Source organism: Mycobacteriales bacterium (genome assembly GCA_035504215.1).
GTDB lineage: Bacteria > Actinomycetota > Actinomycetes > JAFAQI01 > JAFAQI01 > DATAUK01.
The window spans coordinates 1-57671 of record DATJSI010000002.1 but is presented as its reverse complement, the minus strand read 5'-3'; the positions used below and the strand labels follow the sequence as shown (position 1 = coordinate 57671).

Genomic DNA, 57671 nt, shown 5'->3' with positions numbered 1-57671 from the left:
GACCGACGTCGCGAAGCCGGAGGACTGCGAGCGACTGGTTGCCGCTGCCGTCGAGGAGTTCGGCGCGGTCGACATCCTGGTCAACAACGCTGGGGTCGGCACCGCCGTACCTGCGACCAGGGAGACGCCGGAGCAGTTCCGCGCGGTGATCGACGTGAATCTCAACGGGTGCTACTGGATGGCCCAGGCGTTCGCGAGGGCAGCCGCCGGCAGCGGCACGATCGTGAACATCAGCAGTGTCATCGGGATCACGACCGGCGGCTTGCCTCAAGCCGCGTACACCGCGTCGAAGGCCGGCCTCATCGGTCTCACCCGCGACCTCGCGCAGCAGTGGACCGTGCGCAAGGGGATTCGCGTGAACGGCATTGCGCCCGGCTTCTTCGCCACCGAGATGACCGACCAGTACGACCCCAGCTATCTCGCGCTCATGCGCCCGCGGGTCATCAGCGGCCGGCTCGGTGACGCCGCCGAGCTCGCGGCGACGTTGGTGTGGCTGGTCTCCGATGCGGCCGGCTACGTCACCGGCCAGACCATCGTCGTCGACGGAGGCGTGGCGATTACATGAACGAGTACCGGAGCGAAGCGAAGGTGGCTCGCTCCAATGAAGACGGCGTCTCGGCATCGGTGCGACCCGAAGGGGAGCATCGATGAGCGGGTTAGGACCGCTTGCTTATCGGCTGGTGGACGTGTTCACGGAGCATCCGTTCGCCGGCAACCCGCTGGCGGTCGTACTCGACGCCGACGAGCTGACAACGACACAGATGCAGAAGATCGCGCTCGAGTTCAACCTCTCGGAGACCGTGTTCCCGGTCGAGGCGACGACGCCGGAGGCCAACTACCGGTTGCGGATCTTCACGCCCGGGACCGAGCTGCCGTTCGCCGGCCATCCTTCGGTCGGGGCTGCCTGGGTCATGCGTTCGGTCGGTCGCATCGTCGACGGCGCGATCGTCCAGGAGTGCGGCGCGGGACTGTTGCCGCTGGTGATCGACGGCGATGCGGTCACATTGACCGGCGGCAGTCCTCATCTCGGCGAGATCGTCGATCCGGCTCAGGCGCTCGCCGGTGTGGGGCTGTCCGAGCAGGACCTGGTCGGTGACCCGATGAGGCTCTGCGGTGTCGGCATCGACTTCGCTTACCTACACGTCAGGCCAGAAGCATTGGCGCGAACGGCACCCAACTACGGCGCGATGCGGTCGCTTCCCGGCGCGACCGGTGTCTTCGTGTTCTCAGCCACGACTGCGCTGATCCGGGCGCGGATGTTCGCGATCGGTGTCGGTGAGGATCCGGCGACCGGATCGGCTGCGCTCGGGCTCGGCGTGTGGTTGGCCTCCTGCGGCCGAGTCGCCGCGGACGGTGTCACGGCGTACCTCGTCGAGCAAGGAGTTGAGATGCACCGGCCGTCGCGGCTGTCCTGCGAGGTTCGGTGCAGTGGTGGCGTCGCCGTCGAGTGCAGGGTGACCGGCTCCGTCGTACCGGTTGGGGAAGGTCACATCCGCCGACCGTGAGTCACCGGATCCTCGTGGTGCGGCCGGTTTCTCGGCGTGTCGCGGGCAAAGCGGTGGTGCCGGGGACGATCAGCGGTACTCAGGGGGCATGAGCGACCACGACCCCCTCGAGCGGATCGAGCATCTCGTGCGGAGCAGCACCCGGCGGCTGGACCTGACCGGATTCCGCAGCTTCATCCTGCGCGGCAACGTCGTCGATCTCGCGGTCGGCATCGTGATCGGTACGGCGTTCACCGCGATCGTGAAGTCGTTGGTCAACGACTTCATCACCCCATTGGTCGGGATCCCGCTCGGTCATGCCAGCGACTTCTCGACCCGCTACTGGCAGGTAGGTGGGTCGAAGTTCCTCTACGGCGACTTCCTCAACTCGATGGTGTCATTCGTGTTGATCGGCATTGTCGTCTACTACTTCGTCGTGCGGCCGATGACTCATCTGCTGACCCGGTTCAAGTCCTCGACCGGCACGGAGAGCGAGACGAAGATCTGCCCCGAGTGCCGCAGCTCGATTCCGTACGACGCGACCAGGTGCGCCTTCTGCACCGTCGTCCTTCCACCGGCGCCGGCCGGCTCAGAGGACTCGCATCCGGTGTAGCTCGACGAGCAGCCCGGGGGAGAGCGTCATGGTCTCGATCTCGTCGGGCGTACACCAGCGCGCGTCACTGGCGTCGTCACCGGCGAGCAGTTCGCCCCCTACCGCCGTCGCCGCGTAGTCGTGCACCAGGTAGCTGGTCGCGACCTCGACAGTGGCCAGTAGCTCGCCGATCTCGACCACCAGGCCGGTCTCCTCGCGGACCTCGCGGGCGGCGGCCGCGTCGTACGCCTCGCCCGGGTCGACCCGCCCTCCAGGGAGCGACCAGGTGCCGAGCGCGGGCTCGACGCCACGGCGGATCATCAGGATTCGGCCGTCCGGGTCCGTGACCACCGCGCCGGCGCACACGATCCTTCCGGTCTGCGGGTCGATGACGTTGGCACCCTCCATTCGCGGCAGCCTACGTAGGCCCGCGGCTGCCCGGGTCGTACGGATGACCGACCGCGGCGGGATGTGACGCCGCTGGCCTATTGACGCGAGCCGCGCCGCGGCTCAGCGTTGGGTAGTGCTGCCACTCGAGGGCTGGTCCGAGATCGGCCCGTGTCGGCCGCCTTACGGCCGCCGCCGGACCGGGTCCGAGCGGGAGCCGTAGTGCATCAGGACCCGGCGTGCCCTCGGTGCGGCAACGAGCTGCGTCCACCGGGGCTGTGGTCGAGTGCCTGGGAATGCCCTCGCCACGGCTCCGTGCACCCGTACAAGGTCCTCACCCACATCGGGACCGATGCGATCGCGCACGTCGTGGGGCAGGCCGTCGTCCCGGTCTGGCTTCCGCAGCCGCTGCTGCGCGGCTGGGTCTGCAGCGGGATCGCCTACGCGGGCGATGACCGCACCGGTGCGCGCGCCACCGTGATGTGCCTTACCGGCCCGAGCCCGATCGGGGGCGCCGCCGAGCTGATGTTCGTCGCCGAGGAACCGGGGGTCGGCCTGGGTGCGCGACACGCGGGACACGCCGAGCCCGACCCGGGCCAGAGCTTCGGCTTCGGGCCGCCCGACGCGAAGATCAACGCCGCCGCGCACCCGACCGCGCTGTGGAGCTTGCCGTCGAGTCCGGACCGCGCCACGTTCGTCGGCGAGGCCAAGGGCCAGTGGTTGTGGGCCGTGGTGTGGCCCGCCGCCGCGGGCATGGTGATGTACGACGGCTTCCAGCTCGTGGACGTCCGGGACCATGGACTCGACCCCGACCTGGAGTTCGGGTCGCTCTCGCCGAGGCTGTCGGAGCGCCCGATTCCCTAGCATTACTCGGCGTGCACCACGTCGCGTTCCACACCCGGCTGTTCACCGAGGTCTTCGTGACCTTGCTCGTGATCATGGACCCGATCGGTACGGTGCCGCTGTTCCTCGCGCTGACCAGCGGGCGCTCACGCAAGGTGCGCAACCGCCAGGCCTGGCAGGCCGTGCTCGTCGCGATCTCGGTGATCGCGGCGTTCGCGTTGTTCGGTCAGCAGATCCTGCGCTACCTGGATATCTCGGTGGCGGCCCTGCAGGGTGCAGGTGGCCTGCTGCTCATCCTGGTCGCCCTCGAGCTGCTCACCGGACGTCAGACCCGTGACAGCGAGGTGCCGGACGTCAACGTCGCCCTGGTCCCGCTGGGTACGCCGTTGCTCGCCGGGCCCGGCGCCATCGTCGCCACCATCGTGTTCGTCCGGCGCGCACACGGGTTCGATGATGCGCTTGCCATCACCTGCGGGATCCTCGCGGTCCACATCGTGCTGTATCTGTCGCTGCGGTTCTCCGGCGTCATCCTGCGGGTGATCCGCGACGGCGGAGTGTCGCTGATCACGCGAATCTCGGGCTTGCTGCTGTCGGCGATCGCGGTCCAGCTCGTCGCCGACTCGGCAATCGCATTCGCCCGCAGCGCCTGAGGCCGTCCACACCCGGCGGGTGGCCGTGCAAACCTGTCGGTGCCCACCAGCAGACTGACCCCATGACGGAGCCGCAGGCCGCGCTCGAGCTCGAACTGCCGCGCCGGCTGTTCGTCTGTACGCCGTCCAAGCTCGCTGCCTGGCTGGACTGCCCGCGCAGGTTCCGGTTCAGCTACGTCGACCGGCCGCCACCGCCGACCGGGCGACCGTGGGCGCACAACAGCGTCGGCGCCGCGGTGCACGTGGCGCTTGCCGGCTGGTGGGGGCTGCCGGTCGGGGAGCGCGTTCCCGCCGCTGCGGCAGCGCTGCTTCGCGAGCGGTGGGCGCCGCAGGGATTCCGGGACGCCGATCAGGCCGACGAATGGCGGGAGCGTGCGGCCGACATGGTCGAGCGCTACACCGCCGGGGTCGACCCGCACGCCGAGCCGCTCGGAGTCGAACGCACGGTCGCCTTCAAGACCGACCGGGTGGCGGTCTCCGGACGGATCGACCGGCTCGATCGCCGTGGGGACGAGCTGGTCGTCGTCGACTACAAGACCGGCCGGCACATTCTCACGACCGACGACGCGAGGGGCTCGCTCGCGCTTGCGTTGTACGCCGCGGCAGCCGAGCGCACCATGCGCCGTACCTGTCGCACCGTCGAGCTCCATCACCTGCCGACCGGCGACATCGTCCGGTGGGAGCACACCGAGCAGACGCTGGCTCGCCAGCTCGGCCGGGCCGAGGAGATCGCGACCGAGGCAGCCGCCGCGATCGACGCGGCTGCAACCGACGGGCTGGATGCCGCGTTTCCTGCCCGGCCGGGAGCGCTCTGTGGGTGGTGCGACTTTCTCGACAGCTGTCCCGAGGGTCAGGCGGCGACGCCGAAGCGGCTCCAGCCTTGGGCCGGGCTCGCGAGCGACATCAGCTCATCCGTCGACGATGTCGTCGAGTGACCGGGAGTCGAGGCGCGCCCAGAAGGTTTCCAGCACGTCCGCGATGGCCTTGGGGGTGTCGACGGCCGGTGAGTGGCCGGCGCCGCTGAGGATCGCGTGCTCGGCATCGAGCCGTTGCGCCATCTCGGTCTGTTCCTGCGGGGTCCATGCGTCGTCGGCCTCGCCGTGCGCGACGAGAACCGGCACGTTGGTGGCCCGCAGCTCCTCGACCCGGTCCGACTCGGTGGTCACCGCGATGCCCATGCCGAGCAGCGCCGCGTCGGGTGAGGCAAGGAACCGTCGGCGCAGGAATGCCCGCACGTCCGCCGAGATGCCGGCGCGGTTGGGGTCGGAGGCGGATAGCGCTTCCGAGGCCTCCCACACCGCCGCGACGCCGCCCTCGGCGAGCAGCGGCTGCATGAGCTCGATCAGCTGGCCGCGGGTGCCGCCGAGCGCGGCCGGCCCCGAGCCGAGAAGGGTCAGTGATCGCGCCGGCGCGCCGCCGATGACCGCAGCGCGGCAGACCAGGCCCCCGAACGAGTGCGCGAGGACGTGGCTGGGCTCGGCGGCCAGCAGCGCCGTGATGTCCCGGGCGAGCGCGTCGATCGAGTACGCCGAGACGTCTTCGGGGCCGCCGGACTCATGCTGGCCGCGCAGATCGATCGCCACGGTCGGGTGACCCCTGCGGGCGAGCAGCGGCAGCAGGTGCAGGAAGTCCTCCTTGCTGCCCGTGTAGCCGGGCACCGCCAGCACCGGCGTGCGGCGCACGACCCCGTCGGGCGGGGTCGCGACCAGAGCGGCCAGCTCGCCGGACGCGGCGGTCACCCTGGTGGGCGCCAGCTCCGGCGAGAGATCGAGATGACGCGGAACGCTCATGAGCGGCCGGCGCGCGGGCGGAACACGGGCGGAAGGGTAGCCCGGCGGGTGATCTCTGCTCGGACGGTGGTCACCCGAGACTCGGCGGCACTAGCCTGAAAGCGCTCGGGCAGGCACCGGAGACGGGCAGGACTGTTGTGACGATCGCCCGCACGTACGCCGTCGCCAACCAGAAGGGTGGCGTCGCGAAGACGACCACGGTGGCTTCGCTCGCGTCCGCCCTGAGCGAGCTCGGCAAGCGGGTGCTGGTCGTCGACCTCGACCCGCAGGCCTGCCTGACCTTCTCCCTCGGGCTCGACCCGGACTCCCTCGACCTGTCGATCCACGACGTACTGCTCGGCCGGGTGTCTGCCCGGATGGTCGTCGTCTCGACGGCCGAAGGCCCCGACCTGCTGCCCGCGACGATCGAGCTGGCCGGGTGCGAGGCGATGCTGCTGACCAAGACCGGCAGGGAGTACGTGCTGCGGCACGCGCTCGACGAGGTGCGCGACCGCTACGACGTGATCCTCATCGACTGCGGACCCACCCTCGGGGTCCTGACCCTCAACGCGCTGACCGCGGCCGATGACGTCATCGTGCCGCTGCAGTGCGAGACCCTGTCGCACCGTGGTGTCGGCCAGCTGCTCGACACCGTGCACGACGTGCAGCGCCTGACCAACCCGCAGCTGCACGTTCTCGGCGTACTGCCGACGCTGTACGACGGGCGTACCAATCACACGCGCGCGGTTCTCGCCGACGTGGCGCTGCGGTACGGGCTCGATGTGCTGGACCCGCCGATTCCCCGTTCTATCCGCTTCGCCGAGGCGCCCGCGATCGGTCACTCGATCATGCGCACGGCTCGCCGTACCCCGGGGGCGGTCGCCTACCGGCTGCTGGCCGGCCGGTTGGTCGGGGCACCGGACGACCCCGAGGCGGTTGCCTTCCTGGCCGCGCATGCCGGCCATCGCCAGATCGACCTGACCGAGCCGGCCCGGGACCGGGCGTGAGCGAGCGACGATGAGCACCAACCCCGGCTTCGACCGACTCCGTCCCCGCACCGAGCGCTCGGTCCGGGTCAGCGCCGAGTTCCTGCCGGACGCGCAGGGCAAGCGCGCGCTGTTCTCCTCTTCCTCGGAGGCAGCGACACCGGCCGTCGGCTCGGTGCTGGTCGAGTGCAGCGGTTGCGAGTCGCGAACCGTGCTGGGGCTCAACCAGGCGTTGCGTAGCGCGATCCCGTCATTGCACTTCGGCTTCCGGGTCGGCCACGGTGACGCGGTGCGCCAGTTCAGCGTGTTCAAGCACGCCTACCCGACCTACCTGCGCTGTCCCGCCTGCGGGCGGATGAGCTGGGTGCGCCTGACCCTGCAGGTGTAGCGCCGGCGGGCCGGCTCAGAGAGCGGCGAGCAGGTCGTCCAGTGCGACGCTCGGCAGCACGATGTCGGTGAGCCCTTCGACGTCACCGCAGTCGACACAGCGGACGGTCAGCACCATCCAGGTGGCCGTGCCCTCTTCGTCGTGGATCCCGTACACCACCTCGGCGATCGACTGTCCGCACGACCGGCAGGACCACACGCCGGGATAGGTCCAGTGCTCGCCGGAGTCCAGGACGTCGTTGGCGTGGGCGCCGGCCAGGCAGCGCAGCCGGGCGACGCCGGCTTCGGCGTCGGCCTCGACGTAGAACCAGCTGGCGGGCTCGTCACCATGCACCGGATTGCGGCAGGCGGCGAACGCGGTCTGGGTCACTGCCGGGCAGTCCTCGAGGCCGCGGACCCACGTGGCGAGGTCCTCGACGTCCTCTGCGGAGTGCCGGTTTCCCACCGTTCGCATCACCACGGTCGGGTCCCTCCTCGGTCGTCCGTACCTACTCCCATCGGCCGACCGAGGTGCTCGCTTGATCCTGTTACGTGCGGCTTGTTGGCTCCCCGGCCGGGCTGGCGCTCGTCGCGCCGGCACCGCGGGAACGTGAGCGCCGCCGGCGTCGCCGTCGGGCGCCTTGACCGTCCGTCGCGGTGCTCGTGGCCGCTGCCTCGCCGCCGACGGCGTCGGTCACCGGTACGCCGCCGCGAGTGCGCCGGCGCTGCCGTGGGGCCCGGCTGGTCTCGCCGTCCGACCCCGTGCGGGCCGGACTCGCGTCGACGCTTGCCGACCGCCGTGGCCGGCCCGCGGTCGCGGTGTCCCCGGGGCGGTCCCCGGAGCGCGCAGTGCGGCCCGGTCGGCCCTCGGGCCGACCCGCGCGGCGCGAGCGTCCGCCGCTCGTGCCCGGCTTTGACCGAGAGCCTGGACGGTGCCCGGTCTCGCCGATGTCCTCGAGCTGCTCGGCTTCGAGGCCTTCCCGGGTCCGCTGCGCCTTGGGCAGTCGGCCGGTCGCCTCTCGCGGGATGTCGAGCTCCTCGTAGAGCACGTCGGAGGTCGAGTAGGTCTCTTCGGGCTCGGGGAACGGCAGGTCGAGGGCGGTGTTGATCATCCCCCAGCGATAGGTGTCCGACCAGTCGACGAAGGTGATCGCGCTGCCGACCTCGCCCGCGCGACCGGTGCGGCCGATCCGATGCAGGTAGGCCTTCTCGTCGTCGGGGCACTCGTAGTTGATGACGTGTGTGACTCCGGCGACGTCGATACCGCGGGCGGCGACGTCGGTGGCGACCAGGATGTCGACCTTGCCGCTCCGGAAGGCCCGCAGCGCCCGCTCGCGTGCGCCCTGGCCGAGGTCACCGTGGACAGCGGCCGCGGCGAACCCGCGCTCCGAGAGGTCCTCGGCGATCCGGTCGGCCGACCGCTTGGTCCGGGTGAAGACCATCGCGAGCCCGCGGCCCTCGGCTTGCATGACCCGCGCCAACACCTCCGGCTTGTCCAGGTGATGTGCCCGGAAGACGAACTGGCTGGTGGTCGGGACGGTCTGGCTCTCGTTCGGCGACTCGGCGCGCACGTGGGTGGGGTGGCGCAGATAGCGCCGGGCGAGGGCGACGACCGGCCCGGGCATCGTCGCGGAGAACAGCATCGTCTGGCGGATCTGGCTGACCTGGGCGACGATCCGCTCGACATCCGGCAGGAAGCCGAGGTCCAGCATCTCGTCGGCCTCGTCGAGCACAAGGATCCGTACGCCGGACAGGTCCAGCGCGCGTTGCTTGGCAAGGTCGAGCAGGCGACCTGGTGTCCCGACCACGACATCGATGCCCTTGCGCAAGGCGTCGATCTGCGGTTCGTATGCCCGGCCGCCGTAGATCACGAGGATCCGGGTGCCGCGCTGCCCGCTGGCCATTTCAATGTCGCGCGCGACCTGCATCGCGAGCTCGCGGGTCGGGACGACCACCAGCGCCTGTGGCTTGCCGTCGGCCTGCCCGGCCTTGACCAGATGAAGCAGCGGCAGCGCGAACGCGATGGTCTTGCCGGTGCCGGTCCTGGCCTGACCGATCAGGTCGTGGCCCTTGAGCGCCAGCGGGATGGTGAGTGCCTGGATCGGGAACGGCGTCGTGATGTCACGTGCCGCGAGCGTGGCGACGACATCGTCGTCCACGCCGAGTTCAGCGAAGGTTTTCATGCAAGGACTCCAAAGAGAGCGCGTCGGTGCGGAGTCCGCTCACACTCTCGGTGGTGGCCCGCGCCCGCGCTCTTCGCAGGGGGCCGACACCGCGGCTCTCCGCGGGAATTCGTCGTACGTCGTTCAGTGTACCTGTTCGGCTACTGTCGGCCATTACATGAGCGGTGAGTGGACCGACCCGATGACGGAGGCCGACCGCCAGCAGGCGGTGGTCGACCTGCTCGGCGTGCTCGCGTATGCGGAGCTGACCGCGTTCGAGCGGCTCGCCGGTGATGCCTCGCTCGCGCCGACCCTCGCGGACAAGGCCGCGCTGGGTGCGATGGCAGCGGCGGAGTTCGGCCACTTCCAGGTGTTGCACGAGCGGCTGGCCAGCCTCGGGATCGACTCGACGGTCGCGATGGCGCCGTTTGTCGGACCGCTCGACGCCTACCACGACTCGACGAAGCCGGCCGACTGGCTGGAGAGCCTGGTGAAGGCATACGTCGGCGACGGGTTCGCGGCGGACTTCTACCGCGAGCTCGCCGAGTTCATGGACGACTCGACCAAATCACTCGTCGTCGACGTGCTCGACGACACCGGCCACGCCGACTTCGCGATCGCGCACGTGCGGTCGGCGACAGAGGCCGATCCGGCAGTGGCCGGCCGGCTTGCGTTGTGGGGCCGGCGGCTGGTCGGCGAGGCGCTGGTTCAGGCGCAGCGGATCGCGGTCGACCGCGACGAGCTGGCCCGCCTGATCGTCGGCGGTGTCGGCGACCTTGCTGCCGTGGGTGAGCTGTTGGCGCGACTCACCCAACGACACAGCGGGCGAATGGAAACCCTCGGCCTGCACTCGTAGCGCACCTCGATGTGTGAACGGCTGCGTACCGCCGGCGGTAACCCGCCGTGCACACACCGGGTTGGTCCGTTGTGGCGGGGACTACAGCGCGCCGAAGCCCACGCGGCGGGCGTCGGTGTCGGCGATCTCGACGTACGCCAGCTTGTCGGTCGCGACGATGATCCGTCGGCCTTTCTCGTCGCTGAGCATCAGCGTTCCGGCCGAGGCGCTGATCGCCTGCTCGACCGCGGTCTGGATCTCGTCAGCCGTCTGGGCGCTCTCGAATGACAGCTCGCGCGGCGCACCCTTGATGCCGATTCTGACCTCCACAGCGATCAGGCTAGTGGACGTGATGTGAAGGAGCGGTGAAACCCGGTACGCCGATGGCGAACGTCCCTCAGGCGTCCGGATCGCTCACCCGTGGATACCCCGAGATGCCCCGCCAGGCGAGCGCCTGGATCAGCTCGATCGCGCGCTCTTTCGGGATGCCGTCGGCGGACGCGAGCCACCACCGCGCGCTGATCTCGGCGACACCGGTGAGCCCGCAGGACAACAACTCGGCGTCGTTGCGGTCGAGGCCGGTGTCGCGCGCGATCGTGTCGGCGATCGCCTCGACCGAGCGCTGGAGTGACCGCTCGACCCGCTCGCGCACTGCCGGCTCGTTGCGCAGGTCCGACTCGAACACCAGCCGGAATGCTCCGCCCGGATCGTCGACGAAGTCGAAGAAGGCACGTACGCAACCGGACACGCGCTCGTGGTTGTCGGTCGTGCTGTGCAGCGCCCTGACGATCCGCGCTTGGAGCATCTCCACGTGCTGGTCGAGCAGGGCGACGTACAGGTCGAGCTTGCCCGGGAAGTGCTGATAGAGCACGGGCTTGCTCACTCCGGCCCGTTCGGCGATGTCGTCCATCGCTGCGGCGTGGTAGCCGTTCGCGACGAAGACCTCCTGCGCCGCGCCGAGCAACTGCTCGCGGCGGGCCGATCTGGGCAGCCGGGTGCCGCGGGCAGGATTGTTGTTGGTCGTGGTCACGGTGCCGGAAGCGTACCGATCGGAAGATCCCGAAGACGTCGGGCCGACCCGGATGGCGGTTCGCCGTACCGCGCGAGCGCGACCGCGCCGGCCACCGCCAAGCCGAATCCCAATGCCGCCAACAGATCGTGTCCGGGTGCAGGACGATCGCCGAGCAACGTGATCCCGACCAGTCCGGGCAGGACGGTCTCCGCGACCACGACGGCCGCGGTCGTCGCCGTCACGCTGCCGCGCTGCACCGCCATCGCGTAGATCAGCAGACCCAGGATCCCGGCGAGGGCCATTGCGTACAGCGCCGGGTCGAGGAAGATCCGCCAGGGAGTTGACGGCGTTTGCAACATGCGGGCGCCGATGCCGGCCCCCCCGAACATCACGCCGGCGAGCGCGCCGAGCGACCACGCCTCGTGCCGCCCCAGACCCCTGCCGCGGCGGGCCATGACATATCCCAGTACGCCGACCAGCGCCACGCTGATGACGAGTAACCAGCGGTCGCCATCGCTGAGCTTCGTCGCGGTCTGGTTGGTGGCCGACAGCGCGAGCAGGGTGAGGCCCGCGGTGACGGCGACCAGCGCGACCCACTCGAGCACCATCGGGCGGGCGCCGAGCAGGAGGACGGCGAGCAGGGCGGTCACGGCGAGGCTGGACGCGACGATTGCCTGCACGGTGAACAACGGCAGGGTGTGCAAGGCGGCGAAGGACAGCCCGAAGCCGACGGCGTCGAGCAGCAGACCGGCGATGTAGGTCGAGGAGTGCAGCAGCCGGCGGACCAGGCGGGTGTCGAGCTCATCGGCCTGCCCGCCGCTGCGCGCGCCCACCGCCTGCAGGACAGTGGCCACGCCGTAGGCGATCGTCGAGGCGAACGCACCCAGCAGGCCCCAACTCACCCGTCCACGGTAGACGCCGCGCCGGTCGTGGCTCATCATCGCGGTAGGGTCGGGCGCCAAACGCCCAGAACCGGACGAAACCGTGCAGATCGATCCCCTGTGCCGGACTTCGGCAGGCGGGCACTCAAGCAGGACCTACGGCACTCCGATCACCGACGTAGAGGTGGACCATCGTCCACTCCAGAACTGGGGAGCACCGTGACCGTGACCGACTACGCGGAGATCGTGGCCGCGCTGCGGACGGTTCCGGGCGTCGCGGACGCCGACGTCGAGCCTGACGACGCGGGCGGCGGCCTCGGCCTGCTCCGTCTCGGCCTGTCGCCCGGTGTCGACGAGGTGCAGGTTGCTTCAAAAGTTGGCCGAATGCTGCGCGAGCGGTTCGGCCTCGGAGTCGACGCCGACCAGGTCCAGCTGATCGAGGACGCCACGTCACCGGATGTCCCGGTCAACGGCGGGCGCCGACCGATCATCTCCCGGATGCAGCTGGTGTCCTCCGGCCTCGACGTCACCGCCGCGGTGTCGCTGTCCTATCAGGAGGGCACGGTCCGCGGGGAGGCCACCGGCACCGCGACGCAGAGCGGCGTACAGCGGGCGGTCGCGACGGCTGCCCTGCGAGCGATCGAGCAGCTGATCGGATCCGCGGCGCGTTTCGAGCTCGAGCACGTCGAGGTCTCCCGCAGCGGCAACGACCGTACGGCGCTGGTGAGCGTCACGATGGTGAGCAGCACCGGCACCGACCGGCTGACCGGTTCGGCGGTCGTCCGCGAGGACGCCCGGCAGGCCGTCATCCGAGCCGCTCTGGACGCGGTCAACCGCCGGCTCGAGCCCTATCTCACCTGAGACGGGCCGCGGGCGGTTCCCTGCCGCCGATGGAACATCTCGGCTCGCCAGCCGGTTTCCCCTCATGCAACGCTTGATCTCGCAAGTGTGCGATCCGCGGATGACCGATGCCTGAGGTGACGACCGTGCCACTGCCCCCGCTGGTGGAGCCCGCTCCCGAGCTAACCCCGGAGGAGATCCGCCGCTACTCGCGGCACTTGATCATCCCGGACGTGGCGATGGACGGGCAGAAGAGGCTGAAGAACGCGCGCGTCCTGTGCGTCGGCGCGGGCGGCCTCGGCTCGCCCGCCCTGATGTATCTCGCGGCTGCCGGTGTCGGCACGCTCGGCATCGTCGACTTCGACGTCGTCGACGAGTCCAACCTGCAGCGCCAGGTCATCCACGGCCAGAGCGATGTCGGGCGGCCGAAGGCGGTCAGCGCGATGGAGTCGGTGCGTGAGATCAACCCGCTGGTCAACGTGATCCTGCACGAGGAGTGGCTCGACTCGGGCAACGTCATGGACATCTTCGCCGGCTACGACCTGATCGTCGACGGCACCGACAACTTCGCGACCCGTTACCTCGTCAATGACGCGTGCGTGCTGCTCGGCAAGCCGTACGTGTGGGGCTCGATCTACCGCTTCGACGGCCAGGCTTCGGTGTTCTGGTCGGAGCACGGCCCGTGCTACCGCTGCCTCTACCCGGAGCCGCCGCCGCCGGGCATGGTTCCGTCCTGCGCCGAGGGCGGCGTGCTCGGCGTACTGTGCGCGTCGATCGGGTCGATCCAGGTCAACGAGGCGATCAAGGTCCTGACCGGCATCGGTGAGCCGCTGGTCGGCCGGCTGATGATCTACGACGCGCTCGAGATGACCTACCGCTCGGTCAAGGTCCGCAAGGACCCGGAATGCCCGCTGTGCGGCAAGAACCCGACGATCACCGAGCTGATCGACTACGAGGCGTTCTGCGGCACGGTGTCGGACGAGGCTGCCGAAGCCGCCGCCGGGTCGACCATTACCGCGACCGAGCTGAAGGCGATGCAGGACGCGGGCGAGTCGATGTACCTCGTCGACGTCCGTGAGCCGGCCGAATGGGAGATCATCCGCATCCCCGGCGCTGTGCTGATCCCGAAGGGTGATCTGGCCGGCAAGCTCTCGGAGCTACCGCAGGACAAGCCGGTCATCGCCTACTGCAAGTCCGGCGTCCGGTCCGCGGAGTCACTGGCGTTGCTGAAGAACGCCGGCTTCCATGACGCGAAGCACTTGCAGGGCGGAGTGACCGCCTGGAGCACGCAGGTCTTGCACGACCAACCCCTGTACTAGTTCCGGCGTCAACCAGTCGTCGGGTGAGAACGCGACGGATCACTACCTGACCGGGTAGGAATCCAGCAAACTTCGGCGAGCATCAGGGCCCACCACTACGGGCTCGCGTTCGCCGGGTGGGGTCCCGACTGGCCGGCGCCCTACGGGTTCTTCGACGCCATCATCGACCCGCGCAAGATCCTCGCCGCGGGCAACAGCAACTACGGTGCATGCGCGGACCCGCGGATCACGACGCTGATCAAGAAGGCGCTCCGGCATCCGAAGCCCGCAGTCGAGTACGGCTATGGCAATCCGTCGACAAGCTGGTGAACAAAGACGCCTGCGACGCTCCGTTCGACTACGACAAGGCTGTAGACCTGTTCAGCAGCGATCTGACGAATGCCTACATCGAGCCCGAGTTCGGCATCGTCGACGTCCGCACCCTCGGCGTGGGTTGAGTCTGGCGTCGGCTGAGTCGGCTCACAGCCCGAGTTCGACTGCGATGTCGCGCACGGTGTTATCCAGCGGTCGCCAACGCAGGCCGGCCTTCGTCGCGTGCGAGAGGTCGGCGTGCATCGAGGGCCACCATTCCCGTGGCGCTGACAGTGGAAGGTCGTCGTTCGCCTCGGCGGACCAGGTGACGTCGGGGAGCTTGACGTCGAGTGCCGCGGCGATCGTGTTCAGCACCTCGGCGAACGTCGGCACCACCTGCGGCGCCGTCACGTTGTAGACATCGGTCACGCGCTGCGCGACGCGGTCGACCGTGAACGCGCCGAGGTCGCGGCCGTCGATGCACTGCAGCGGCTGGCCGGGGTCCGGCGCGACGAACGGCTTGCCTGCCGCGACCGCCTTCACCCAGTGATTGAAGCGCTCGGTGTGGTCATGCGGCCCGATGACGTAGCCGGGCCGGATCACGAGCAGCTGATCACCGGCGAGCTCTCTGGCCACCTGCTCGCACGCGACCTTCAACTCGCCGTACTTCTCGATGGTGAGCTCGTCGTCCCACGCCGGCTCGAGCACCTTCTGCCGTTCGGTGAAGTCGAGGGTGTCGATGTCCTCGCCGTACACGCTGATCGTCGAGATGAACGTGTAATGCCCGCGGCGGTCGCCGAGCGCCTCGAGCAGGCTGCGCACCTGCCTCGGCACATAGGCGTTGACGTCGATCGTTGCGTCCCACGAGCCGGTCGACGGTTCGCGTAGCTCCGCGAGATCCCCGTTTCGGTCGCCGGTGAGGTGGCCGGCTTCCGGGAACGCGGTCGGATCGCTGACGCCGCGGTTGTAGAGGGTGACGTCGTGCCCGTTGGCGATGGCGGCCGCCGCGATCTGCCGGCCGACCAGGCGGGTGCCACCGACGATGAGGATTCGCACGAGCCGACGTTAGCCTCCTAGCGTGACGCCGTTCACGCTCGCGGTCCTCGACGCCGTAGACAAGATCCCGGAAGGTCGCGTGCTGTCCTACAGCGACGTCGCGGAGCTGGTCGGCAAGGGCTCCGGGCGGGCGGTCGGGACAGTCATGGCGAGGTACGGCGGGGAAGTGCCGTGGCATCGCGTTTTGCGCAACGACGGATCGTGTGCAACGCACAAGTCGGAGCACCAGATGGAGCTGTTGCGCGAGGAGAACGTGCCGATGCGCGACGGCCGCGTCGACATGGCGCTCGCCCGCTGGGACGGGCGAGCAGTGAGGAGCAAGGCACGTGCCTGAGCTGATCGCACAGCCGATGATCATCGAGGCGGCGGGGCACCCGCCGAAGACGATCCGCGAGCACATCGGCCGGGTCGCGACCGGCGAGGACCGGATCAGTGTGGCCCACATGACCAGCCCCGGCGGCTGGGCCGAGCCGGGGCAGCGACCCGAGTTCGACGAGTTCACCGTCGTCCTGCGCGGCGCGATCGTCATCGAGTACGAGGGCGGCCAGTTGGACGTCGCGGCCGGCCAGGCCGCGCACACCAAGGCCGGCGAATGGGTCCGCTACTCGACCCCCGGCCCCGAGGGCGCCGACTACATCGCGGTCTGCCTGCCCGCCTTCGCTCCGGACATCGTGCACCGCGACGACTGATCAGCCGCGGCCGTCACACCGGCATGCTGTGATCGACGCCGTGCCGAGCGCTGTCACCTACCGCCTGGTGCGACCTCCGGTCGCACCCGTGCAGCCCCCTGCGCTCGATCCGTCACAGCGTGCGGTTGTCGAGCACGACCGGGGACCCCTGCTCGTCCTGGCCGGCCCGGGCACCGGCAAGACGACCACCCTGGTGGAGTCCGTCGTACGCCGGGTCGAGGAGGGTGCGTCGCAGGATCAGGTGCTCGTCCTGACCTTCAGCCGCAAGGCCGCGGACGAGCTGCGCGGACGGATCGCCACGCGGATCGGCGCGACCACGGCCGAGCCGGCGGCATCGACCTTTCACAGCTTCTGCTACGCGCTGCTGCGCGACTACGGCGGCACGGACTCGGGTCGGCTGCCGCGACTGCTGTCCGGCGCCGAGCGCGACCTGCGCGTGCATCAGCTGCTGGCCGGCAATGCCGAGGGCGAAGGCACCACCCGCTGGCCGGCCCGCTTCGCACCCGCCCTGCGGCTGCGGGGGTTCGCCCGTGAGGTCTCCGACCTGCTCGACCGTGCCCGCGAACGTGGTCTCGACGGGCCGGCTGTGCGCCGGCTCGGAGCGGAGCACGACCGACCCGAGTGGGTCGCTGCCGGCACGTTCATGGACGAATACCTCGACGTGCTCGCGATTCGCGAAGAGGTCGACTACGCCGGCCTGATCTCGCGCGCCATCGACCTGCTCGACACAGGTGCACGCGAGGTGTGCACGCGGTTCAGTGCCGTCTACGTCGATGAGTACCAGGACACCGACCCGTCGCAGGAGCAGCTGCTCGGGCGGATCGTAGGGGATGGGCGGCTGCTCGTCGTCGTCGGCGATCCCGACCAGTCCATCTACGGCTTCCGCGGTGCCGACGTCAGCGGGATCATCGACTTCCCCGACCGGTTCCGTAACGCGGACGAGACGCCAGCGCAGGTCATGACGCTCGGCGTGTGCCGGCGCTCGGGCCCGGACCTTGTCCGACTCTCGCGAACGGTGGCCGAGCGGATCCCGCTCGGTCGGCTGGGCAGCCAGCGCGCCGCGCATCGTGGGCTGCAGCCGGCCGGGCCGGTCAGCCTGATCCCGCCGGAGATCCGGTTGTATTCCTCCGTCGGAGCACAGGTCAGCGGCATCGCCGACCTGCTTCGTCGGGCGCACCTGATCGACGAGGTTCCGTGGTCGCAGATGGCCGTGCTCGTCCGGTCCGGTGCCCGCAGCATTCCGGTGGTGCGCCGCGCGCTGGTCGCTTCGGGCGTTCCCGTGTCGGTCGCTGCGGACGAGCTGCTGCTGTCGCGTGACCCTGCGGTCGCGCCTCTGCTGCGCGCGCTCGAGATCGTGGCGGATCGCAGCCGGCCGGCTCAGCTGCGACGCCGACGGCTCGATCCCGACGCGGTGCGCACCTTGCTGATGTCGCCGCTCGGCGGAGCGACGCCCGCGCAGCTGCGGGCCCTCGGTCGCCGGTTGCGCGTCCTCGCCCGCGCCGGTGGTGAAGCGGTCCGGCCGTCCGCGGTCCTCATCTGTGACCTGGTCGACGACCCGAAGGACCTCGACGCGGTCGAGGACTGGGTCGCCGCGCCGGTCCGCCGGCTGACCTCGCTGCTCGCTGAGGCCGAGCGGGTCGCGTCGGCCGGCGGGACACCTGCCGAGGTGCTGTGGGAGCTCTGGGACGGCTCCGACTGGGCCCGCCGGCTGTCAGCTGCGGCGCTGGCGCCGGACGCGACCGGGCGCGCCGCGGATCGCGACCTCGACGCCGTGCTCGCGCTGTTCGACACCGCCGCCCGGCTCGAGGACCGCCAGCCGCGAGCCACGGTCGGTGCGCTGCTCGAGGAGGTCGTGGCGCAGGACATCCCCGCGGCGCCGTACGAGGAGAAGGCCGGTGCTCCCGGCTCGGTCCGGCTGCTCACGGCGCACCGCGCCAAGGGCCTCGAGTGGGACTTCGTCGTCGTTGCGGACCTGCAGGAAGGAGTCTGGCCCGACCTGCGCCGGCGCGGCTCGTTGCTCGACGCAGATGCGCTGGACCGGTCCGGTCCGCGCGATCCCGCGTCATCGACGGCGCTGCTGGTCGATGAGCGTCGGCTGTTCTATGTCGCCGTCACGCGGGCCCGCCAGCGGCTGGTGTTGACCGCGACGTCGGGCACCGACGATCTCAGCGAGCGGCCGTCACGCTTCCTTGACGAGACCGGCCTCGAGGCGCCGCCGGTGCTTCCGGCGCAGACCAATGTGCTGTCGTCCGGCTCGCTCGTGGCCCGGCTGCGGCGTTGCCTGGAGGATCCCGGGAGCGACGATGCGCTTCGCCGCGAGGCGGCGAGATGCCTGGCCGAGCTCGCCGCAGCGGTCGACGACGACGGCGTCCCGCTGGTCCCGGCGGCCGCCCCGTCGAGCTGGTGGGGGCTGGCCGACCTCACCTCCGGTGCGGTCCCGGTCCGACCGGCTGACCGCCCCATCGACCTGTCCGGCTCGGCGGCGTCGGCGTTCACCCGCTGCCCGCGCGAGTGGTTCCTCGATCGCGAGGTGAAGGCGAAGGAGTCGACCTCCACGGCGCAGGGATTCGGGTCGATCGTCCACGCCCTCGCGGAGGCGGTCGTGGTCGGTGAGCTGCCGCCCGAGCTCGACGCCTTGCTTGCCCGGCTGGACGAGGTCTGGTCGCAGCTTCCGTACGACGCTCGCTGGCAGGCCGCGCGCGACCGGATCGAAGCCGAAGCGGCATTGACGCGGTTCCTCGCCTGGCATGAGCAGGACCCGCGGCGTTGCGTCGCCGCCGAGCAGGGATTCGACGTACCCATCGGGGACGACATCGTCATTCACGGGCGCGCGGACCGGATCGAGCTCGACGACGAGGGCCGCATGGTGGTCGTCGACCTGAAGACCGGCAAGCACGCTCCGCCCAAGGGCGAGGTTGCCACCGATCCGCAGCTCGGGGTCTACCAGCTCGCGGTGCGCGGCGGTGCTTTCGCGGACTGGTCCAGCACTCCTGGCGGTGCCGAGCTGTTGCAGCTGCGGGACGCGTTGCGGGGCGACGCGCGCGTCCAGCATCAGGATGCGCTGGAGCCCGGCGATGTGTGGGTCGAGGAGATGATCGGCGGGATCGCCGAGGGCATTCGCACCGAGACGTTCCCGGCCCGGCCGAGTGAGGCGTGCCGGCGCTGCCGGTTCAAGACCTCCTGCCCGGCGCAGGACGAGGGCGGGCAGGTCGTGACGTGACCGGCTGGCAGCCGGACGCGTCCGGCGATTACCTGCGCGAGCTGCTCGCGGTGGACTTCACCGCCGAGCAGCTGGCCTGCATCACCGCGCCGCTGACGCCGCAGCTCGTCACTGCCGGCGCCGGCTCCGGCAAGACGATGGTGATGGCCGCGCGGGTGGTGCACGCGGTTGCCTTCCACAAGGTGCCGCCCGCGCAGATCCTGGGGCTCACCTTCACCAACAAGGCGGCGGGCGAGCTGGCCGAGCGGGTGCGACGATGCCTGGCCCGGCTCCCGCGGCGTCTCGACCTGCCGCTCACCCACGACATCGACTCCTACGACGACGAGCCGACCGTTGCGACCTACCACTCGTACGCCGCCACACTGGTCCGCGACCATGCGTTGCGCATCGGGCGGGAGCCGGGGGCGACGCTCATGTCCGAGGCCGTGCAGTGGCAGCTCGCGATGCGGGTCGCGACCAGGGCGCCTGGCCCGTTCTCGCACCTGAACTGGACCACCGCCTACGTCGCGAACCTCGTCGTCGCACTCGCCGCCGACATGGCCGATCATCTGGCGTCCGCGGACGAGATCCGCAACCACGATGAGCGGGTGCGCAAAGAGATCGCCGCGATTCCGAAGACGGTCAAGGGTGCGCGGGACATCGTGGAGCACACCCTGGCCCGTGATGAGCTGCTCGGTCTCGTGGCGGCCTACGACGAGGAGAAGAGCCGGCTCGACCTGATCGACTTCGGCGACCAGGTCGCGCTCGCCTGCCGGATCGTCGAGGCGGCGCCCGAGGTGATCGCCCTCGAGCGGCAGCGGTTCTCCGTCGTCGTGCTCGACGAGTACCAGGACACCGGCGTCGCACAACGGATCCTGCTGAGCGCGCTGTTCGGCGACGGCCATCCTGTGACGGCGGTGGGTGACGCGAACCAGTCCATCTACGGATGGCGCGGGGCGTCGCTGAGCAACATCACCCGCTTCGACGAGCACTTCCCGACCCGCGCCGGCGATCAGCCCCGCGAGCGCCTCACCCTGGCTACCAGCTTCCGCTGCGACGGCCGGATTCTCGACGCGGCCAACCGGATCGCCGAGCCACTCGCGCAGGCGCTCGCCGAGCGCGGTGCCGTCGCCGACGGGCTGCGCCTGCGGCCGCGTCGTGGCGCTGCGGACGCGGGGGAGGTGGTCGTGAGCCGGCCGCTGACTGCACTCGATGAGGCGAACGGCTTGGCGGCCCGGATCGTTGCGGCGCACGCCGCCGGCACGCGGTACGGCGAGATCGCCGTCCTCGCGCGGCGGCGGATGGACTTTGCCCGACTGCATCGCGCGATGGTCGAGCGCGACATCCCGGTCGAGGTGGTCGGGCTCGGCGGCCTGCTCGCCATGCCCGAGGTCAGCGACATCGTCTCCGTACTGGCCCTGCTGCAGGACGTCACCGCGAACGCCGCCGCGGTGCGGCTGCTCACCGGTCCGCGGTGGCGGATCGGGGTGCGCGACCTCGCCGCGCTCGGTGCGCGCGCCGGCTACCTGGCCCGGCTGCGGCCGATCGGCCCGGTCGCCGAGCCCGCGACCAGCGCTGCCGAGCCGGCCGGCGGCGAGCCGAGGGCGAGCGACCCGAGCGCCGGCTCCGAGGTGGCCGACGAGCAGGCGGTTGCGGGACACCTCGAGGAGGCGCTCGAAGCCGCGACCGCCTCGGTGGACCCGGTCGAGGTGCCGTCGCTCCTCGAGGCCGCCGAGTCGCCGGGACCAGCCGCGCTGTCCGAGGAGGCTCGCGAGCGGCTGGCCCGGTTCGTGGGGGAGATCCGCCGGCTGCGGACGCTGGCCGGGCAGCCGATCGTCGACGTGATCGCGGAGGTCGTGCGTGGCAGCGGGCTGGAGGTCGAGATCGAGGCGGCCGACCCCGCGCTCGCACTCGCCCGCCTGGCCAACGTGCATTCCTTTCTCGACGTCGCGGCTCACTTCAGCGGGCTGGAAGGCGAGTCCGACCTTGGCGCCTTCCTTGCCTTCCTGCGCGCCGCGGCGGAGAACGAGGATGGCCTCGACGTCGCGTCCGGCTCGGACGCCGACACCGTCAAGCTCATGACCGTCCATGCCGCCAAGGGCCTCGAATGGGACGCGGTCGCGATCCCGGGCCTGGTTCATCGCGTCTTCCCGTCGGACCGCGGCCGGCGCGCGTGGACGACTGCCGCCCATGTCCTGCCGTTTCGCTGCCGCGGGGACTGGGTCGACTTGCCGAGCCTCACCGGCTACGCCACGCCGGACCTCGACGCCTTCAAGGATGCCTGCGGCGCGGACGCTGCCGCCGAGGAACGCCGGCTGGCGTATGTCGCGATGACGCGCGCCCGCCACCAGCTGTGGCTGTCCGGCTACGTCTGGAGCGAGACCCGGCGCGAGCGGATGACGCCATCGGTGTTCCTCGAAGAGGTGAGCTCGCTCGGCGCGCCGACGGTGCGCATCGACGACTGGTGCGAGGACCCCGACGAGGAAGCCGTCAACGAGCTGGTCGAAGCGTCGCGCGACGATGTGCCGTGGCCGGTCGCGCCCGACGCAGCCCGGCTCGAGCACCGCCGCGCCGCCGCGGCCATGGTCTCCTCAGCGGTCGTGACGAACCGGCCGGACCTGGCCGGCACGGCGTTGGTTACCGCCGAGGGCTGGCGCCGCGACGCTGACCTGCTGGTCGAGGAGATCCGCCGCCGCCGTCGTACGACGATCGACGTGGCGTTGCCGGCTCGGCTGACCACCAGCCAGGTGGTGGCGCTGGCGCAGGATCCGGACGCCTTCGCCGCCTCACTCGCCCGGCCGCTGCCGGCCCGACCGGTCGTGCAGGCCAAGCGCGGCTCGCGGTTCCACCGCTGGGTCGAAGCGCTCTATGGCGCCGCCCCCTTGCTCGAGCCGGACGACCTCCCGGGCGCCGAGGACGCCGACCTGTCCGACGCCGAGCTGGCCGAGCTGCAGGACCGGTTCCTCGCCGACGGCTGGGGCGAGCGGCGCCCGGTGGCGGTCGAGGCACGGTTCGAGACGGTCGTCGGCGGGCGGCTGGTGCGCGGTCGGATCGATGCGGTCTACCGCGACGAGGACGGCGGGTACGACGTCATCGACTACAAGACCGGCGCGGTGCCGAGGGACTTCGCGGCCGCTTCGCTGCAGCTCACGATCTACCGGCTGGCGTGGGCCGATCTCGCCGGCGTCGATCCGGAGTTGGTCCGGGCCGGGTTCCTCTACGTCCGTACCGGCGAGGTGAAGCGCCCGCAGCGGCTGCTCGACCGTGACCAGCTGGCGGCTCTGCTCACCGCCTGACACCGAACAGGCCCAGGACCGCGCGCCGCGGCGCTGCCGCGATCTCTAGGGTGGCGGGGTGGTGTCCGCCGTACCGACGTTGTCGCGCACGGCGATCGACCGCGCGGCGATCAGGCGGGACGACGACGCGTGGCTGGCGACGGCGTGGGAGCACGGCCGCCTGCTCGTTCTCGACGCCGAAGGCCACGTCTCGATCGACGACGCCGGGCCTTCGCTGGTCCTGGTCGAGCCGGGCGAGGTGGCCGGCGACCGGTTGCTGCTCGGCGTCGACGACGACGGGGTTGCGGTCTGGGGGACCTTGGGGGAGCTGCCACGCAAGCTGGGCGCCAGAGCGCTGGGGCTGCGGGAAGCCGGATCGGCACTGAGCGATCGTGACGCCGGCCTGCTCGTGACCCTGGTCGCCCTCACCAACTGGCATGCCACCCACACGCACTGTCCGCGCTGCGGCTCGCCGACCCGTGTGATCCAGGCCGGTTGGTCGCGCCGTTGCGATGTCGACGGGTCCCAGCACTTCCCGCGCACCGACCCGGCGGTCATCGTGCTGCTGCACGACGGCGCGGACCGCGCACTGCTCGGCCGGCAGCCGGTCTGGCCGGCCGGCCGGTACTCGACGATCGCGGGCTTCGTCGAGTCGGGGGAATCGGCCGAGGCGGCCGTTCATCGGGAGGTCTTCGAGGAGACCGGCGTGACGGTCGACGACGTGGTCTACCGCGCGAGCCAGCCGTGGCCGTTTCCAGCCTCACTGATGCTCGGCTTCGAGGCGCGGGTGGTCGGCGGCGAGGTGCGCTCGCTCGACGGCGAGCTCGAGGACGTGCGCTGGTTCACGCGGGAGGAGCTGGAGCGCGGCGAGGGCCGGATGCCGGGCTCGGCGTCGATCGCGCACTGGTTGATCACCGGGTGGCTGGAGCGCGGCTAGCGCGGCCCAGCACTGTTCACCTGCCCGAAACCCGCTGGGAGGAATGCTCCCCACCGCTCTAGGGTTGGCAACTGTTGTGCTTGCTCATCGCCTGAATCCCAAAGTCTCCGTGAGCATCGTCTTCGTCATGGCGATGTTCATGGCGATCATGGACATCACGATCGTCAACGTCGCCCTTCCGACGCTGGCGCGTGACTTCTCGGTCAACCCGGCGAACATCGACAGTGTCGTCGTCGGCTTCCTGGTCAGCCTCGCGGTGTTCATCCCCGCTTCGGGCTGGCTCGGTGACCGCTACGGGATGAAGCGGATCTTCCTGCTCGCACTCGCGATCTTCACCATCGCCTCCGCGCTCTGCGGGCTGTCCCAGAGCCTCGGCGAGCTGGTCGTGTTCCGGATCCTCCAGGGTGTCGGCGGCGGCATGCTCACCCCCGTCGGGATGGCCATGCTGTTCCGGACCTTCCCACCCGCCGAGCGGGTGCGGGCGTCACGGATCCTCGTCGTGCCCACCGCGTTCGCGCCGGCCCTCGGCCCGGTGCTCGGCGGCCTGCTGGTCACGGACGTGTCATGGCGGTGGGTCTTCTACGTCAACGTGCCGATCGGGCTGATCGCGTTCGTCTTCGGTCTGCTGTTCCTGCACGAGCACAGCGAGCCCGACGCGGGGCGGTTCGACGTCGGCGGCTTCGTCCTCGCCGGCGCGGGGCTCGCCTCGCTGATGTACGCGCTGTCCGAGGGTCCCGACCATGGCTGGGGATCGCCGCTGATCCTCGGCCTCGGCGCGGTCGGCGTGGTTCTGCTCGCCGCGCTCATCCGCTACGAGCTGCGGGTCAGCCAGCCGATGATCGATCTGCGGTTGGTGGGCAACCATCTGTTCCGTACGTCGACCGGGGTCATGTTCATCATGACCGCGGGTTTTCTCGGCAGCCTGTACCTCGTCGCACTGTTCTTCCAGGACGGTCTCGGCCTGTCCGCGCTCGGCTCCGGGCTCAGCACCTTCCCCGAAGCGCTCGGCGTCATGGCCGGCGCGCAGGTGGCGACCCGGCTCTACGCGAACTACGGACCGCGGCGGGTCATGGCCGGTGGCCTCACCGCGCTCGCGGTCGTGATCTCGTGCCTGACGCTCGTCGGCTTCTCGACCAACCTCTGGGTGATCCGGCTGGTGATGTTCGGCGTGGGTGTCGCGGCGTCCCATATCTTCGTGCCGTCGCAGGCCGCCGCCTTCGCCACCATCCCGCCGGCGGCGACCGGCCGGGCGTCGATGCTGTTCAACACCTCTCGCCAGCTGGGCGGTGCGCTCGGCGTCGCCCTGCTCACCACGGTCATCTCGACCGTCGGCGTCACGCACCTGGTAGGCGGGCATCCCGCGCCGAACCTGGCCGCGTTCCACTGGGCATTCGGTATCGCCGGAGTGATCGCGTTGCTTGCCGTGCCGCTCGCCTGGCAGATCAACGACCAGGACGCCGAGGCGACGATGAAGCCGCGGCGTCGCCCGGCCGCCGAGAGCACGGACGACGAGCTGGTCGCCGTACCCGGCTGATCCGACCGGTGAGCGGCTCTGCCGGCCGGTCAGCGACCCAGGCCCTTACGGCTGCGGTCGGTGAAGGACGGCGGCCCGGCGAACACCTGGGCGAGCGACATCCACTCCACGGCCGCCTCCCCTGTCATCCGGAGCGCGAGGTCGTCGGCCAGCCGGCGCTGGGTGACGAGCAGGCAGAAGTCCAGCGCCGGGCCCTCGATCCGGTCCGTGGCGCTCGGGTCGCCGCTGGTCCAGGGCTGCCCGCTCGGAAGCGTCAGCGCGACATGCACCGGGGTGTCGGGGGCGGTCCGGCCGTGGATCTCGTAGGAGAAGCCGCGGGTGAGGACGCCGAGATACGCGACGTGGCGGATCCGGTCGGTGGGTGGACGGTGCACGCCGAGCGCGTCGGCGACGTCCTGGCCGTGCGCCCAGGTTTCCATCAGTCGCGCGGTGGCGAACGACATCGGTGACATGGACGGGCCGTACCAGGGGGCTCGCGTCGACGGGTCGGCCGCTTCGAGCGTGTCGATCAGCAGCCGGCGCTCCTCCCGCCAGGCGAACAGCAGCGACTCTCCGAGGCGGCGGATCTGGCGCAGGTGATCGGCCATGAACCGCTGGGGATCGGCCAGTACGGCGTCGCGGTCGCGAGCGAAGGCCTCCGGGTTGTCCAGCGCGCGCCGGCCCTGCCGGTCGAAGAACCACAGGTGCCCGATCGTGTCGCCGACCGACCAGCCGACCGCGGGAGTTGGGGTCGCGGGCGCGTCGGGTCCGCCCGAGGCCACGACGTGGTCGAGGTCGTCGGACTCCGCCTTCAAATCGGCCAGCAGGGTGCGCAGATCACCGGCCACGGGCGGACGGTAGCAGGCGATAGGGCACGATCACCGGCGTGGCGGTGGTGACGAACGACGATGTGACGCTCTGGTGGGCCGCCGAGGGCGAAGGCGATCCTCCGCTGCTGCTGATCCAGGGACTCGGCTACACCGCGGACCTGTGGTTCCGCGTGCTCCCCGGGCTGTCCCGGGAGCGGCGCACGATCCGCTTCGACAACCGCGGCGTCGGTCGCAGCAGCGTGCCGCCCACGCCCTGGTCGATCGAGGAGATGGCAGCCGACGCCGCGAACGTCCTCGACGCGGCAGGGGTGCCCCGAGCGCATGTCTTCGGGGTCTCGCTCGGCGGGCTGGTCGCACAGGAGCTCACGCTGCGCCACCCGGAGCGGGTCGCTTCCCTCGTGCTCGGGTGCACGCATCCCGGTGGTAGCGAGGCGGTGCCCATGGACCCGGCAGCCGCGACCATGTTGATGGACCGGACGTCGAAGTCGGCCCGTGAGGCGGCCGAGGCCTCCGTGCCCTTCCTGTACGCCGAGGAGACTTCGCGCGACGAGATCGACGCCGACCTCACGGCTCGGCTGCGCTTTGCGTTGCGAGCCACGTCGTACTGGGGACAGCTGGACGCGATGCGGCAGTACGCCGGGACGCTGCCGCGGCTGCCCCAGATCACGGCCCGCACCTTGGTTCTGCACGGCACCGCCGACCGGCTCGTACAGCCGGCGAATGCAGAGCTGCTCGCTGCGGCCATTCCCGGGGCGCGGCTGGAGTGGCTGACGGGCGCCGGCCACCTGTTCTGGACCGACCGCACCGATCAGGCCATCGAGCTGATCAACGACTTCCTGTCAGGCGGTGACGGCCGCTAGCAGGTCCGGCAGCGACGGGTTGGTCATGACATTCCCGTTCGGGAGGCGGAGCGTGGGAACGGTCGCATTGCCGTGGTTGACCGAAAGGACGAACTGCTCGGCTTCCGGGTCGTGCTCGATGTTGACCTCGTCGAAGTCGACCCCGGCCCGCTCGAGACCACGCTTGAGCCGGACGCAGTAGCCGCACCACGTCGTGGTGTACATCGTGAGCCGCTCGTTCACCGATCGATCTCCTTGGTCGCTCCAGGTCTCCTTCCCTTCAACGCGCGGGTATGCACACCCCTTCCCGGCCGGAGGGTGAACTGTCCGCGGCGGCTGCGAGGATGGCCGGGTGCTGGCGGACCCGATCGACCTCGTGCTCGACGGCCTCGACGCGGAGCAGCGCGCGGCGGTCGAGGCGCCTCGCGGGCCGTTGTGCATTCTTGCCGGCGCGGGCACCGGCAAGACGAGGGCGATCACGCACCGGATCGCCTATCAGAGCCTGCGCGGGCTGGTCGCGCCGCAGCACGTGCTGGCGGTGACCTTCACGACCCGTGCCGCCGGCGAGCTGCGGGCCCGGCTGCGCGGCCTCGGAGTCGAAGGCGTGCAGGCCCGAACCTTCCACTCGGCGGCGCTGCGCCAGCTGCAGTACTTCTGGCCGCGGATCTCGGCCGGCCCGTTGCCCACCCTGGTCGAGAGCAAGCTCGCGACGATCCGGGCGGCGGCAGCGAGCTGCCGGCTGTCGGTGCCGGTTCCGGTGCAGCGCGACCTCGCCTCGGAGGTCGAGTGGGCGAAGGCCGCGCTGGTCGAGCCGGCCGACTACGCCGACGCGGCGCGGGCGGCCAACCGGCTGCCGCCGCTGGACGTGGAGGTCGTCGGGCAGGTCTTCGCGGCGTACGAACAGGTCAACACCGACCGCGGCCAGCTCGACTTCGAGGATCTGCTGCTGCTGACGGCAGGTGCGATCGAGGCCCATCCGACGATCGCCGCCGAGGTGCGCGACCGCTACCGGCACTTCACGGTGGACGAGTACCAGGACGTGAGCCCGCTGCAGCAGCGGCTGCTCGATGCGTGGCTCGGTGACCGGGTCGACGTGTGCGTGGTCGGCGACCCGAACCAGACGATCTACTCGTTCACCGGGGCGTCGCCGTCGTACCTCACGGGGTTCAGCGCGCGGTTCGAGGGCGCAACCGTCGTCCGGCTGGTCCGGGACTACCGGTCGACCAACCAGGTCGTGGCGCTGGCGAACCGGGTGATGCGCGGCGCGCGGCTGCAGGCGCAGGCCGGAGACGGCCCCGAGCCGAGCTTCGACTCCCACGACAGCGAGCCGGCGGAGGCGGCGGACGTTGCGCGGCGGATCGCCGGCCTGCGCCGCGGCGGTGTGCCGCTGGCCGAGATGGCGGTCTTGTTCCGGGTCAACGCGCAGTCCGAGATCTATGAGTCGGCGCTCACCGACGCAGGCATTCCGTACGTCGTGCGAGGCGGCCAGCGCTTCTTCGACCGGCCGGAGGTCCGGGAGGCGGTCGTGTTGCTCCGCGGGGCCTCACGTTCGGAGGCCGATCACGAGCTGCCGACGCTCGTGGCGACCGTCACGGATGTCCTGTCCTCGGCCGGGCTCAGCGACGACCCACCTGCCGCCGCCGGGGCGGCTCGTGACCGGTGGGAGTCGCTGCGGGCGATCGTCGGGCTGGCCGAGGAGCTCTCCGCCGCGGCACCGGGCGCCGGGCTGGCCGAGTTCGTCGCCGAGCTGGCCGCGCGGGCCGATGCCCAGCACGCCCCCGCGGTGGAAGGCGTCACGCTCGCGTCGCTGCACGCCGCCAAGGGTCTGGAGTGGGACGCGGTCTTCCTGGTCGGTCTCGTCGACGGGACGGTGCCGATCACCCACGCGACGACTCCCGACCAGGTCGAGGAGGAGCGCCGGCTGCTCTACGTCGGCATCACCCGGGCGCGCCGGCATCTCGGGCTGTCCTGGGCGCTGGCCCGGGCGGAGGGCGGCCGCCGGTCCCGCAAGCCGTCCCGGTTCCTCGACGGGATCCGCCCGGTCGTGCTGCTGCCGGATCGTGACCGAGCGCCGAAGGCGAAGCGCCAGCTCTCCGATGACCCAGTGGTCCAACGCCTGCGGGAGTGGCGGCTGGTCCGCTCGAGAGACGACGGCGTTCCGGCCTATGTCGTGTTCGACAACAAGACGATCGAAGAGATCGCCGCGCGGGCACCGGCCGACCGCGGCGAGCTGGCCGCCGTACCGGGTGTGGGCCCGAAGAAGCTCGACCAGTACGCCGACGAGGTGCTCGGGCTGCTCAACGGCGCCGGCCGGTAATCTCACCGCCCGTGGCCGCAGATCCGAGCGAGCTGCTCACGATCCTTGATCTCGAGCCGCTCGAGGTGAACATCTTCCGCGGCCGCTCGCCGGACGAGAACGTCCAGCGGGTCTTCGGCGGCCAGGTCGCCGCCCAGGCGTTGGTGGCGGCCGGCCGCACCGTTCCGGCCGATCGGTTCGTTCACTCGCTGCACGCCTATTTCCTGCGGCCGGGCGACCCCTCGATACCGATCGTCTACGAGGTGGACCGGATCAGGGACGGCCGCTCCTTCACGACCCGCCGGGTCGTCGCGGTCCAGCACGGCGAGGCGATCTTCCACCTCTCGGCGTCCTTCCAGGTCCACGAGGACGGGGTCGAGCACCAGGAGCCGATGCCCGAGGCGCCTGATCCCGAGTCGCTGCCGACGATGGAGGAGCGGCGGATCGAGGCGGGCATCGCGCCCTCACCTCGCTGGGAGCGGCAGTTCCCGATCGAGCTGCGCTACGTCGATGAACCGCCGTGGCTGGCCGGCAGCGTCGCGGCTCGCAAGAACCGCCAGCAGGTGTGGGTCCGCGCCAATGGCGAACTGCCGGACGACCCGCTGGTGCACGTCTGCGCGGCCACCTATGCGAGTGACCTCACGCTGCTCGACTCCGTGCTGCTGGCGAACGGGCTGACCTGGGACGACAACCGCAAGATCATGGTCGCGAGCCTTGACCATGCCATGTGGTTCCACCGGCCGTTCCGGGCCGATGACTGGCTGCTTTACGACCAGCAGTCGCCCTCGGCGTCGGGAGCGCGCGGCCTCGCGGCCGGGCGCCTGTTCACCCGGGACGGCCGGCACGTCGTCTCGGTTGTGCAGGAGGGTTTGCTCCGTGTTCGGTCAATTGAAATGAACTCGTGACCACGAACGGCCGATAAATGGATTGCATGACCAGGTGTGACGCTTTAAGGTCACGACTGCACGACATCCGTCATGCCCTGAGATCGGGTTTGAGTCGCAGAGGAGGTGGCCCGCGGTGGTGACCAGTATCAGCATCCCGCCGACGACCGCTGCTGCGGCGCTGCCGTGCCCGCGCATCGAAGCGTGGGACGCGAAGGTCCAGGGGACCCGTATGTCCTTCGTGGCACGGCTCCGGACCGTCGACGGCGTGCAGGGCGCGACGAACGGCGCCACGGGTGATTCGGCCTTCTGGGATCCGGTCTGATTGCAACTCAACCGGCAGACCAGAGGCCGCGGAACCCGTATAGGTTCCGCGGCCTTTCTGTTTCTTCAGGCAAGGAATCAAGTGACGACAACGACGACAGCCAACAGAACCGAACAGACCAACAACGAGGAGGTGGTACCGATGTCCGACGCATTCGACTGCGAGCTGCCCTGTCATCTCGTGGATCCCGATCTGTTCTTTGCCGAGTCTCCGGCCGACGTCGAGCGGGCTAAGGCGCTCTGCCTTGACTGCCCCGTACGTCGGTCCTGCCTGGCAGATGCACTGGATCGGCGCGAGCCGTGGGGTGTCTGGGGCGGCGAGCTGATCGTGTCCGGCGTGATCGTGGCGCGCAAGCGGCCGCGTGGACGCCCCCGCAAGCACGACGTGGTCGCGGCATGACCGTTGCGATCGCTCACAACTACTCGAGGAGTAACGAAATGTTGCAGCAACTGATGGTGGAAGCCATGGCCCGCGACCGAATGCGGGTCAGTGACGAGCGCGTACGCCGGGCGTACGTGCGACAGCTGGCGGTGGTCCGCCGCCGGCAGCGCCGGGTGGAGGCCGCGCGTCGGCACCTGGTGACCCTCTCGGCCCTCTGAGATGGCCGGGCCCGAACCGCCCCGCGAACCGAACTCGGTTCGCGGGGCGGTTCTCGTCTACCCATGCCAAACCCCCTTTTCGTGAAGCCGCGGCAGCGCCGCACGGCGCCGCGGCTCCGCCGCGCCGTGCTCGCTAGCCTCGGGCAGGTGACCGCGGCCGGATCGCTGGAGACGATGCGCGACCTCGCCGTCGACGTGCTCTGCGACGACTCGCTCGCCCACGTGGTCGATCTCGTTGCGTATGTCGACGGCGACTCGATCGTCACCGCCAATGCCTCCGGTGCCTCGCGGTTGTCGCGCGCCGACCTCGAGGCGCCGGCCGAGGTGATCCGCGGCCGGGACCCGGTCGCCACGCAGGACCCGCTCGCGTTCTCGACGCTCGCCGACGAGCTGGCCGATCCTTCGCCGCCGAACGAGCGCAACTCCTACCCGTGGGCCGCCGAGCGGCTCACGTCGCTGTTTGCGGCCCCTGCGGCGCCGGACCTTGCGGTCGTCCACACCGGGCGGCACTACTTTCCGGACCGCCGCGGCCACCGGGGCGAGCACGGTTCGCTGTCGGTGGTCCAGTCACGCGCGCCGCTGATCCTGTCTGGGCCCGATGTCATCGGCCGGGGCACGATCCCCGTCGCTGCGCGAGTGATCGACGTCGCCCCGACGCTGGCATGGCTGTCCGGCGTATCGCTCGCCACGCTCGGCGACATGGACGGTCAGGCGCTGGTCGACCTGCTGGTCCCTCGGCCGGACTCGAAGGTGGTCGGGTTGCTGTGGGACGGATGCAACGCCAACTCGCTGTATGCGCTGGCGGCATCGGGGGAGCTGCCTTCGGTGGCGCGACTGCTGAGCAACGGGTGCGCTCTCTCCGGCGGTGCGATTGCGGAGTTCCCGAGCGTCACCCTGGTGAACCACACCTGCGCGCTCACCGGCGTCGGCCCGGGCCGGCACGGCATTGTCAACAACGAGTACTTCGACCGGGCTGCGGGGCTGCAGCGGCTGACCAACGAGCCGCGGACCTGGCATCGCTGGGCGGAGTGGCTCTCGCCCGGCGTTCGCACGGTGTTCGAGCGGATCGACGCCCTGACTGCGTGTGTCAACGAGCCGGCGGACGCCGGTGCGTCGTACTCGACCTTCGATCTCGTCCGCGCGTCCGGTGACGACAACGGGGTGTCACCGAACGACTCGCGGTTGCCGTCCGCCCGCGACGACGCGCACGCCAGCCAGGAGTACGTCGGGTCCGACGGCGACTACGCGTGGTCGTCGTCGGTGGATGCCATCGGGCTCACCCAGATGCTCGATCTGTGGCCGTCCGCGAGCGAGGCGCCGCGGCTTACCTGGTGGAACACGCTGCTGACCGACACGGGTCATCATGCCGGCGGCCCGCACACGCCGATCGCGCACGCCTCGATGCGGGATGCCGACCGCCGGCTCGGTGTCTTCCTCGACCACCTCGAGCGGATCGGCGCACTCGAATCGACGACGTTCGTGCTGACCGCGGACCATGGGAGCGAGGGAGCTGACCCCGACTGCCGCGGCGACTGGGACGTGCCGCTGCGCGCGGCGGGGGTGCAGTTCCGCGACGAGGCCTTCGGCTTCATCTACCTCGGGGTCTGAGGGCCTCGGATGGAGTACGGTCGCGCGGACCCGCTGCCCATCACGTGCAACTCATTACAGGCAAGGAGCCTTCGTGGCGCGATTCGTCTATTGGATGAATGTCTCTCTCGACCTGTTCATCGAACGCTCGCCGTCTGCTGATTTCTCGGGCGACTGGCTGAGCATCGACGAAGGGCTGCACCGGGAGTTCAACGAGCGCGCAAGGCGATTGTCGATGATGGTCGAAGGGCGGCTCATGTATGACCAGATGAACCCGTTCTGGCCCGACGCCCGCCACGACCGGACGCTTCCCGACTACCTGCGGGAGTTCGGCGAGATCTGGACCGCCATGCCCAAGGTGCTCGTCTCTCGCACGCGCGCGACGGCGTCTCACAACACGACGGTTTTCGGTGGCGGCGATGCCCTCGATCGCCTCGCGGAGCTCCGGCGAACCGAAACCGGCGACATCGGAGTCGGCGGTGCCACGCTTGCCACCGCGCTGCTGCGGCGGGGCCTGCTCGATGAGTTGCTGCTGTTCTCCCATCCCGTGGTGCTGGGCACCGGTCGCCCGCTGTTCGACGAGCTCGACGAGCCACTACCGCTCGATCTGCTCGAGGAGAAGTCATTCGCGAGTGGCGTGAGCATGCACCGATACGCGGTGCGCACCCGCCCGGACGACTGAGTGACAGCGTTGACTGCCACGCTTACGGCAGGCCACGCGCTGACCCCGATCGGCCTCTCGGTACTCGACTCGTCACTTGCGCAGCGTGTACGCGTCGATCTGTGGCGGACCTTCAGCGGTGGCGGCGGTCGGGTGGCCGGACGCGACGATCACGGTGTTGCCGGCGACTGCCAGCGGCGCGTTCGTCGAGGTCGGTAGGTGCCGGGCGTAGACGACCTTGCCGGTACGACGACTCAGCGCGAGCAGCTTCCCGTCGTAGAGCGTCGTGAACATGAGGTTGTTCGACACCGTTGCTGCACCCACCGGCACCTGCTTCACCTTGGTGGTCCACTCCACCTTGCCGCTTGCGAGGTTGATCGCCACCAAGTCGCCCGACGTCGCGCCGGCGACCTTGGTGGGAACGGCCTGCGCCATGCTCGTGTACGTGAGCGGGATGTTGAGGGTCGCGACATACGCGCTGCCACCCGCGACGGCAAGGTCGGTCAGCACGCCGCCCAGCGAGCCGGGCGCGATCGTGTACGGCGTCTTGATCGTGATCTTGCGCTCGAGGGCGAGCAGCGAGTCGTTGACCGTTCCGTTCTGCTCACCGACCGGCGTCTTCCAGATCAGCGCTCCGGTGCCGGCATTGATCTCGTAGACACTGCCCATCTTGCCCGAGGCGATGATGACCGACTGACCGTTGACGGTCGTTGCGATCGGTGACGTCTGCAGGTCGTAGTCCTTGAAGTCGTTCGGAATCGCCTGGTAGTACCAGCGCAGCTTCCCGGTCGCGGCGTCGAGCCGAACATCGCTGTCGGTGTAGAGCAGCTTCGCCGGGTTCGCGATCGCCTCTGCCACGGTCTGATACGGGTTGCCGATCCCGTAGGTGACCGATCCGTCGGGGCTGACGAGCGGGGTCTCCCAAGCGCCGCCGGCGCCTAGCCCGAGCGCGCGTACGCCCTGCGCCGGGCCGGTGAGAGTGTTGAACTTCCACACCAGCTTGCCGGTCGACGCGTTCAGCGCCATCAACACGCCGCCCCCCGAGCCGGTGCCGTACTGGCTGGCGAGATAGACGCGACCGTCCGCCACCTGCGGCTGGATGCCGAACGTGCCCTGACCGCTGTTGAGCAGACCCGCGTTGACCCAGTCCGCTCGGCCGGTCGAGGCGTCCAGGGCGAACGCGGCTGTCGGCGTCAGGCCGTACACCTTGCCGTCCGACACGGCGACGCCGTTCGGTCCGGGGCCGCTCTTCTCGGGTTGGTTGCACCGGTACTCCCACAACGGCCGTCCGGTTGTGAGCGAGAGCGCGTAGACGTCCGAGGAGAGATCCTGGATGTAGACGACCCCACCTTGCACGATCGGGTTCGCGGCCAGTGCGCCGGACTGCTTCACGTTGGTCGCCGCCTTGCCGGTCAGCGTGAACGACCACGCGGGCACGAGCGAGGAGACGTTCGCCGACGTAATCGTGGAGCCCGGTGCAACCCGAGTGTTCGCGAGGTCGGCGTTCGGGTACGGCCAGGACCCGGCCGGTGTCTCGGCGTGCCCGGGCGATCCGGTCGAGCTCGACGGGGGGGTGACGACGGTGCACGCCGCCGCGGCCGGACCGGTGGCCGGGCTGCTGCCGCTGCTGCATCCTGCCGCCAGCATCGCCCCGGTGAGCAGCACGAGTACGCCGATCGTTGCCTGGCCGGTCGGGTTTCTCGTCATCGCAGGTGCCTCCTCGGGGGTCGTGCGGCCGAGCCGTTCCGTCCCCCCTTGCGCCGTCCTGCGTCCCATGGGCCAGGCCGGGAAGCAAAGCCTTCAGCGCTCACCTAAACTGATATCACACTGATATCGCCTCTCGCACGGGTGCCTCCGTATCGGCGGTTGTTCTGCGGCCATCCCGCATTGTGTCTCGAACTGTGGGAAGGGACCCGAGGACAAGTGCGGTCCTCCGGAGGTGTCCTGTGCGTCGTATGCGACTACTCGCGCTGGTGATTGCGGTGCCGACGATCGCCGCGCTCGCGATTCCGGCCATTGGCGCGACCGAGCATCCGGCGGAGAGGGCTCGCTCGGCGCCGGCCGCGCAGGCACCGGGCAAGACCGCCGTCTTCACACCCGCCGACAAGCAGGGCTTCGGCACGGCGTACGGCACGGCGAGCAAGGTCTGGTTCACCCTGCGCGCGGGCACCCTGTCCGACACGTACTACCCGAACCTCAGCACGCCGAGTGTCCGCTCGCTCCAGCTGGTGGTCACGGACGGCAGCCACTTCACCGATGTCGAGAACAGCGCGACGCATCATCGGATCCGGCTGCTGGACCGGCGCAGCCTCACCTATCAGCAGGTGGATACGGCCAAGTCCGGTGACTACCGGATCACGAAGACGTACGTGAGCGACCCCAAGCGCGCCACGGTGCTCGTGCGAGTGCACTTCACCTCGCTCACCGATCATCCCTACAAGGTGTACGTCGTGTACGAGCCTGCGCTGGGCAACGACGGCATGCACGACGCGGCGCGGACGGTTGGATCCTCGCTGGTGGCAAAGGCTTCCGGGGTGGCCAGCGCGATCCGCACGGCGCCGTCGCTGCGGGCGACGGACAACGGCTTCCTCGGCACGGCGAGCAGCGGACTGACGCAGCTCAAACGCCACCACTTGTTGACGAGTCACTTCGGCAGCGCGGGAAAGGGCGACGTCGTGCAGACGGCGCGCACCGCGCTCACCGGACGGCCAGGACATCGGTCCATGACGTTGGCGCTCGGCTTCGGCGCGTCCACTAGGTCTGCCCGGGCCACCGCAGGCGTCTCGCTGCGCAAGGGTTTCGGGTCGGCCAGAGCCGGATACGAAGCCGGCTGGCACCGGTTCCTGTCCTCGTTGAAGCCGGCGCCGGCCAGCGTGTCGTCGTACCGGACCCTGTATGACGTCTCGCTGATGGTGCTTGCTGCCGGCGAGGACAAGACCCATCGCGGCGCCTTCATCGCCTCGCCCACGATGCCGTGGGAGTGGGGTACGCCCAAGGGCACGGCGCCGAACCCGTCCGGGCCTTATCACCTCGTCTGGGCGCGCGACCTCTACCAGATCGCCACTGCGCTGCTGCTCGCCGGCGACCGCGGCGCGGCGCAACGGGCCGAACACTTCCTCTTCCATACCCAGCAGAAGGCCGACGGCCAGTTCCCGCAGAACTCGACGGTGACGGGGAAGCCGTTCTGGACCGGCCATCAGCTCGATGAGTGGTCGTTCCCGATCGTGTTGGCCTGGGAGCTCGGCGATCACGGTGCGGCCACCTGGGCGAAGGTCAAGAAAGCCGCCGACCAGATCGTGAAGGCCGGTCCGACCACTCAGCAGGAGCGGTGGGAGAACCAGAGCGGCTACAGCCCCGCCACGCTGGCCGCGGAGGTGGCCGGGCTGGTGTGCGCCGCTAGCATCGCGAAGGCCAACGGCCACGCCGGTGCCTCGGCCCACTACCTCGCGGTCGCGGACAAGTGGCGGTCACACATCGAGTCATGGACCGTCACCACGAACGGCCCGCTGTCGAAGCAGCCGTACTTCCTGCGCCTGACGAAGAACGGCAAGCCGAATACCGGCGTGAAGTATGCGATCGGCGACTCGGGGCCGAAGGCGGTCGACCAGCGCAAGGTTGTCGACCCATCGTTCCTCGAGCTGGTGCGGCTCGGGGTCCTGCCGTACAACGATCCGGACGTGCTGAGCACCCTTCCGGTCGTGGACCGCCAGCTCGAGGTGCAGACTCCGGAGGGCCCGATGTGGCATCGCTACAGCTACGACGGGTACGGCGAGACGCGCACCGGCAAACCCTGGGTGATTCAAGGCACCGGTACCCCGAAGACCTACGGCCGGCTGTGGCCACTGCTCTCCGGTGAGCGTGGCGAGTACGCGATCGCGGCCGGGCAGTCGGCAGCGCCGTACCTCAAGGCGATGGCCGGCGCGGCCGGTCAGGGGTACCTGCTGCCCGAGCAGGTGTGGGACGGCCGGCCGCCCACCGGCACCGACGGCCGACGGCTCGGAACGCCGACGATGTCGGCGATGCCGTTGCTGTGGACGCACGCGCAGTTCATCCGGCTGGCGTGGGACATGCAGGCCGGTCGGATTCTCGAGCAGCCGTCGGTCGTTGCTTGCCGCTATCTGAAGACGGACTGCACTCCTCAGTGACGTGATGCAAGGACCAACGCATCGATGGCGACGCGGTCGCCGTCCGGTGTCGTGACCGGCCGATGGACGCGTTCCGCCTTGTCGATCACCAGCTGCCCACCGATGTCGGCGACGATGTCCTCCGGGTCGAACAGGACGTCGGGATCCTGCGGGCCGCCGACGCCGGCGGTCAGGTTCGTGCTGTCGTGCCCCACGACGAGCAGCACGCCGTCGCGGGCGACGAGCTCGGCCGCAGATCCAATCACCAGGCTGCGGACCTCGGCCGAAAGATGCAGGTAGGAGATCACGACTGCGTCATAGCTGCCTGCCGGTAGTGGGTCGGTGGCGACGTCGACGACGGCGAAGTCGGTCCGCTCGCTGACGCCGGCCTGCTCCGCGAGCCGGCGGGCGCGGTCGATCGCGGTGGCCGAGAAGTCGATGCCGACTACCGACCAACCACGGGACGCCAGCCAGATCGCGTTGCGTCCCTCACCGCAGGCGACATCGAGCGCGTGCCCGGACGGTCGGTCGGCGAGCTCCGCGGCCACGAACCGGTTCGGCTCGGCTCCCCACACCAGATCGATCTCGGCGTACCGGGCGTTCCATTCGTCCGCGTTCACCGAACCTCCGTCCGACTACTCGGCGCCGTCCGGGCGGCGGCAACGCATCCCAGGTTCGCAGATCCGGTGGCCGCCGGTGAGTGGCGACGTCGTCAGCGGCCGAGGACCACCCCGCCGTTCGGCGAAAGAACCTGGCCGGTCATCCAGCCGCCGTCCGGGCCGAGCAACCAGGAGATCAGCGACGCGATCTCCTCGGGAAACCCCTCTCGACCGGTCAGTGTCTGGCCGGCTCGCTCGCGCCGGGACTCGTCGGTGAGTCGGCCGGCCCAGAACTCGGTGTCCGGGACGAAGCCGGGAGCGACGACGTTCGCCGTGCCTCCGTGGCGACCGAGATCTCGGGCGAGATCGAACATCCACGCGTGCAGCGCCGCTTTCATCGCGCCGTATGGACCGCCACCACTGCCGCGCAACGCCGCCACCGACGACAGCAGGACCACCCGGCCGCCCCCTTGCTCCAAGTCGTCTCGCAGTGCTTCGACCAGAAGCACGGCGCTGAGCACGTTCGAGTCGAACGCGACCTGCCAGTCGCGCCGCACATCGTCTAACTGACGCTCGTCGCCGTCCGACGACGGCGAAATGCCACCCGCCGCGGCCACGACACCTTTGCAACCGAGCCGGATGTCCTCGATCTTTGCCGCGACCAGCGCCGCGCCCGACTCGGTCGCGACGTCGGCTGCGAGGGTGTCGACCTGATCGCCGAGGTCATCGGCGATCAGCCGCAACGGCTCCTCTCGCCGGCCAACCGCGAGGATCGGCCAGCCATCCCTTGCGAGCCGCTCGACGGTCGCCCGCCCGATTCCTGATCCACCCCCGCTGACGACGATGACACCACCGGTATCGCTCACGCGCGGAATCTACCCCTGAATGCACCCGAGGAAGCTCGCAATTGCGGCGCCGGTGACGTCGCTGTCGTAGCAGATCGGCAGGTGCCCACACTGCGGTACGACGTCCGCCTCCGCGTGGGCAAGCGCTTGAACCGCGAGCTCGGCGGAGTCGTCCGACGTCCCATCGTGGTCCTCTGCGATGAAGCCGTCGACCGATACCACCGTGTGCATGACCACTGTGCTCATTCACCGACACCCGCCTGTCGCATTCTGATCTCGAGCAGCTTCTTGATCAGCGGTCGAGGGAGCGGCTCGTCGATCGGGAAGTGCAGCGAACCGGTGGTCTGCTCGTACTCGCGGGTCTCATCCGCGAGCTCACGAAAGACGGAGCCGCTGTGCGGCAGGTAGCTGAGATGGTTCTTGAAGGCCGCGAAGCCGGCGACGGTCTTCCCGTTCACCTTGAACGCCGGGCAACCGTACGAGATGGTCTGCTCGGCATCCGGGATCACCTCGAGGATGCGCGTGCGCACCTCATCGAGCGTCGACCGCTTCGGCTCCTCGACTCCGGCCAGGTAAGCATCGATCTCTGCCGCTGACATCGAACCTCCTCAACAACCGCGTCCTCGCCCACCGTAGGTGGGCAGCCGTGACACGGATCGCCTGGCCTACCGCCTAAGGCGGGTCGCGGACTCGCCGATGAGGGCGGGGTGACCTCTGCCGTCGTGTCGTTGCCGGCTCGATCGGCGCGATCGCGCTCATGTTCTTGATCGGGCAGAGTTAGCCTCGCCGTCCGGGAGTCCCGCGCGACCTACGGGGTCAACGCGAGGCGCAGTCCGAATCCGACCAGGACGGCGCCGGTGCAGCGGTCGAGCGCCTGCCGCAACCGCGGCTTGCGCATGCCGGCGACCAGGTGGTCGGCGAACCGGATGAGAACCACGAAATACAACCCGGTCAGCGCAACGAAGATCACCCCGAACAACAGCGTGACCGGTGCCACCGCTGCACCGTGCGGAACGAACGCCGGCAGGAAGGTCACGAAGAAGACGCCAACCTTCGGGTTGAGCAGGTCGGTCATGAGTCCCGCCAGATAGCCGGTCCCGATCACACTTCGACGTCGAGATTCGGTGCGGTCGATCTCTGCCGTCGCCCCGCGCGAGCGGAACGCCTGGATGCCGAGCAGGCACAGGTACGCCGCACCGGCGATCCGCAGAGCGGTGTAGCCGTCATGGCTCGCGCGCAGCAGCGCCGAGATCCCGAGTGCGGCGCAGCACGCCCACGTGGAGAGCCCGGTCAGTACTCCGAGCACCGTCCGCAACGCCTGCTGCCGCCCGCGCTGGAGCAGTGACCGGATGACGACCAGCGTGTCCGGCCCGGGCAGCAGCACGACCAGGGTGGCGGCGAGGGTGAACTCGGCGAGGGCAACGGTCACCCGACCAATATCACAAACCGCGACGCCGTGATCACCTGGGTTTCTGGGTCGGTCCGCGCGGCGGATAGCGTCCTCATGGCGACTCGCGGAGGGAGCCGGCATGCTCGATCTGACCCCGAGGCCCGAGGACCTCGAGCCGATCGAACGCGCCTCGGTCGACGAGTTGCGCGCGCTTCAGCTCGAGCGGCTGCAGTGGTCGCTCCATCACGCCTACGACAACGTTCCGCATTACCGGAGGGCCTTCGATGCCGCGGGCGTCCATCCCGAGGACTGCAGGGAGCTCGCCGACCTCGCGCGGTTCCCGCTCACCACCAAGGCCGACCTTCGCGAGAACTACCCCTACGGAATGTTCGCCGTGCCGCCGGGCGCCGTGCGCCGCATCCACGCCTCGAGCGGAACGACCGGCCGGCCGACCGTCGTCGGCTATACCGACAACGACATCCGCACCTGGGCTGCGGTGGTCGCGCGCTCGATCCGCGCCTCCGGTGGCCGGCCCGGCGACAAGGTGCACGTCGCCTACGGCTACGGCCTGTTCACCGGCGGACTCGGTGCGCACTACGGCGCAGAGGCGCTCGGTTGCACGGTGATCCCCGTCTCGGGCGGCATGACCGAGCGGCAGGTGCTTCTCATCCGGGACTTCCGTCCGGACGTCATCATGGTGACGCCGTCGTACATGCTTGCGATCGTCGACGAGCTCGAACGGCAGGGCATCGATCCGCGTGACACCTCGCTCAAGGTGGGCATCTTCGGCGCGGAGCCGTGGACGAACGACATGCGACTGGAGATCGAGCGGCGTCTCGACATGCATGCGGTCGACATCTACGGCCTGTCCGAGGTGATGGGGCCGGGGGTCGCGAACGAGTGCGTCGAGACCAAGGACGGCCTGCACATCTGGGAGGACCACTTCTACCCCGAGGTCATCGACCCGGAGAACGGCGCGGTGCTGCCCGACGGGCAAGAGGGCGAGCTGGTCTTCACCTCCCTGACCAAGGAAGCGATGCCCGTCGTCCGCTATCGCACGCGAGATCTCACGCGCCTGCTCCCGGGTACGGCGCGCACGATGCGGCGGATGGAGAAGATCACCGGCCGCACCGACGACATGATCATCCTGCGCGGCGTCAACGTGTTCCCGACCCAGATCGAGGAGCTCATCCTCCGGACGCCTGCCCTCTCACCGCACTTCCAATGCGTCCTACGACGGGAGGGTCGCATGGACGCGATGACGGTGCGGGTCGAGCGCCGCGCGGATCATTCCGCGGATGCGGCGCGGCTCGCCGGGGAGCAGCTGGCCGACACGGTGAAGTCGACGATCGGAGTGAGCCTCGACGTGGAGGTCGTCGAGCCCGACGGCGTCGAACGGTCGGTCGGCAAGATGCGGCGGATCGTCGACGAGCGTTGAGCCCCGCGAGTGCGGCCGGGCAGCCGGGCCGGCGACCCGCTACCTACGATGCGTGAGATGGCGTACGACCGGTTCGAGGGATCCGACCTGCGCTGGGGGGCTCGGCTGATCCCTACCGGCTCGCCGGTCGTGATGGCGATCGTCAACGCGACACCCGACTCGTTCTTCGATCGCGGTCGCGACTTCGGGACGGCAGCCGCCCTCAGCCGGGTCGCTCAGGTGGTGGACGAAGGCGCCGAGGTCATCGACATCGGCGGGGTCCGGGCCGGCCCCGGCGACGACGTGGACGCGGGCGAGGAGCTGCGTCGCGTGCTTCCCGTCGTCGAGGCAGCGCGCTCGCGCTTTCCCGATGCCGTGTTGAGTGTCGATACCTGGCGGGCGGAGGTCGCCGACGTGGTCTGCCGCGCAGGGGCCGACGTGATCAATGACGCGTGGGGAGGGGTCGACAAGGAGCTCTCGAGAGTGGCGGCGACGCACGGAGCGGGCCTGGTGTGTTCGCACGCCGGTGGGCGGGCGCCACGCACGCGTCCGCATCGGGTTTGGTACGACGACGTCGTCGCCGAGACGACGGCGTACCTGTGCCGCCTTGCCGACGACGCCGTGGCTGCCGGTGTCCGGCGGGACGGGATCGTCATCGACCCGGCGCACGACTTCGGCAAGAACAGCAGGCACTCGTTGCTGCTGACCAGGCATACCGACGCGCTGGTTGCGACCGGCTGGCCGGTGCTCATGTCCATGTCACGCAAGGACTTCGTCGGTGAGGTGCTCGACCTTCCGCCCGACGAACGGCTCGAAGGCACGCTCGCCGCGACCGCGGTTGCTGCCTGGCAGGGGGCGCGGGTCTTTCGCGCGCACGACGTGACCGCGACCCGGCGGGTCCTGCGGATGGTCGCGGCGATCCAGGGCGAGGTCGACCTCTCGGTTGGACGAAGAGGACTGGCGTGACGGTCGGCACCGTCGCGTTCTTGCCGGCCGCACCCGTGCTGGTCGCCGGGCTGGGTGGTTCGACCGCACATGACGGCGAGCTGCGCGCCGCTTGCCTGGCAGCGGCCCACTCGATCGTCGAGCCCGCACCGGCGGCCATCGTGGTGACGGCGGCGGTGCCGAGCGAGAGTCGTCCTGCCGGCAGCACCTGGGACTTCGGCGGCTTCGGCGTTCATCGCGACCTGCCGTCCGGCGCGGTAGCCCTGCCGTGGCCGCTCGGGATCGGCGCCTGGTGGCTCGAGGCGGCCGGCTGGACCGGCGAGTGCGTCTACGGCGGCGCCGATGCGCCGCCGCCGGCGCGGGACCGGTCGGTCAACGTGCTCGTGGTCGGTGACGGAAGCAGCCTGCGCAGCGAGCGGTCGTCCGACCACGTGGACGAGCGTGCTGATCGCTTCGATGCCGAGGTCGCGCGCTGCCTTGCAACCGGCGATGTCCGCGGCCTGCTCACGTTGGACGGCGAGGTGGGCGATGCGGTCGGGTGCTCGGGCTGGCCCGCATGGCACTGGCTCGGGCGCACCCTCGCCGGGACGACCGTGCGCGACGCGCGACTGCTCGCCGACCAGGCGCCGTACGGCGTGCGCTACCTCGTGGCGGTGTGGCACGTCGATGGCTGACCGCCGCGGTCCGGCCGGGCCCCCGACCGATCCGGGCCGATCCGGGCCGATCAGGGTGACAATGGCGGGGTGAACCACGAGCACGACCTGATCGACACCGCCGAGATGTACCTGCGCACGGTGTTCGAGCTCGAGGAAGAAGGCGTCGTGCCGCTTCGCGCACGGATCGCCGAGCGGCTCGACCAGAGTGTTCCGACCGTCTCGCAGACGGTGGCCCGGATGGAGCGCGACGGCCTGCTCACGGTGACGGCCGACCGCCGGATCGAGCTCACGCCGATCGGTCGTTCGGCGGCCATTCGCGTGATGCGCAAGCACCGGCTCGCCGAGTGCCTGCTGGTCGACATCATCGGCCTGGACTGGCAGCTGGTGCACGACGAGGCATGCCGTTGGGAGCACGTGATGAGCGAGACGGTGGAACGGAGGTTGCTCGAGATCCTCGGTCATCCGACCGAGTCCCCGTACGGCAATCCGATCCCCGGTCTCGACGAGCTCGGTGACGTCGGTGGCGAGAACTTCCTCGGTGGTCTGGTTGCGCTGACCGACGTGCCTGCGGCGACCACGAGCGTGGTGGTCCGCCGGATCGGGGAACCGATCCAGTCCGACACCAAGCTGCTCACCCGGCTGCGCAAGGCCGGCTTCCGGCCGAACACCAGCGTTCCGGTCGGTCGCAAGGATGGCCGCGTGCTGATCGGGCAGGGCACCCGAGCCGTCGAGCTCGACGACGCCACCGCCGCGCACGTGTTCGTGACTGCCACCGGTTGACGGCGCCGACGGCGAACACTCCTCTGCCGAGGGCAGAACGCCTCCCGTCCGTGCGTAGTCGTGCGCAAGGCTGGCCGGCGTGAAGGTGCTGGTACTCGGCGGGACCAGGTTCGTCGGCCGCGCTCTCGTCACGGACGCGCTTGCCCGCGGTGACGACGTGACCGTGGTCAGCCGCGGTGACAGCGGGCCGCCGCCGGACGGGGCCGGCTGGGTGCGCGGCGAGCGGACGGAGCCGGAGACCCTGCGGTCGCTGACCTCGGACCGGTGGGACGCGGTCGTCGACACCTGGGACGGCGACCCGGCGGCGGTCGAGCAGTCCGCGGCGGCGCTTGCGAATCGCGCTTCCTGGTACGGCTACGTGTCGAGCCGCTCGGTCTACCGCTGGCCGTTCGAGCCGGGAAGCGACGAGTCCGCACCGGTCGTCGAGGCCGAGCCCGAGGGCGGCTATCCGGCGTACAAGCGCGGCGGGGAGCTCGCCGTCCTCAGGCACTTCGCGGGCCGGTCGATGCTCGCCCGCGCCGGCTTGATCCTCGGTCCGCACGAGGACGCGGGCCGCCTGACCTGGTGGCTGCAGCGAGCCGCGCAGGGTGGCTGCCTGGTCGCGCCCGAGCCGGCCGAGCGGGTGATGCAGCTGGTTGATGCGCGCGATCTCGCGGCGTTCATCCTCGGCGGCGCCCACGCCGGCGTTGCCGGCGCGTTCAACGTCGTGTGCCCGCGCGCGGCCGCCTTCACGACCCGTCGCCTGGTCGAGGCGTGCGCCGAGGTCACCGGTGCGGGGGCGGAGCCGGTGTGGGTGCCCGAGCGCGTCCTGCGCCGCGCCGGGGTGGCCGAGTGGGACGACCTGCCGGGTTGGATCCCCGAGGACAGCGAAGGCGCCGGCATGCATGACTGCGATGTCTCTGCCGCGCTCGCTCATGGGCTCACCTGGCGGCCGCTCGAGCAAACCGTCGCCGACACCTGGGCCTGGATGCAGACGCTGCCGCCAAGGGCGCGTCGGCCGCTGCGGCCCGGCCTGCCGCGCCGCGGTCTCAGCGCCGAGCAGGAGCAGGCGATCTGGTGGCTGATGGCAAATCCCCGTAACCGTTCCTGAGGCGTGCGGCGCAACCGGGTGAGGTCGGACTACCTCCGCATTTGAGGGCGCAGTCCTCTGCGTTCGTGGGTCTCGCGACGCCGACCTATCGGGTAGCGACGACCGAGGAGGTGTTCGATGAACACGCCGCTTCCAGCTTCCGGCTCCCGTCCCATGCGCGGCCTCCGCCGTTTCCGCGGGTTCGCCCCCGGCCTCGTGCTGGCGGCCGCCGGCGCCTGCAGCGTCGGTGCACTCAGCGGCGTCTCTGGCGCGGCGACGAACCCGGCCACGACCGGCAGTGCGGTGCAGCTGCAGGAAGGCGTCGGCGCGACCACCTGCTTGTCGATGGGGTCACCCGAGGCGCCCGGCGACGGGATCGCCTGTGACCGGATCGACGACCTCGGCGGCGCCAGCGACCAGGCGCCGGGTGATGCTCCGACCGCCACGACGATCACGCTCACCAACGTCGGCACGATCGGTACGTCGTCCGCGGCCGTTCAGGCCGGTGTCTGCTCTGCTGCTGCGGCCCGCGACGACGGCGGCTACGCCGGCACCGACCTCGCCGGATTCTGCGGCCGGGTCGATGTGACGATCGCGAACGCCACCCCCGGCGCGCACTACCGCTGCTTGTTCCCGGTCCGCACGACGGCCATATGCCCCGCGCCCGACGCCGATGGCACGCTGGCAACCCTGTCGGGGTCGCGACTGACCGGTCCCGGGATGTCCGCCCTCGCGGCCGGCGGGACGGCGACGTACGTCATCACGGTCGGTCCGGATCCGTCACAGACGAACGCCGACCAAGGATTGACCGCGACGCTGCCGCTCACGTGGACGATCAGCCAGTAGCTGGTCCCCCGCCGACGCCGCAGGCGACGAGACCGTCGGCCGACGCGTCGTCGGGTGGGATGACGATCTCGTACTGCACGACGGTGCCTCGGCGGCTCTGGTGAACGACCTCGGCGTTGATCGTCTTGAGCAGCCGCGGCACTGCCGTGTTCTCGGTCGTGACCGCGGCCGTGAAGTGGGTGACACCCACCGCACGGGCCCGTCGCCCGAGCAACTGCATCAGCGCCGTACCGACCCCGCGACCGTGCCAGTCGTCCACGACCGCGATCGCGACCTCGGCGGCGTCTGGACGCGAGTGCAGCCGGACGAAGCGCGCGACCCCGAGCCCGCGTCCCTCGCGGGTGAGGGCGGCCAGCGCCTCGTGATCGTGGTGGTCGATCTCGGTCAGGTACCGGATCTCGGCTCGGCTCAGCCGCTTCTTCGGCCCGTGGAAGCGCCGGATTCTCGACTCGAGTCCGAGGCCCGCGAACACCTCGGTGACGATCTCCCGGTCACGCAACGTGAGCGGCCGGATGGTGATGCGATGCTCGCTCGGCAGCCGTAGCGCGTGCACCTCGTTGCGCAGCGCTTCCGCTCGCTGCCTGGCGATGTCCAGGTGAATGTGTGAGTTGTGCATGGCCTTGCGACCGACCCTTTCCTACCGACGCGGCTCGTTGCGCGTCACAGCTCCGACAGACCTTGTTCAGCACGGATGCCGGCCCGGTCGCAGGTCGGCACTCTTCATGCCACGCCGGCGGAGGTGGCGCGGTTCAGCCCGCGCGTAACGCCTCAGTAACGAGATCGTGTACTAGGCGCCGACGGCGTGAACCCCGCCGTCGACATGGACGACCGAGCCGGTCGTCGCCGGGAACCAGTCGGAGAGCAAGGCGACACACGCACGCGCCGCCGGGGTGGTGTCGGAGACGTCCCAGCCGAGCGGCGCGCGCTCCTTCCAGACCTGGTCGAACTCGTCGAATCCGGGAATCGACTTGGCGGCCATCGTGCGCAGCGGTCCGGCCGCGACCAGGTTGACCCGCACGGCCCGCGGTCCGAGCTCACGGGCCAGGTAACGGGTGGCGGACTCGAGCCCCGCTTTCGCCACGCCCATCCAGTCGTACGCCGGCCAGGCGCGGGTCGCGTCGAAGTCGAGCCCGACCAGGGAGCCACCGCTCGGCATCAAGGGCAGCGCTGCGCGGGCGAGCGAGACCAGCGAGTATGTCGAGATGTGCATCGCCGTCGAGACGTCGTCCCACGGTGCAGTGAAGAAGCCGCCGCCGAGCGCCGTCGGCGGCGCGAACCCGATCGCGTGCAGAACGCCGTCGAGCGCTTCGGCGTGGTCCCCGATCGCCGCGGCCAGGCCCTCGAGCTCGCTCTCGCTCGTGACGTCCAGCGGAACGACGGGTGCGGGTTGGGGGAGTCGCTGCGCGATCCGGGTGGTCAGCGACAGGCTGCGCCCGACGCCGGTGAGGATGACCGATGCCCCCTCGACCTGGGCGATCTCCGCGACCTTGTAGGCGATCGAGGCGTTGGTCAGTACGCCGGTGACGAGGATCGTCTTGCCGTCAAGCAGTCCCATCAATGCCCCATTCCCAACCCACCGTCGACGGGGATGACCGCACCCGTGACGTACGACGCGTCGTCGCTGACCAAGAATGCCGCGACGGCGGCGACCTCGTCGACGCTCGCGATCCGCTTCAGCGGCGTGCGGGAGATGATGTCGTCGCGTTGGCTGTCCGTGAGCACGGTGGTCATCCCGGTGTCGACCAGCCCGGGCGCGAGCACGTTCGCGGTGATCCCGCGCGCGGCGTACTCCCGGGCAACCGAGCGGGCCAGCCCGATCAGACCGGCCTTGGACGCCGCGTAGTTGACCTGGCCGGCCGAGCCGAGCATTCCGGACACGCTCGACACGAACAGCAGCCGGCCGTACCTCGCCTTGGCCATTGCCGGGATCACGGCCCGGGTCGCCGCCCACGCGCCGCGCAGGTTGGTGTCGATGACGTCGTCCCAGTCCTGGTCCGGCATCCGCATCAGCAGTCCGTCGCGAGTGATGCCGGCGTTGGCGACCAGCACCTCGACCGGGCCCTGCTCGGCGGCGACCGCGTCGACGGCCTCCTTCACCGACGCCGGGTCGGCCACGTCACATTTGACGCCGTACAACCCGTCCGGTGCGCCGCTCGAGTGATGCGTGACGGCCACCCGGTGGCCGGCGGCGGTCAGCCGTCGGGCGATGCCGAGGCCGATGCCGTGGTTGCCACCCGTGACCAGGACCGATCGCCCGGTGGCCTCGGTCATAGCGGGATGTTTCCGTGGCTTCCGCGTCGGGACGGTTCGGCGGCGAGCACGGCGCTCACCATGCTGCGGGTCTCATCCGGTTCGATCATCTGGTCGACCAGGCCGAGTTCGACGGCGCGGTTCACACCACCCGACTCGACCTCGTGCGCGGCGGCCAGCGCGTTCTCCAGGCTCGAGCGCTCGTGCTCCGGGGCTTCGGCGAGCTGGCGGCGCTTGAGCACGCGGACCGCCGCCACGGAGCCCATCACCGCGATCTCGGCGCCCGGCCAGGCGAACACCTTTGTCGCGTCGAGCGCTCGCGAGTTCATCGCGATGTATGCGCCACCGTAGGCCTTGCGGGTGACGACCGTGACCCGTGGCACGGTCGCCTCGGCGAACGCATGCAGCAGCTTCGCGCCGCGGCGGACGACGCCGTCCCACTCCTGCTGGACGCCCGGGAGGTAGCCCGGCACGTCGACCAGCACGACGAGCGGTACGCCGAAGGAGTCGCACATCCGCACGAAGCGGGCGGCCTTCTCGGCGCTGGTGGAGTCCAGGCAGCCGCCGAGCCGCATCGGGTTGTTCGCCAGGACGCCGACGCTGCCGCCGCCGATCCGGCCGAGTGTGGTCACGATGTTCGGGGCCCACTTCGCGTGCAGCTCGACGCCGGGCTCGTCCAGCAACCGGTTGACCAGGGGGTGGACGTCGTACGCGCGTCGGGCCGACTCCGGCAGCAGCTCGCCGAACGCACGGTCCTCGCTCGGGGTCACCTGTCGCCGGTCGACCAGGAGGCCGACGATGTCCGACGCCGACTTCAGCGCGTCCAGATCGCTGTCGGCCACCACGTGGACGACGCCGCTGCGGCGGCCGTGCGGCTCAGGGCCGCCGAGTCGTGCCATGTCGACGTCCTCGCCGGTGACGCTGCGCACGACGTCGGGACCGGTGACGAACACCCGACCGGCCGGTCCGAGGATGACGATGTCGGTCAGCGCGGGGCCGTATGCCGCACCGCCCGCGGCCGGGCCGAGCACGACCGAGATCTGCGGGATGTGCCCGGACGCGCGCGTCATCGCGGCGAAGACCCGGCCGACGCCGTTCAGCGATGCCACGCCCTCGGCGAGCCGGGCGCCGCCGGACTGCCAGATGCCGACGATCGCGGCCTTGTGCCGCATCGCCGTCTCATAGGCCTCGACGATCGCCTCGCACCCTTCCGAGCCCATCGCGCCACCTTGCAGCGCAGGGTCGTTGGCGAACGCGACGGTGGGATGCCCGTGCATCTCGCCGATCGCGGTGACGACGCCGGTGCCGGGCTCGCCGTGCAGGACGAGCATCGACTCGGTGCCGAGCAGCTCGGCCAGCCGCTGCCTCGGGTCGCGGTCGACCTCGCCGTCGACGGTCGTCTTGGTCACCTGGATCGGAGGACTCTCGAGCAAAGACATCACGCCTCCGTAAAGGCCAGGGCGACATCGTGTCCGCCGAAGCCGAACGAGTTGGACAGTGCCGCCCTCCCGGCCGGCAGGTCGCGCGTGGTGACCCGTACCAGGTCGAGCCCGACGTCGTCGTCGGGGTCGTCGAGGTTGCGGATCGCCGGGACCTTGTGGTCGCGCAGGGTCAGGCAGGTGATCGCCGCCTCGAGCGCACCCGCTGCACCGAGCAGGTGGCCCGTGCAGGACTTCGTCGCCGTGACCGAGATCGCGTCGGTGTGCGCGCCGAAGGCTCGGCGCATCGCGATCGCCTCGGCGATGTCCCCGGTCGGGGTCGAGGTGGCGTGCGCGTTGAGGTGCCCGACATCGTTCGGCGCGAGGCCCGCATCCTTCATCGCCGCGGCCATCGCCGTACCCGCGCCCACGCCTTCGGGGTCCGGCGCCGCGATGTGGTGTGCGTCGCTGGCCATGCCCGCTCCGGCGAGTACGGCGTAGATCCGCGCGCCACGGGCTTCGGCGTGTTCGCGCGTTTCGAGCACGAGCGCCGCCGCGCCCTCGCCGAGCACGAAGCCATCGCGCTGCTTGTCGAACGGCCGCGAGGCGCCCTTGGGGTCCTCATGCCGCGCGGACAGCGCCCGCATGGCGGCGAACGCGGCCAGTGGAAGCGCGTGGATCACTGCTTCCGAGCCGCCGCACAGCACGACGTCGGCACGACCCGCCCGGATCATCTCCAGGCCGTCCGCGATCGCCTCCGAGCCGGATGCGCAGGCCGACACCGGCGCGTGTGCACCGGCGCGGGCGTTCAGCTCCAGCGCGACCGCCGCGACCGCGCCGTTCGGCATGATCATCGGCACCGTGAACGGCGACACCCGCCGGGCGCCGCGGCTGTTGAGGATGTCGTACTGCTCGAGGACCGTGATCAGCCCACCGATCCCGCTCGAGAACACCGCCCCCAGCCGCTCGGGCTCGACCTCCGGGCCGCCGGCGTCGCTCCACGCTTCGCGGGCGGCGATCAGGGCGAACTGCTGGTTGCGGTCGAGGCTGCGCAGCCGCGCGGGCGGCAGCACCGAGGCCGGCTCGACCGCGGCCGGAGCCGCGAGCCGGACCGGCAGCTCGGCGGCCCATTCCTCCTCGAGCACGGTGGTGCCGGATGCGCCGGCCAGGACGCCGCGCCAGGTCGACTCCATGTCGCCACCCAGCGGAGTGGTCGCACCGATTCCGGTGATCACGACCTCGCGAGTGCTCACGTGATTCTCTCCTGGTTGTCTGCGGTTGGCCGGCGGGCACAGTCCACCGGTTTTGACTCGCTCTGGCGGTGCGCGGTTACGCCGCCACGCCCGCCTTGGCGAGGAAGTCCACGACATCGCCGACGGTCTTGAGCTTGCTCAGCTCCGAGTCGGGGATCGAGACGTTGAAGCGGTCCTCGGCCATCGTGGCGATCTCGACCATCGACAGCGAGTCGATGTCGAGGTCGTTGGTGAACGACGCGGCGGGGACGACGCGGTCGGCAGGGATGCCGGTGGCTTCCTGAACGATCTCGCCGAGGGCGGTGAGGATGTCCTGGTCTGACATGAGGTTTCTCTCTCCTGTTGTGATGGGTTGGGTCAGGGAACGGTGATGATCTGTCCGGCCCAGGTCAGGCCGGACCCGAATGCGAGGGTCAGCGCGAGGTCGCCCGTGCTCACTGCCCCTTCGCGGCGCAGCCGCGACAGCGCGAGCGGGACCGACGCGGCAGAGGTGTTGCCGGCCTCGGCGATGTCCTGAGCGACGACGGCATCGGTGGCGCCGATCTGGCGGACCAGCGCGTTGATGATCCGCAGGTTCGCCTGGTGGGGAATGATCGCGGCCAGGTCGGCGGGCTCGACGCCGGCGGCCGCGCAGATCGCGAGCGCCACGTCGCCGAGTTTGGTCGTCGCCCAGCGGAAGACGGCCGGCCCGTCCAGCCGCAGCCGGTCGGACTCCGACATGTCGATCAGCCGGGCCGCACTTCCATCGCTGCCGAAGACGACCGGCCCGATGCCGGGGGTGTCCGAGGGCCCGATCACGACCGCGCCCGCGCCATCGCCGAACAGGATCGCGGAGGACCGGTCGGTCCAGTCGATCCAGTTGCTGAGCTTCTCCGAGCCGACGACGAGTGCGTAGTCCACGGAGCCGAGCCGGACGGCGTCGGACGCCGTCGCCAGCGCATAGCAGAACCCTGCGCAGGCCGCGTTGAGGTCGAAGGCGCCCGCGCCGGCCGCGCCGATCGCGGTGGCAACCTGTGCCGACCCGCCGGGAATCGGCTGCAGCATCGAGCAGGTGGCGAGGATGACCATGCCGATCTGCGTCGGGTCGACTCCGGAGTCGGCGAGAGCCTTTCGCGACGCCTCGACCGCCATCGTCACGGGCGTCTCTTCGTCGGCGGCGATGCAGCGGCTCACGATGCCGGTCCGCTGCCGGATCCACTCGTCGTTGGTCTCGAGGGTGTCGGGCAGGTCGTCGTTGGTCATGATCCGCGCCGGGCGGTGCTCACCCAGGCCGATGATCCGGCTGTGCCGGGGGCTGGCCGGCTCCTTCATCGCCACCTCCCGGCTCATCGGGTGCCTGCCACGTCGACCAGCTCGGTGCCGTGCTCGTCGATCAGCGCTCGGGCGGCGTCGAGGTCCGCCGGTGAGCGCAGGGCGAGGGTCGTGACGCCCGGCAGGTCACGCTTGAGCAAGGCGGTGAGCGTGCCGGCGGGCGCAACCTCGATCGCCGCGGTCACGCCGAGGTCGCCGAGAGTCCTCATGCACAAGTCCCACCGCACCGGGAGACACACCTGAGTGACCAGCCGTTCCAGCAGCTCGGCACCTGAGCCGACCACCGAGCCGTCGGAGTTGGTGAGGACCGCCGAGTGTGGGTCGGCCGGGTCGAGCCCGGCCGCCGCATCGGCAATCGCGCTGCGTGCCGGTGCCATGAGGTCGGTGTGGAAGGCACCGGCAACGGCCAGCGGCCGGAGCCGGGCGCCGGCCGGCGGATCCACGGCGAGCCGGTCGAGCGCCTCGATCGTGCCGGCCGCGACGATCTGGCCCTTGGCGTTGTAGTTCGCCGGTTGCGCGCCGGCGGCGGCGATCGCGGCCGTGACGTCGTCGGCCTCGCCGCCGAGCAGCGCGGTCATGCCGCCGCGCGGCGCCGCCGACGCCTTGGCCATGGCGGCGCCCCGGGTGGCAACCAGCCGCATTGCCTCGACGTCCGTGAGCACACCGGCCAGGGCTGCGGTCGCAAACTCACCCACGCTGTGGCCGGCGTACACGGCGCTGTTCGGTCGGCTGGGGAGCAGGCGGGAGGTCAGCAGGCTCGCGGCCACGATCAACGGCTGGGCGATCGCCGTGTCGGTGATCTGCTGGTCGCTCATCGTGGTGCCGGCGGCGACCAGGTCGATGCCGGCGGCGTCGGAAAGCTCGCGAAGATGCGCCGCGGCTCCGTCAAGCTCCAGCCAGGGGCTCAGGAAGCCCTCTCGTTGGGCGCCTTGGCCGGGCGCAAGAATCGCGAGCACACCAACCACCCTCGCCTGTCAGGGGCCGTCGAGTCAGGTCGGGCACGTACAGTCTTTCCCGGAGATCTTTTGTAGGAATCCTACAAACCGGGGCCGCCGAGTTCCAACCGGCCGAGCGTCATCGCCACTTGGACCACATAGCGGTCCCGACTATTGGTCAGATCGCGCCCGCACTGCTCGACGACCCGCCGGAGCCGGTACCGGACGGTGTTGGCGTGCACGAACAACTCCCGCGCCGTGGCCTCGATCGCACCGCCGCAGCGGATGAACGTATCCGCGGTCGCAAGCAGCGCGGCGTCCTCCTCGAGCGGCCGGAAGATATCGGACACCAGGGCACGAACAGCCCGACCGTCGCCGGCGATCGCGCGTTCGGCCAGCAGTGCGTCGCTGTTCACCGGTCGGGGTGCCGAAGGCCACGCCGCGGCGGCGCGCAGTGCGCTGAACACGTCCTGGACGGTGAGCGTGGCGTCGACCAACCCGCTCACGACCGGACCCATGACGACCGGGCCCGGTGCGAAGGCCGGCAGGAGTGCCTTGGTCAGCCGGGAGAGCTTCCCGCCGGTTCCGACGATCACCACGAGCCGGGCGGTCTGGACACCGGCCAGGATGTCCGCGCCACCGGAGCGGCCGAGGTGCCGGGCGTGCATCAGGACGCGCTCGGGGTCGCCGTCGGGCGCCCGCCCGGCCATCACCACGATCTGCTCCGGCTGGGTCCAGCCGAGCGCCGAGGCACGCGAGAGCAGCGAGTCGCTGACGTCGCCACGAACGACCGCGTCGACCACGAGTGACTCCAGCCGCGCGTCCCACGCGCCGCGCTGCTCGGCCGCCCTGGCGTAGACCAGCGCGGCAGCGAAGGCGATCTCGCGCGAGTAGCGCAAGGTCGCCTCGCGCAGCCAGGTCTGCTGCGGTGGCGGCGCGAGCTCGTCCACGGCGTCCTCGGTGACCTCCACCGCGATCCGCACCAGCTCGACGGTCTGCTCCAGGGTTACGACACTGGCCAGGTCGCTGGGAGCGACCGCGAACACGTCGGCGGTGATGCGAGAGCCTGCTCCCGGCGATCGCAACCAGTCCGCGAAACCGCGAATGCCGGCCTGGACGATCAGCCCGACCAGCGAGCGAGGTTGCGGCGGCATGGTCGTGAACCAGGACAGGTTGTCCTCCATCACCCGCAGCGCCCGGGTGGACAGCTGCCCGGAGGCGCGCTCGATCCGGCGCGCGGTGGCTGCGATCGTCGGCCCGGCCGGTGGCTCCACGCCGCCGAGGATGTCAGGAGCGCTGACCCGGTGTCAGGTGGCGGGCCGATCCGCGACGACGACCGCCGGCTGGTCCGAAGGGACGGCCGCCGCCCCGTCCGGCGGCGAGGCGGAGCCGTCGCCGGACGGATCCGTGGCAAGCGGCAGCTCGACCCGGAACACGGTCCCTTCGCCCTCGCCGGTCTCGACGGTCACGCGACCGTCGTGGGCGGCCACGATCCCCGCGACGATGGACAGACCCAGCCCGGCGCCGCCGGCGTCGCGGCTGCGTGAGGTGTCGGCGCGGTAGAAGCGCTCGAAGACCCGATCCGCCTGCTCCGGGCTCAGGCCGGGCCCGGCATCGGCCACCTCGATCACCGCGGCGGGCTCGCTGCCGTCGGTCGTCGCGACGCTCACCGCGATCGGCGTGCCCTCCGGCGTGTGGGTGAGGGCGTTCGCCATCAGGTTGTGCACCACCTGTCGGAGGCGGGCCTCGTCGCCCATCACGACCGGGGGTTGGCTCGCGTGCACCTGGAGGTCGATCGAGCGCTCGGGAGCGACGATCCGTACGTCGTGCACGACGTCGCTCGCGATCTCGAGAAGGTCGACCCGCTCGTGGTCCAGCGGTCGTTGCTGGTCCAGCCGGGCGAGCAGCAGCAGGTCCTCGACCAGGCCGCCCATGCGCGAGGCCTCGTTCTCGACCCGCTGCATCATGTGCTTGACCTCGTCGTCGTCCTGAGCTGCGCCCATGCGATGCAGCTCGGCGAACCCACGGATCGACGTGAGCGGCGTGCGCAGCTCGTGGCTCGCGTCTGCGATGAACTGCCGCATCCGGTCCTCGGACTCCCGGGCGCGGCGCTTCGCCTCGCGTTCCTGCGCAAACGCCCGCTCGATCTGGCTCAGCATGCCGTTGAGCGCGCCCGACAGCCGGCCGACCTCGGTGCGCGGATGGCCGGGTGGCACCCGCCGGGACAGGTCACCGGCGGCGATTGCGGCGGCCGTTGTCTCGACCTCGACCAGCGGGCGGAGCGACCGCTTGATCAGCAGGTAGCCGCCGCCGCCCATGACGCCGAGGGCGAGGACACCGATCAGCACCTCGACGAGGATCAGATGGTTGACCGTGTGGTCGAGGTCGCTCAGCGAGGTCGCGATGACCACGGCGCCGGTGCCGTCCGGAAGTGGGTTGGCGACGACCCGCCACTGGCCCTTGCCGTTCATCGACGAGACCGTGAACGGACGTCCGTCGAGGTTCGCGATCTCCTTGCTGGTCAGCGCCGGCAGACGCGGCGGCGACTGAGCGGACAGTGGCGAGTCCTCCGGGTTGCCGTCCGGTGCTCCGTCGGGACCGAACGGCGCTACGTAGAACTCGCTCGGGAGCCGCTGCTTGTGCACCTCGAAGCCGCCGGGGCCGGGTCCACCGGAGCGGAAGGCGAAGCCGTTGGTGATCCCACGGCTTGCGCTCTGCAGCTGGTCGTCGACCCGGTCGAGCAGGTAGGAGTGCAGCGACGTCGTCGCTGTGACCGCGGCAAGGGTGAGCACCACCGCCGCGAGCGCGAGCACGGTGGCCACCAGCTTGATCCGCAGCGGCGTGCGGGCCGCGGCGCCGCTGAAGGAGCGCAGGAGCTTGCGCACGGCTACTCGCGCGGCTGGCGCAGGACGTAACCGACGCTGCGAATCGTGTGCAGCAGTCGTGGCTCGGTCGTGTCGATCTTGCGCCGTAGGTAGGAGACGTAGGACTCGACCACGTTGGCGTCGCCACCGAAGTCGTAGTTCCACACGTGGTCGAGGATCTGCGCCTTGCTCAGCACCCGGTTGGGGTTCTGCAGGAAGTAGCGCAGCAGCTTGAACTCGGTCGGCGAGAGCGTGACCGGCTGCCCGTCCTTGAAGACCTCGTGCGTGTCGTCGTTCATCTCGATGTCGCCGAAGGACAGCGAAGGGCTCTGCACCGGTGTACCGACGCTGGCGAGCCGGCGCAGGACGGCGCGGATGCGGGCGATGACCTCCTCGAGGCTGAACGGCTTGGTGATGTAGTCATCGCCGCCCAGCGTCAGGCCGGCCACCTTGTCGTCGGTCGCGTCCTTCGCCGTGAGGAACAGCACAGGCACGCGCTGCTCGTCCTTGCGCATCCGCCGGACCACCTCGAAGCCGTCGAGTCCGGGCATCATCACGTCCAGCACCACGAGGTCAGGGCGATAGGTCTGGGCGACGCGGAGCGCGTCGTTCCCGTTGGTTGCGGTCGCCACGTCGAAGCCGGCGAAGCGCAGGCTCGCGGACAGCAGCTCGAGAATGTTCGGCTCGTCGTCGACCACGAGCAGCCGGGCTTCCTTCGCCACGGTTGCCGTTTCAGTGCTCATCTCGATCCTCACAGCGGGTGGAGCGTTCGTAGGCTCCATGGTCGCCAGCCGTACTGAACCCATTCTGGCCGCCCCCTGTGAGAATCCTGTGAACGTCGTGTGCCCGGCGAGCTAACCCGCCGCGTCGGCGATCGCCGCCTTGAAGACCCAGTACCGGAGCAGGACGAACCGAAGGGCGGTCGCTGCGGCGTTGGCGACCAGCAGGGCGCCGACCTCCACCCAGCGGTCCGGCTGCGGGCTGACCAGGTGCAGCACGCCGAGGCTTGCGCTGGTGAGCGCGAGGGCGAGGGCGAACACACCGAGTCCGTGGATCTGGTGGCGGAGCGCGCCGGCCCGGTCCTTGAGCCCGAACGTCAGCCGCCGGTTCGCGGCCGTGTTCGCGACTGCGGTGACGCCGAGCGCAAGGGCATTGGCGCCGAACGGATCCAGCGGCTTGCGGAGTGCGGCGTACAGAGCCACGTAAGCGATCGTGCTGAGCACCCCGATGGCGCTGAACACGCCGACCTGGTGGGCCAGCCGGCCGCCGCGGAGCAGCCGCAGCACGCCGCGCAGGTCCGCCCGCGCGGTCGCCACGAGGTCGACGGTCGAGTTCGGGTCATCCGTCCAGTCGACCGGCACCTCGTGGATCCGCAGGCCGGCATGTTCAGCCAGCACCAGAAGCTCCGTGTCGAAAAACCAGCTCTGGTCCTCGACGCCGGCCAACAGGTCCGCGGCGAGGTCGCCGCGGATCGCTTTGAAGCCGCATTGGGCGTCGGTGAACCGCGCGCCGAGTGCGGTCCGCAGGATCGCGTTGTAGGCGCGCGAGATCAGCTCGCGTTTCGGCCCGCGGATCACTCGCGAACCGTTGGCCAGCCGGGTGCCGATCGCGAGGTCGCTGTGGCCCGACAGCAGCGGCGCAACGAGGGGCAGCAACGCGGCGAGATCGGTCGACAGATCCACGTCCATGTAGGCGAGTACGGCGGCGTCGCTCGACTCCCACGCGGTGCGCAACGCACGGCCACGACCCTTTTCCGGAAGGCGGACCAAACGAATGCCGGGCAGCTCCAAGGCCAACCGGTTCGCGATCAGCCAGGTCGAGTCGGTGCTGCCACTGTCGGCGATCGTGATGCGTGCTTCGAC

At 70.3% G+C, this 57671-nt stretch carries 60 protein-coding genes and 1 pseudogene (1 of these 61 running past the window's edge); 33 read left to right on the top strand and 28 right to left on the bottom strand.

Annotation, left to right across the window (positions count from 1 at the left end; translation table 11 throughout):
• The 3 genes from VME70_00390 to mscL form a co-directional block, all read left to right on the top strand.
• On the top strand, window positions 1-565 hold the 3' portion of the coding sequence (locus VME70_00390; GenBank protein HTW18652.1) for an SDR family oxidoreductase. Its footprint begins 197 nt before the window's first position; 565 of the gene's 762 nt are visible here — the last part of the coding sequence; the start codon falls outside the window, past its left edge; it ends in the stop codon at window positions 563-565.
• Between the two features lie 82 nt (window positions 566-647).
• Window positions 648-1505, top strand: a complete 858-nt coding sequence (locus VME70_00385) for a PhzF family phenazine biosynthesis protein (GenBank protein HTW18651.1) — start codon at window positions 648-650, stop codon at window positions 1503-1505.
• 88 nt (window positions 1506-1593) lie between these two features.
• Entirely contained in the window at window positions 1594-2097 is a 504-nt protein-coding gene (gene mscL / locus VME70_00380; protein HTW18650.1) for a large conductance mechanosensitive channel protein MscL, read from the top strand.
• Here the strand turns inward: mscL and VME70_00375 are convergent.
• Entirely contained in the window at window positions 2074-2484 is a 411-nt protein-coding gene (locus VME70_00375) for an NUDIX hydrolase (protein ID HTW18649.1), read from the bottom strand. The genes mscL and VME70_00375 overlap by 24 nt on opposite strands.
• A gap of 150 nt (window positions 2485-2634) precedes the next feature.
• Between VME70_00375 and VME70_00370 the strand changes: the two genes are divergently transcribed.
• The 3 genes from VME70_00370 (at window position 2635) to VME70_00360 (ending at window position 4891) form a co-directional block, all read left to right on the top strand.
• Window positions 2635-3327 (top strand): DUF6758 family protein, encoded by a 693-nt coding sequence (locus VME70_00370; GenBank protein HTW18648.1) that lies wholly within the window; start codon window positions 2635-2637, stop codon window positions 3325-3327.
• A gap of 11 nt (window positions 3328-3338) precedes the next feature.
• The gene (locus VME70_00365; protein HTW18647.1) at window positions 3339-3956 is read left to right on the top strand and encodes a MarC family protein; all 618 of its coding nucleotides are present in this window, start codon (window positions 3339-3341) and stop codon (window positions 3954-3956) included.
• Window positions 3957-4018: 62 nt separating this feature from the next.
• Window positions 4019-4891: a PD-(D/E)XK nuclease family protein gene (locus VME70_00360; GenBank protein ID HTW18646.1), complete on the top strand. Its 873-nt coding sequence runs from the start codon at window positions 4019-4021 to the stop codon at window positions 4889-4891.
• Here VME70_00360 and VME70_00355 read toward each other — a convergent pair.
• Window positions 4865-5746, bottom strand: a complete 882-nt coding sequence (locus VME70_00355; GenBank protein HTW18645.1) for an alpha/beta fold hydrolase — start codon at window positions 5744-5746, stop codon at window positions 4865-4867. The genes VME70_00360 and VME70_00355 overlap by 27 nt on opposite strands.
• A 143-nt stretch (window positions 5747-5889) precedes the next feature.
• On the opposite strand from VME70_00355, the gene VME70_00350 reads away from it, so the two are divergent.
• A complete protein-coding gene (locus tag VME70_00350) occupies window positions 5890-6732 on the top strand; it encodes an AAA family ATPase (GenBank protein HTW18644.1) in 843 nt (280 codons plus the stop codon).
• A 10-nt stretch (window positions 6733-6742) separates the two neighbouring features.
• Window positions 6743-7099: a hypothetical protein gene (locus VME70_00345; GenBank protein ID HTW18643.1), complete on the top strand. Its 357-nt coding sequence runs from the start codon at window positions 6743-6745 to the stop codon at window positions 7097-7099.
• 15 nt (window positions 7100-7114) lie between these two features.
• Here the strand turns inward: VME70_00345 and VME70_00340 are convergent, their stop codons facing one another.
• Complete coding sequence (locus VME70_00340; GenBank protein ID HTW18642.1) at window positions 7115-7558, bottom strand: hypothetical protein; 444 nt, start codon at window positions 7556-7558, stop codon at window positions 7115-7117.
• Window positions 7559-7625: 67 nt separating this feature from the next.
• Window positions 7626-9260 carry a DEAD/DEAH box helicase gene (locus VME70_00335; protein ID HTW18641.1) on the bottom strand — a complete coding sequence of 545 codons (1635 nt, stop codon included), beginning with the start codon at window positions 9258-9260 and terminating at the stop codon, window positions 7626-7628.
• A 157-nt stretch (window positions 9261-9417) separates the two neighbouring features.
• On the opposite strand from VME70_00335, the gene VME70_00330 reads away from it, so the two are divergent.
• Window positions 9418-10095, top strand: coding sequence for a ferritin-like fold-containing protein (locus tag VME70_00330; protein ID HTW18640.1), 678 nt, complete (start codon window positions 9418-9420; stop codon window positions 10093-10095).
• Window positions 10096-10176: 81 nt separating this feature from the next.
• On the opposite strand, the gene VME70_00325 is transcribed toward VME70_00330, so the two are convergent.
• The 3 genes from VME70_00325 to VME70_00315 form a co-directional block, all read right to left on the bottom strand.
• Window positions 10177-10404 (bottom strand): DUF3107 domain-containing protein, encoded by a 228-nt coding sequence (locus VME70_00325; protein HTW18639.1) that lies wholly within the window; start codon window positions 10402-10404, stop codon window positions 10177-10179.
• A 67-nt stretch (window positions 10405-10471) separates the two neighbouring features.
• Complete coding sequence (locus tag VME70_00320; GenBank protein HTW18638.1) at window positions 10472-11104, bottom strand: TetR/AcrR family transcriptional regulator; 633 nt, start codon at window positions 11102-11104, stop codon at window positions 10472-10474.
• Window positions 11101-11988, bottom strand: coding sequence for a hypothetical protein (locus VME70_00315; protein HTW18637.1), 888 nt, complete (start codon window positions 11986-11988; stop codon window positions 11101-11103). The genes VME70_00320 and VME70_00315 overlap by 4 nt, the downstream gene beginning before the upstream one ends.
• A gap of 198 nt (window positions 11989-12186) precedes the next feature.
• Between VME70_00315 and VME70_00310 the strand changes: the two genes are divergently transcribed.
• The 3 genes from VME70_00310 to VME70_00300 all read left to right on the top strand — a co-directional run bounded on the left by VME70_00310 (window position 12187) and on the right by VME70_00300 (window position 14563).
• Window positions 12187-12828 carry a hypothetical protein gene (locus tag VME70_00310; protein ID HTW18636.1) on the top strand — a complete coding sequence of 214 codons (642 nt, stop codon included), beginning with the start codon at window positions 12187-12189 and terminating at the stop codon, window positions 12826-12828.
• Window positions 12829-12935: 107 nt separating this feature from the next.
• Window positions 12936-14126 carry an adenylyltransferase/sulfurtransferase MoeZ gene (gene moeZ / locus VME70_00305; protein HTW18635.1) on the top strand — a complete coding sequence of 397 codons (1191 nt, stop codon included), beginning with the start codon at window positions 12936-12938 and terminating at the stop codon, window positions 14124-14126.
• A gap of 305 nt (window positions 14127-14431) precedes the next feature.
• Window positions 14432-14563 carry a hypothetical protein gene (locus VME70_00300; GenBank protein ID HTW18634.1) on the top strand — a complete coding sequence of 44 codons (132 nt, stop codon included), beginning with the start codon at window positions 14432-14434 and terminating at the stop codon, window positions 14561-14563.
• 22 nt (window positions 14564-14585) lie between these two features.
• On the opposite strand, the gene VME70_00295 is transcribed toward VME70_00300, so the two are convergent.
• The gene (locus VME70_00295; GenBank protein ID HTW18633.1) at window positions 14586-15473 is read right to left on the bottom strand and encodes an NAD-dependent epimerase/dehydratase family protein; all 888 of its coding nucleotides are present in this window, start codon (window positions 15471-15473) and stop codon (window positions 14586-14588) included.
• A 22-nt stretch (window positions 15474-15495) separates the two neighbouring features.
• Here VME70_00295 and VME70_00290 point away from each other — a divergent pair, with 22 nt between their 5' ends.
• The 6 genes from VME70_00290 (at window position 15496) to VME70_00265 (ending at window position 25107) form a co-directional block, all read left to right on the top strand.
• Window positions 15496-15807: an MGMT family protein gene (locus VME70_00290; protein HTW18632.1), complete on the top strand. Its 312-nt coding sequence runs from the start codon at window positions 15496-15498 to the stop codon at window positions 15805-15807.
• Entirely contained in the window at window positions 15800-16162 is a 363-nt protein-coding gene (locus tag VME70_00285; protein ID HTW18631.1) for a cupin domain-containing protein, read from the top strand. Before VME70_00290 ends, VME70_00285 begins: the two co-directional genes overlap by 8 nt.
• A gap of 88 nt (window positions 16163-16250) precedes the next feature.
• Window positions 16251-19382, top strand: coding sequence for an ATP-dependent DNA helicase (locus tag VME70_00280; protein ID HTW18630.1), 3132 nt, complete (start codon window positions 16251-16253; stop codon window positions 19380-19382).
• Window positions 19379-22657, top strand: coding sequence for an ATP-dependent DNA helicase (locus VME70_00275; GenBank protein ID HTW18629.1), 3279 nt, complete (start codon window positions 19379-19381; stop codon window positions 22655-22657). The genes VME70_00280 and VME70_00275 overlap by 4 nt, the downstream gene beginning before the upstream one ends.
• A 58-nt stretch (window positions 22658-22715) precedes the next feature.
• Complete coding sequence (gene nudC / locus VME70_00270) at window positions 22716-23573, top strand: NAD(+) diphosphatase (GenBank protein HTW18628.1); 858 nt, start codon at window positions 22716-22718, stop codon at window positions 23571-23573.
• A 109-nt stretch (window positions 23574-23682) separates the two neighbouring features.
• Window positions 23683-25107, top strand: a complete 1425-nt coding sequence (locus VME70_00265; GenBank protein ID HTW18627.1) for an MDR family MFS transporter — start codon at window positions 23683-23685, stop codon at window positions 25105-25107.
• Between the two features lie 29 nt (window positions 25108-25136).
• Here VME70_00265 and VME70_00260 read toward each other — a convergent pair whose 3' ends face one another.
• The gene (locus tag VME70_00260; protein HTW18626.1) at window positions 25137-25934 is read right to left on the bottom strand and encodes a TIGR03084 family metal-binding protein; all 798 of its coding nucleotides are present in this window, start codon (window positions 25932-25934) and stop codon (window positions 25137-25139) included.
• Window positions 25935-25972: 38 nt separating this feature from the next.
• On the opposite strand from VME70_00260, the gene VME70_00255 reads away from it, so the two are divergent.
• Window positions 25973-26776 (top strand): alpha/beta fold hydrolase, encoded by an 804-nt coding sequence (locus VME70_00255; GenBank protein ID HTW18625.1) that lies wholly within the window; start codon window positions 25973-25975, stop codon window positions 26774-26776.
• On the opposite strand, the gene VME70_00250 is transcribed toward VME70_00255, so the two are convergent.
• Window positions 26756-26998, bottom strand: a complete 243-nt coding sequence (locus VME70_00250) for a mycoredoxin (protein HTW18624.1) — start codon at window positions 26996-26998, stop codon at window positions 26756-26758. The genes VME70_00255 and VME70_00250 overlap by 21 nt on opposite strands.
• Before the next feature lie 109 nt (window positions 26999-27107).
• Here VME70_00250 and VME70_00245 point away from each other — a divergent pair, with 109 nt between their 5' ends.
• From VME70_00245 to VME70_00215, 7 genes are all read left to right on the top strand, one after another.
• Window positions 27108-29072, top strand: coding sequence for an ATP-dependent DNA helicase UvrD2 (locus VME70_00245; GenBank protein HTW18623.1), 1965 nt, complete (start codon window positions 27108-27110; stop codon window positions 29070-29072).
• Window positions 29073-29083: 11 nt separating this feature from the next.
• Window positions 29084-29956, top strand: a complete 873-nt coding sequence (gene tesB, locus VME70_00240) for an acyl-CoA thioesterase II (protein HTW18622.1) — start codon at window positions 29084-29086, stop codon at window positions 29954-29956.
• 115 nt (window positions 29957-30071) lie between these two features.
• Window positions 30072-30260, top strand: a complete 189-nt coding sequence (locus tag VME70_00235; protein HTW18621.1) for a hypothetical protein — start codon at window positions 30072-30074, stop codon at window positions 30258-30260.
• 141 nt (window positions 30261-30401) lie between these two features.
• The gene (locus VME70_00230; GenBank protein ID HTW18620.1) at window positions 30402-30659 is read left to right on the top strand and encodes a WhiB family transcriptional regulator; all 258 of its coding nucleotides are present in this window, start codon (window positions 30402-30404) and stop codon (window positions 30657-30659) included.
• A gap of 38 nt (window positions 30660-30697) precedes the next feature.
• Window positions 30698-30859 (top strand): hypothetical protein, encoded by a 162-nt coding sequence (locus tag VME70_00225; protein HTW18619.1) that lies wholly within the window; start codon window positions 30698-30700, stop codon window positions 30857-30859.
• Window positions 30860-31006: 147 nt separating this feature from the next.
• Window positions 31007-32467: an alkaline phosphatase family protein gene (locus tag VME70_00220; GenBank protein HTW18618.1), complete on the top strand. Its 1461-nt coding sequence runs from the start codon at window positions 31007-31009 to the stop codon at window positions 32465-32467.
• 73 nt (window positions 32468-32540) lie between these two features.
• A complete protein-coding gene (locus VME70_00215) occupies window positions 32541-33128 on the top strand; it encodes a dihydrofolate reductase family protein (GenBank protein ID HTW18617.1) in 588 nt (195 codons plus the stop codon).
• Window positions 33129-33200: 72 nt separating this feature from the next.
• Here VME70_00215 and VME70_00210 read toward each other — a convergent pair whose 3' ends face one another.
• The gene (locus tag VME70_00210) at window positions 33201-34814 is read right to left on the bottom strand and encodes a PQQ-binding-like beta-propeller repeat protein (protein ID HTW18616.1); all 1614 of its coding nucleotides are present in this window, start codon (window positions 34812-34814) and stop codon (window positions 33201-33203) included.
• A gap of 248 nt (window positions 34815-35062) precedes the next feature.
• Here VME70_00210 and VME70_00205 point away from each other — a divergent pair, with 248 nt between their 5' ends.
• Window positions 35063-37252 (top strand): glycoside hydrolase family 15 protein, encoded by a 2190-nt coding sequence (locus VME70_00205; protein ID HTW18615.1) that lies wholly within the window; start codon window positions 35063-35065, stop codon window positions 37250-37252.
• Here VME70_00205 and VME70_00200 read toward each other — a convergent pair.
• The 5 genes from VME70_00200 to VME70_00180 form a co-directional block, all read right to left on the bottom strand.
• A complete protein-coding gene (locus VME70_00200) occupies window positions 37246-37851 on the bottom strand; it encodes a class I SAM-dependent methyltransferase (protein ID HTW18614.1) in 606 nt (201 codons plus the stop codon). The genes VME70_00205 and VME70_00200 overlap by 7 nt on opposite strands.
• A 92-nt stretch (window positions 37852-37943) precedes the next feature.
• Window positions 37944-38696 (bottom strand): SDR family oxidoreductase, encoded by a 753-nt coding sequence (locus VME70_00195; GenBank protein ID HTW18613.1) that lies wholly within the window; start codon window positions 38694-38696, stop codon window positions 37944-37946.
• A 9-nt stretch (window positions 38697-38705) separates the two neighbouring features.
• Window positions 38706-38921 carry a hypothetical protein gene (locus VME70_00190; GenBank protein HTW18612.1) on the bottom strand — a complete coding sequence of 72 codons (216 nt, stop codon included), beginning with the start codon at window positions 38919-38921 and terminating at the stop codon, window positions 38706-38708.
• A complete protein-coding gene (locus VME70_00185) occupies window positions 38918-39274 on the bottom strand; it encodes a DUF1801 domain-containing protein (GenBank protein ID HTW18611.1) in 357 nt (118 codons plus the stop codon). Before VME70_00185 ends, VME70_00190 begins: the two co-directional genes overlap by 4 nt.
• Window positions 39275-39483: 209 nt before the next feature.
• Window positions 39484-40104 (bottom strand): LysE family translocator, encoded by a 621-nt coding sequence (locus VME70_00180; GenBank protein ID HTW18610.1) that lies wholly within the window; start codon window positions 40102-40104, stop codon window positions 39484-39486.
• A gap of 100 nt (window positions 40105-40204) precedes the next feature.
• On the opposite strand from VME70_00180, the gene paaK reads away from it, so the two are divergent.
• From paaK to VME70_00150, 6 genes are all read left to right on the top strand, one after another.
• On the top strand, window positions 40205-41503 hold the full coding sequence (gene paaK / locus VME70_00175; protein HTW18609.1) for a phenylacetate--CoA ligase PaaK: 1299 nt from the start codon (window positions 40205-40207) through the stop codon (window positions 41501-41503).
• Between the two features lie 132 nt (window positions 41504-41635).
• Window positions 41636-42448, top strand: coding sequence for a dihydropteroate synthase (folP, locus tag VME70_00170; GenBank protein ID HTW18608.1), 813 nt, complete (start codon window positions 41636-41638; stop codon window positions 42446-42448).
• Complete coding sequence (locus tag VME70_00165; GenBank protein HTW18607.1) at window positions 42445-43101, top strand: hypothetical protein; 657 nt, start codon at window positions 42445-42447, stop codon at window positions 43099-43101. Before folP ends, VME70_00165 begins: the two co-directional genes overlap by 4 nt.
• A gap of 69 nt (window positions 43102-43170) precedes the next feature.
• Window positions 43171-43863: a metal-dependent transcriptional regulator gene (locus tag VME70_00160; protein HTW18606.1), complete on the top strand. Its 693-nt coding sequence runs from the start codon at window positions 43171-43173 to the stop codon at window positions 43861-43863.
• Between the two features lie 79 nt (window positions 43864-43942).
• A complete protein-coding gene (locus VME70_00155) occupies window positions 43943-44953 on the top strand; it encodes an NAD-dependent epimerase/dehydratase family protein (protein ID HTW18605.1) in 1011 nt (336 codons plus the stop codon).
• A 117-nt stretch (window positions 44954-45070) separates the two neighbouring features.
• A complete protein-coding gene (locus VME70_00150; protein ID HTW18604.1) occupies window positions 45071-45778 on the top strand; it encodes a hypothetical protein in 708 nt (235 codons plus the stop codon).
• On the opposite strand, the gene VME70_00145 is transcribed toward VME70_00150, so the two are convergent.
• The 12 genes and pseudogenes from VME70_00145 to VME70_00090 form a co-directional block, all read right to left on the bottom strand.
• On the bottom strand, window positions 45768-46394 hold the full coding sequence (locus tag VME70_00145) for a GNAT family N-acetyltransferase (protein ID HTW18603.1): 627 nt from the start codon (window positions 46392-46394) through the stop codon (window positions 45768-45770). The genes VME70_00150 and VME70_00145 overlap by 11 nt on opposite strands.
• A gap of 171 nt (window positions 46395-46565) precedes the next feature.
• Window positions 46566-47333 carry an enoyl-ACP reductase FabI gene (gene fabI / locus VME70_00140; GenBank protein HTW18602.1) on the bottom strand — a complete coding sequence of 256 codons (768 nt, stop codon included), beginning with the start codon at window positions 47331-47333 and terminating at the stop codon, window positions 46566-46568.
• Window positions 47333-48049, bottom strand: coding sequence for a 3-oxoacyl-ACP reductase FabG (gene fabG / locus VME70_00135; GenBank protein ID HTW18601.1), 717 nt, complete (start codon window positions 48047-48049; stop codon window positions 47333-47335). The genes fabI and fabG overlap by 1 nt, the downstream gene beginning before the upstream one ends.
• Window positions 48046-49362: pseudogene (locus VME70_00130) on the bottom strand (carboxyl transferase domain-containing protein). The gene fabG and the pseudogene VME70_00130 overlap by 4 nt, the downstream one beginning before the upstream one ends.
• A gap of 104 nt (window positions 49363-49466) precedes the next feature.
• Window positions 49467-50699 (bottom strand): beta-ketoacyl-[acyl-carrier-protein] synthase family protein, encoded by a 1233-nt coding sequence (locus VME70_00125; protein ID HTW18600.1) that lies wholly within the window; start codon window positions 50697-50699, stop codon window positions 49467-49469.
• Between the two features lie 76 nt (window positions 50700-50775).
• Entirely contained in the window at window positions 50776-51024 is a 249-nt protein-coding gene (locus VME70_00120; protein HTW18599.1) for an acyl carrier protein, read from the bottom strand.
• Window positions 51025-51056: 32 nt separating this feature from the next.
• Window positions 51057-52028, bottom strand: a complete 972-nt coding sequence (locus tag VME70_00115; GenBank protein ID HTW18598.1) for a beta-ketoacyl-ACP synthase III — start codon at window positions 52026-52028, stop codon at window positions 51057-51059.
• Window positions 52025-52966, bottom strand: coding sequence for an ACP S-malonyltransferase (locus VME70_00110; GenBank protein HTW18597.1), 942 nt, complete (start codon window positions 52964-52966; stop codon window positions 52025-52027). The genes VME70_00115 and VME70_00110 overlap by 4 nt, the downstream gene beginning before the upstream one ends.
• Before the next feature lie 80 nt (window positions 52967-53046).
• A complete protein-coding gene (locus tag VME70_00105; protein HTW18596.1) occupies window positions 53047-54219 on the bottom strand; it encodes a helix-turn-helix domain-containing protein in 1173 nt (390 codons plus the stop codon).
• A 33-nt stretch (window positions 54220-54252) separates the two neighbouring features.
• Window positions 54253-55830 carry a HAMP domain-containing sensor histidine kinase gene (locus VME70_00100; GenBank protein ID HTW18595.1) on the bottom strand — a complete coding sequence of 526 codons (1578 nt, stop codon included), beginning with the start codon at window positions 55828-55830 and terminating at the stop codon, window positions 54253-54255.
• Window positions 55831-55832: 2 nt separating this feature from the next.
• The gene (locus VME70_00095; protein HTW18594.1) at window positions 55833-56552 is read right to left on the bottom strand and encodes a response regulator transcription factor; all 720 of its coding nucleotides are present in this window, start codon (window positions 56550-56552) and stop codon (window positions 55833-55835) included.
• A gap of 111 nt (window positions 56553-56663) precedes the next feature.
• Window positions 56664-57671, bottom strand: a 1008-nt coding sequence (locus tag VME70_00090; protein ID HTW18593.1) for a glycosyltransferase, incomplete at its 5' end; no start/stop codon positions are given.

Coding starts and splice junctions, on each gene's coding strand:
- VME70_00385 (HTW18651.1), top strand. CDS start 648: ATGAGCGGGTTAGGACCGCTTGCTTATCGGCTGGTGGACGTGTTCACG.
- mscL (HTW18650.1), top strand. CDS start 1,594: ATGAGCGACCACGACCCCCTCGAGCGGATCGAGCATCTCGTGCGGAGC.
- VME70_00375 (HTW18649.1), bottom strand. CDS start 2,484: ATGGAGGGTGCCAACGTCATCGACCCGCAGACCGGAAGGATCGTGTGC.
- VME70_00360 (HTW18646.1), top strand. CDS start 4,019: ATGACGGAGCCGCAGGCCGCGCTCGAGCTCGAACTGCCGCGCCGGCTG.
- VME70_00355 (HTW18645.1), bottom strand. CDS start 5,746: ATGAGCGTTCCGCGTCATCTCGATCTCTCGCCGGAGCTGGCGCCCACC.
- VME70_00345 (HTW18643.1), top strand. CDS start 6,743: ATGAGCACCAACCCCGGCTTCGACCGACTCCGTCCCCGCACCGAGCGC.
- VME70_00335 (HTW18641.1), bottom strand. CDS start 9,260: ATGAAAACCTTCGCTGAACTCGGCGTGGACGACGATGTCGTCGCCACG.
- VME70_00330 (HTW18640.1), top strand. CDS start 9,418: ATGAGCGGTGAGTGGACCGACCCGATGACGGAGGCCGACCGCCAGCAG.
- moeZ (HTW18635.1), top strand. CDS start 12,936: ATGCCTGAGGTGACGACCGTGCCACTGCCCCCGCTGGTGGAGCCCGCT.
- VME70_00230 (HTW18620.1), top strand. CDS start 30,402: ATGTCCGACGCATTCGACTGCGAGCTGCCCTGTCATCTCGTGGATCCC.
- VME70_00225 (HTW18619.1), top strand. CDS start 30,698: ATGTTGCAGCAACTGATGGTGGAAGCCATGGCCCGCGACCGAATGCGG.
- VME70_00210 (HTW18616.1), bottom strand. CDS start 34,814: ATGACGAGAAACCCGACCGGCCAGGCAACGATCGGCGTACTCGTGCTG.
- VME70_00205 (HTW18615.1), top strand. CDS start 35,063: ATGCGACTACTCGCGCTGGTGATTGCGGTGCCGACGATCGCCGCGCTC.
- VME70_00190 (HTW18612.1), bottom strand. CDS start 38,921: ATGAGCACAGTGGTCATGCACACGGTGGTATCGGTCGACGGCTTCATC.
- VME70_00185 (HTW18611.1), bottom strand. CDS start 39,274: ATGTCAGCGGCAGAGATCGATGCTTACCTGGCCGGAGTCGAGGAGCCG.
- paaK (HTW18609.1), top strand. CDS start 40,205: ATGCTCGATCTGACCCCGAGGCCCGAGGACCTCGAGCCGATCGAACGC.
- folP (HTW18608.1), top strand. CDS start 41,636: ATGGCGATCGTCAACGCGACACCCGACTCGTTCTTCGATCGCGGTCGC.
- VME70_00150 (HTW18604.1), top strand. CDS start 45,071: ATGAACACGCCGCTTCCAGCTTCCGGCTCCCGTCCCATGCGCGGCCTC.
- VME70_00145 (HTW18603.1), bottom strand. CDS start 46,394: ATGCACAACTCACACATTCACCTGGACATCGCCAGGCAGCGAGCGGAA.
- fabI (HTW18602.1), bottom strand. CDS start 47,333: ATGGGACTGCTTGACGGCAAGACGATCCTCGTCACCGGCGTACTGACC.
- fabG (HTW18601.1), bottom strand. CDS start 48,049: ATGACCGAGGCCACCGGGCGATCGGTCCTGGTCACGGGTGGCAACCAC.
- VME70_00120 (HTW18599.1), bottom strand. CDS start 51,024: ATGTCAGACCAGGACATCCTCACCGCCCTCGGCGAGATCGTTCAGGAA.
- VME70_00115 (HTW18598.1), bottom strand. CDS start 52,028: ATGAGCCGGGAGGTGGCGATGAAGGAGCCGGCCAGCCCCCGGCACAGC.
- VME70_00095 (HTW18594.1), bottom strand. CDS start 56,552: ATGAGCACTGAAACGGCAACCGTGGCGAAGGAAGCCCGGCTGCTCGTG.